Source organism: Pseudomonas sp. NPDC089428 (assembly GCF_044749325.1).
GTDB lineage: Bacteria > Pseudomonadota > Gammaproteobacteria > Pseudomonadales > Pseudomonadaceae > Aquipseudomonas.
The window spans coordinates 1-45,444 of record NZ_JBIVHT010000025.1; the positions used below are offsets into that span (position 1 = coordinate 1).

Annotated in this window: 45 protein-coding genes and 3 pseudogenes; 36 read left to right on the forward strand and 12 right to left on the reverse strand. The window is 62.6% G+C overall.

Annotated elements, in window-relative coordinates; all coding sequences use genetic code 11:
• The 11 genes and pseudogenes from tssI to ACIPZ5_RS26410 form a co-directional block, all read left to right on the forward strand.
• A partial coding sequence (gene tssI / locus ACIPZ5_RS26360) for a type VI secretion system tip protein TssI/VgrG (protein WP_400811419.1) occupies window positions 1-717 on the forward strand: 717 nt, incomplete at its 5' end.
• Window positions 718-738: 21 nt separating this feature from the next.
• The gene (locus ACIPZ5_RS26365) at window positions 739-1,332 is read left to right on the forward strand and encodes a DcrB-related protein (RefSeq protein WP_400811421.1); all 594 of its coding nucleotides are present in this window, start codon (window positions 739-741) and stop codon (window positions 1,330-1,332) included.
• Window positions 1,329-2,561, forward strand: coding sequence for a PAAR domain-containing protein (locus tag ACIPZ5_RS26370; RefSeq protein ID WP_400811423.1), 1,233 nt, complete (start codon window positions 1,329-1,331; stop codon window positions 2,559-2,561). Before ACIPZ5_RS26365 ends, ACIPZ5_RS26370 begins: the two co-directional genes overlap by 4 nt.
• A 6-nt stretch (window positions 2,562-2,567) precedes the next feature.
• Window positions 2,568-3,254, forward strand: a complete 687-nt coding sequence (locus tag ACIPZ5_RS26375) for a hypothetical protein (RefSeq protein ID WP_400811425.1) — start codon at window positions 2,568-2,570, stop codon at window positions 3,252-3,254.
• Between the two features lie 253 nt (window positions 3,255-3,507).
• Window positions 3,508-5,541, forward strand: a pseudogene (locus ACIPZ5_RS26380) (RHS repeat-associated core domain-containing protein); the annotation flags it as partial.
• A 153-nt stretch (window positions 5,542-5,694) separates the two neighbouring features.
• Window positions 5,695-5,946, forward strand: a pseudogene (locus ACIPZ5_RS26385) (HNH endonuclease); the annotation flags it as partial.
• A complete protein-coding gene (locus tag ACIPZ5_RS26390) occupies window positions 5,940-6,356 on the forward strand; it encodes an SMI1/KNR4 family protein (RefSeq protein ID WP_313713604.1) in 417 nt (138 codons plus the stop codon). The pseudogene ACIPZ5_RS26385 and the gene ACIPZ5_RS26390, both read left to right, overlap by 7 nt.
• 40 nt (window positions 6,357-6,396) lie before the next feature.
• Window positions 6,397-6,591 (forward strand): annotated as a pseudogene (locus ACIPZ5_RS26395) (RHS repeat protein); the annotation flags it as partial.
• Window positions 6,592-6,887: 296 nt separating this feature from the next.
• The gene (locus tag ACIPZ5_RS26400; RefSeq protein WP_400811426.1) at window positions 6,888-7,193 is read left to right on the forward strand and encodes a YrhA family protein; all 306 of its coding nucleotides are present in this window, start codon (window positions 6,888-6,890) and stop codon (window positions 7,191-7,193) included.
• A gap of 21 nt (window positions 7,194-7,214) precedes the next feature.
• Window positions 7,215-7,634: a hypothetical protein gene (locus ACIPZ5_RS26405; RefSeq protein WP_400811428.1), complete on the forward strand. Its 420-nt coding sequence runs from the start codon at window positions 7,215-7,217 to the stop codon at window positions 7,632-7,634.
• Between the two features lie 348 nt (window positions 7,635-7,982).
• The gene (locus ACIPZ5_RS26410; protein ID WP_400811430.1) at window positions 7,983-8,429 is read left to right on the forward strand and encodes a YrhA family protein; all 447 of its coding nucleotides are present in this window, start codon (window positions 7,983-7,985) and stop codon (window positions 8,427-8,429) included.
• A gap of 28 nt (window positions 8,430-8,457) precedes the next feature.
• Here the strand turns inward: ACIPZ5_RS26410 and ACIPZ5_RS26415 are convergent, their stop codons facing one another.
• Complete coding sequence (locus ACIPZ5_RS26415; protein ID WP_400811432.1) at window positions 8,458-8,682, reverse strand: hypothetical protein; 225 nt, start codon at window positions 8,680-8,682, stop codon at window positions 8,458-8,460.
• 171 nt (window positions 8,683-8,853) lie between these two features.
• Between ACIPZ5_RS26415 and ACIPZ5_RS26420 the strand changes: the two genes are divergently transcribed.
• From ACIPZ5_RS26420 to ACIPZ5_RS26460, 9 genes are all read left to right on the forward strand, one after another.
• Entirely contained in the window at window positions 8,854-9,003 is a 150-nt protein-coding gene (locus ACIPZ5_RS26420; protein WP_158090053.1) for a hypothetical protein, read from the forward strand.
• Between the two features lie 90 nt (window positions 9,004-9,093).
• Window positions 9,094-9,435: a hypothetical protein gene (locus tag ACIPZ5_RS26425; protein ID WP_400811434.1), complete on the forward strand. Its 342-nt coding sequence runs from the start codon at window positions 9,094-9,096 to the stop codon at window positions 9,433-9,435.
• A 114-nt stretch (window positions 9,436-9,549) separates the two neighbouring features.
• On the forward strand, window positions 9,550-11,025 hold the full coding sequence (locus tag ACIPZ5_RS26430; RefSeq protein WP_400811435.1) for an MFS transporter: 1,476 nt from the start codon (window positions 9,550-9,552) through the stop codon (window positions 11,023-11,025).
• 82 nt (window positions 11,026-11,107) lie between these two features.
• Window positions 11,108-11,488, forward strand: coding sequence for a termination factor Rho (locus tag ACIPZ5_RS26435; RefSeq protein ID WP_261943848.1), 381 nt, complete (start codon window positions 11,108-11,110; stop codon window positions 11,486-11,488).
• Between the two features lie 163 nt (window positions 11,489-11,651).
• Window positions 11,652-12,875, forward strand: coding sequence for an SfnB family sulfur acquisition oxidoreductase (locus ACIPZ5_RS26440; RefSeq protein ID WP_400811437.1), 1,224 nt, complete (start codon window positions 11,652-11,654; stop codon window positions 12,873-12,875).
• A gap of 12 nt (window positions 12,876-12,887) precedes the next feature.
• Entirely contained in the window at window positions 12,888-14,258 is a 1,371-nt protein-coding gene (locus tag ACIPZ5_RS26445) for an LLM class flavin-dependent oxidoreductase (protein ID WP_400811438.1), read from the forward strand.
• Window positions 14,255-14,920 carry a methionine ABC transporter permease gene (locus ACIPZ5_RS26450; RefSeq protein ID WP_313713930.1) on the forward strand — a complete coding sequence of 222 codons (666 nt, stop codon included), beginning with the start codon at window positions 14,255-14,257 and terminating at the stop codon, window positions 14,918-14,920. Before ACIPZ5_RS26445 ends, ACIPZ5_RS26450 begins: the two co-directional genes overlap by 4 nt.
• Before the next feature lie 20 nt (window positions 14,921-14,940).
• Window positions 14,941-15,711, forward strand: a complete 771-nt coding sequence (locus ACIPZ5_RS26455) for a MetQ/NlpA family ABC transporter substrate-binding protein (RefSeq protein WP_400811440.1) — start codon at window positions 14,941-14,943, stop codon at window positions 15,709-15,711.
• 3 nt (window positions 15,712-15,714) lie between these two features.
• Window positions 15,715-16,728: a methionine ABC transporter ATP-binding protein gene (locus tag ACIPZ5_RS26460; RefSeq protein ID WP_400811442.1), complete on the forward strand. Its 1,014-nt coding sequence runs from the start codon at window positions 15,715-15,717 to the stop codon at window positions 16,726-16,728.
• A gap of 53 nt (window positions 16,729-16,781) precedes the next feature.
• Here ACIPZ5_RS26460 and ACIPZ5_RS26465 read toward each other — a convergent pair whose 3' ends face one another.
• Complete coding sequence (locus ACIPZ5_RS26465) at window positions 16,782-17,315, reverse strand: cupin domain-containing protein (RefSeq protein ID WP_400811443.1); 534 nt, start codon at window positions 17,313-17,315, stop codon at window positions 16,782-16,784.
• A gap of 149 nt (window positions 17,316-17,464) precedes the next feature.
• Here ACIPZ5_RS26465 and ACIPZ5_RS26470 point away from each other — a divergent pair, with 149 nt between their 5' ends.
• The 4 genes from ACIPZ5_RS26470 to ACIPZ5_RS26485 are packed head-to-tail and all read left to right on the forward strand — an operon-like array spanning window position 17,465 to window position 22,974.
• Window positions 17,465-19,252, forward strand: coding sequence for a thiamine pyrophosphate-requiring protein (locus ACIPZ5_RS26470; RefSeq protein ID WP_400811445.1), 1,788 nt, complete (start codon window positions 17,465-17,467; stop codon window positions 19,250-19,252).
• A 19-nt stretch (window positions 19,253-19,271) separates the two neighbouring features.
• Entirely contained in the window at window positions 19,272-19,778 is a 507-nt protein-coding gene (locus tag ACIPZ5_RS26475; RefSeq protein ID WP_400811447.1) for a (2Fe-2S)-binding protein, read from the forward strand.
• Window positions 19,775-20,776, forward strand: coding sequence for a xanthine dehydrogenase family protein subunit M (locus ACIPZ5_RS26480; protein WP_261943837.1), 1,002 nt, complete (start codon window positions 19,775-19,777; stop codon window positions 20,774-20,776). The genes ACIPZ5_RS26475 and ACIPZ5_RS26480 overlap by 4 nt, the downstream gene beginning before the upstream one ends.
• Complete coding sequence (locus tag ACIPZ5_RS26485; protein WP_400811449.1) at window positions 20,773-22,974, forward strand: xanthine dehydrogenase family protein molybdopterin-binding subunit; 2,202 nt, start codon at window positions 20,773-20,775, stop codon at window positions 22,972-22,974. The genes ACIPZ5_RS26480 and ACIPZ5_RS26485 overlap by 4 nt, the downstream gene beginning before the upstream one ends.
• 1 nt (window position 22,975) lies before the next feature.
• Here the strand turns inward: ACIPZ5_RS26485 and xth are convergent, their stop codons facing one another.
• The 6 genes from xth to ACIPZ5_RS26515 all read right to left on the reverse strand — a co-directional run bounded on the left by xth (window position 22,976) and on the right by ACIPZ5_RS26515 (window position 28,600).
• A complete protein-coding gene (xth, locus tag ACIPZ5_RS26490; RefSeq protein WP_261943834.1) occupies window positions 22,976-23,767 on the reverse strand; it encodes an exodeoxyribonuclease III in 792 nt (263 codons plus the stop codon).
• Entirely contained in the window at window positions 23,764-24,006 is a 243-nt protein-coding gene (locus ACIPZ5_RS26495; protein WP_085677382.1) for a hypothetical protein, read from the reverse strand. Before ACIPZ5_RS26495 ends, xth begins: the two co-directional genes overlap by 4 nt.
• Window positions 23,975-25,312, reverse strand: a complete 1,338-nt coding sequence (locus ACIPZ5_RS26500) for an MFS transporter (RefSeq protein WP_400811450.1) — start codon at window positions 25,310-25,312, stop codon at window positions 23,975-23,977. Before ACIPZ5_RS26500 ends, ACIPZ5_RS26495 begins: the two co-directional genes overlap by 32 nt.
• 133 nt (window positions 25,313-25,445) lie before the next feature.
• Window positions 25,446-26,516 carry a C45 family autoproteolytic acyltransferase/hydolase gene (locus ACIPZ5_RS26505; protein WP_400811451.1) on the reverse strand — a complete coding sequence of 357 codons (1,071 nt, stop codon included), beginning with the start codon at window positions 26,514-26,516 and terminating at the stop codon, window positions 25,446-25,448.
• A 108-nt stretch (window positions 26,517-26,624) separates the two neighbouring features.
• Complete coding sequence (locus ACIPZ5_RS26510; protein ID WP_400811452.1) at window positions 26,625-27,554, reverse strand: LysR family transcriptional regulator; 930 nt, start codon at window positions 27,552-27,554, stop codon at window positions 26,625-26,627.
• A 158-nt stretch (window positions 27,555-27,712) separates the two neighbouring features.
• Entirely contained in the window at window positions 27,713-28,600 is an 888-nt protein-coding gene (locus ACIPZ5_RS26515) for a LysR substrate-binding domain-containing protein (RefSeq protein ID WP_400811454.1), read from the reverse strand.
• A 95-nt stretch (window positions 28,601-28,695) separates the two neighbouring features.
• On the opposite strand from ACIPZ5_RS26515, the gene ACIPZ5_RS26520 reads away from it, so the two are divergent.
• From ACIPZ5_RS26520 to ACIPZ5_RS26545, 6 genes are read left to right on the forward strand one after another with little or no spacing between them, the layout of a single operon-like run.
• Window positions 28,696-30,138, forward strand: coding sequence for an aldehyde dehydrogenase family protein (locus ACIPZ5_RS26520; RefSeq protein WP_400811455.1), 1,443 nt, complete (start codon window positions 28,696-28,698; stop codon window positions 30,136-30,138).
• A 13-nt stretch (window positions 30,139-30,151) separates the two neighbouring features.
• Window positions 30,152-31,138, forward strand: coding sequence for a dipeptidase (locus ACIPZ5_RS26525; RefSeq protein ID WP_400811457.1), 987 nt, complete (start codon window positions 30,152-30,154; stop codon window positions 31,136-31,138).
• A gap of 55 nt (window positions 31,139-31,193) precedes the next feature.
• Window positions 31,194-32,744, forward strand: coding sequence for a BCCT family transporter (locus ACIPZ5_RS26530; protein WP_400811458.1), 1,551 nt, complete (start codon window positions 31,194-31,196; stop codon window positions 32,742-32,744).
• Between the two features lie 26 nt (window positions 32,745-32,770).
• The gene (locus ACIPZ5_RS26535) at window positions 32,771-34,465 is read left to right on the forward strand and encodes a hypothetical protein (protein WP_400811459.1); all 1,695 of its coding nucleotides are present in this window, start codon (window positions 32,771-32,773) and stop codon (window positions 34,463-34,465) included.
• Between the two features lie 2 nt (window positions 34,466-34,467).
• Window positions 34,468-35,163: a DUF3726 domain-containing protein gene (locus ACIPZ5_RS26540; protein WP_261943823.1), complete on the forward strand. Its 696-nt coding sequence runs from the start codon at window positions 34,468-34,470 to the stop codon at window positions 35,161-35,163.
• Window positions 35,164-35,191: 28 nt separating this feature from the next.
• Window positions 35,192-35,563, forward strand: a complete 372-nt coding sequence (locus ACIPZ5_RS26545; protein WP_261943822.1) for a RidA family protein — start codon at window positions 35,192-35,194, stop codon at window positions 35,561-35,563.
• A gap of 25 nt (window positions 35,564-35,588) precedes the next feature.
• Here ACIPZ5_RS26545 and ACIPZ5_RS26550 read toward each other — a convergent pair whose 3' ends face one another.
• A complete protein-coding gene (locus ACIPZ5_RS26550; protein ID WP_261943821.1) occupies window positions 35,589-35,996 on the reverse strand; it encodes an OsmC family protein in 408 nt (135 codons plus the stop codon).
• 291 nt (window positions 35,997-36,287) lie between these two features.
• Between ACIPZ5_RS26550 and ACIPZ5_RS26555 the strand changes: the two genes are divergently transcribed.
• Window positions 36,288-36,572, forward strand: a complete 285-nt coding sequence (locus tag ACIPZ5_RS26555) for a hypothetical protein (protein ID WP_261943820.1) — start codon at window positions 36,288-36,290, stop codon at window positions 36,570-36,572.
• 40 nt (window positions 36,573-36,612) lie between these two features.
• Here ACIPZ5_RS26555 and ACIPZ5_RS26560 read toward each other — a convergent pair whose 3' ends face one another.
• On the reverse strand, window positions 36,613-36,870 hold the full coding sequence (locus ACIPZ5_RS26560) for a hypothetical protein (RefSeq protein ID WP_261943818.1): 258 nt from the start codon (window positions 36,868-36,870) through the stop codon (window positions 36,613-36,615).
• A 252-nt stretch (window positions 36,871-37,122) separates the two neighbouring features.
• Here ACIPZ5_RS26560 and ACIPZ5_RS26565 point away from each other — a divergent pair, with 252 nt between their 5' ends.
• The 5 genes from ACIPZ5_RS26565 to ACIPZ5_RS26585 all read left to right on the forward strand — a co-directional run bounded on the left by ACIPZ5_RS26565 (window position 37,123) and on the right by ACIPZ5_RS26585 (window position 43,077).
• Window positions 37,123-38,664: an ABC transporter ATP-binding protein gene (locus ACIPZ5_RS26565; protein ID WP_400811462.1), complete on the forward strand. Its 1,542-nt coding sequence runs from the start codon at window positions 37,123-37,125 to the stop codon at window positions 38,662-38,664.
• A gap of 12 nt (window positions 38,665-38,676) precedes the next feature.
• Window positions 38,677-39,777 (forward strand): ABC transporter permease, encoded by a 1,101-nt coding sequence (locus ACIPZ5_RS26570; RefSeq protein WP_400811464.1) that lies wholly within the window; start codon window positions 38,677-38,679, stop codon window positions 39,775-39,777.
• A 58-nt stretch (window positions 39,778-39,835) separates the two neighbouring features.
• Window positions 39,836-40,762 (forward strand): ABC transporter permease, encoded by a 927-nt coding sequence (locus ACIPZ5_RS26575; RefSeq protein WP_400811466.1) that lies wholly within the window; start codon window positions 39,836-39,838, stop codon window positions 40,760-40,762.
• A 54-nt stretch (window positions 40,763-40,816) separates the two neighbouring features.
• Window positions 40,817-41,905, forward strand: coding sequence for a BMP family ABC transporter substrate-binding protein (locus ACIPZ5_RS26580; RefSeq protein WP_261943812.1), 1,089 nt, complete (start codon window positions 40,817-40,819; stop codon window positions 41,903-41,905).
• Window positions 41,906-42,117: 212 nt separating this feature from the next.
• On the forward strand, window positions 42,118-43,077 hold the full coding sequence (locus ACIPZ5_RS26585) for an isopenicillin N synthase family dioxygenase (protein WP_400811467.1): 960 nt from the start codon (window positions 42,118-42,120) through the stop codon (window positions 43,075-43,077).
• Window positions 43,078-43,086: 9 nt separating this feature from the next.
• Here the strand turns inward: ACIPZ5_RS26585 and ACIPZ5_RS26590 are convergent, their stop codons facing one another.
• Together ACIPZ5_RS26590 and ACIPZ5_RS26595 are read right to left on the reverse strand one after the other, a co-directional pair.
• A complete protein-coding gene (locus ACIPZ5_RS26590; RefSeq protein ID WP_400811469.1) occupies window positions 43,087-44,928 on the reverse strand; it encodes a potassium transporter Kup in 1,842 nt (613 codons plus the stop codon).
• A 277-nt stretch (window positions 44,929-45,205) separates the two neighbouring features.
• On the reverse strand, window positions 45,206-45,444 hold a 239-nt coding region (locus ACIPZ5_RS26595), incomplete at its 5' end, for a hypothetical protein (RefSeq protein ID WP_400811471.1).

The following is a 45,444-nucleotide window of genomic DNA, read 5'->3' on the forward strand; positions in this document are numbered from 1 at the left end:
AGGCCGACCATCAGCGGCCCGCAGACCGCCATCGTCGTCGGCCCGCCGGGCGAAGAAATCTTCACCGACGAACTGGGCCGGGTGAAGGTGCAGTTCCACTGGGACCGCCATGGCGGGTTCAACGAGCAGAGTTCCTGCTGGGTGCGCGTGGCACAGGCTGGGGCCAGCGGTGGGTTTGGCAGCATCCAGATCCCACGGGTGGAAGACGAGGTGGTGGTGATGTTTCTCGACGGCAACCCGGACCGCCCGCTGATCATCGGCAGCCTCTACAACAGCAGCAATACCCCGCCGTGGTCGCTGCCAGCGAACAAGACCCAGAGTGGCTTCCTGACGCGATCCACCAAAGGCAAAGGCTCAAACGCAAACTTCTTTCGCTTCGAAGATAAAGCAGGCGCTGAGCAGATTGTCATGCACGCCGAGCGCAATCTGGATACCGAGGTTGAAGCAGATGACAGTCTCAAGGTAGGCGGAAATCGAACGATCACCGTCGAAGGCAAACATTCCGAAACGATCAAGCTGGAGACCAGCATTGCGGTGGAGAGGGGTTCGTATTTTGTGACGGTGGATCAAGGGGCAGTGAAAATTAAATCTGCAACGTCCATCACGTTGGAGGTCGGAAGCAGCAAGCTGGAAATGAAATCGGATGGCACGATAACCCTGTCAGGCATCTCCGTGGCCGTTGCAGGCAGCAAAATAATTAATTTGAACAAGTCTTGATCAGCGACAAGGAAAAGTCCCATGCGCAGAAACATCTACGACCGATTATCTGAACGGCGCGAACGCGAAGAGCGCCTAGAACGTGAGCATTTGGAAGAGGAGGCTCGCAATGCAAAGCCCCCTCCACCAGAACGTTTTCTTACAAATGAATTAAGTTTCGTTCGTCCAGAAAATTTAAAAGACAAGACATTTCACGTCTTTACTATGACGGACGTCGGGCCGAGCCCATTCTCGTTCGTCGTGGGGCGGTCGCCGGTGGAGCCGGATACGGACTTGGAGACGCTTGCGCAACAATTGCTTGGTGAGTTGACAAAGACGTTGTCCCATATTCAGTGGATCGAGCCGGTTTCCCCCGTAGAGGTAGCAGGATTAGAGGCCCGAAGTGTCGAGTTCCGATGGCGACAACAAGGCCAACCGGTTCATCAAGTGCAATTGATCTTTCTGCATCAGGATGAGTGTAAGCGGCCTTTGCTAATGCAAATTACCGGTACGAGCAATAGTCCCAAAGGCATGACGGCGGAGGAACGTAGCGCTTTCGATACGTTGGTTGGAAGTCTTCAACTGCGCTATCTGCCTGCGAACGAGGGGGATGCTGTAGGGGCCGAATCAGCATGACTGCCGCTGCTGCGAGATTAGATGATCCAATCGAGCACTCCAGTGCTTTAGGGGGATTACTTGCTGGCTTTGCAATTGGTGCAGGCGCGGTACTCATAGGTATTGCCGTTGTCGGGACCGGCGGGCTTGGGGCCGTAGCGCTAGCCGCGATGGTTGGCGCAGGAGCAGCTACTGGCGCTGGAATCGGCCAACTGATTGGTAGCCTATCTTTCGCTTGTAGTGAAACGGGGCAAATACGATCAGGCTCAAGTAACGTTTATATAAATGGAAAGCCTGCGGCGAGGGCTCATCTGGATAATGCCGAGTGTTCGGATCACCCTGGGGGGACGAAGATATTGGCCCAGGGTAGTGACTCGGTTTATATCAATGGTCAGCCTGCGGCTCGAGTCGGTGACCGGACTGTTTGTGATGCAAAAATAAGTGCTGGCTCCCCTAATGTGTATATAGGCGGGGGAACAGCGACGACTGATGCAATTGACCCAGAAGTTCCTGTTTGGCTTGAGCGTGCGGTCATGGCGCTGGGGCTGGCTAGTGCTTTTGTACTGGCAAGTCCAGTGTTGGTGGTGGCAGGGTTGGCTGGCGGTATCGCAGGTGGAATGGCTGGTCATTGGGCTGGCGGCGAGCTATTTGGAGAAGGTTCCGACGGTCAGAAACTGATGGCATTTGGTGGTGCTTTGCTTGGGGGCGGTATTGGTGCCAAAGGTGGCAAAGCTTTCGATGCGCGTTATGAGTTTAAGTCTCAGGGGCTTGGCTCTAACCTTGGTAACGTAAAGCTTGTAAAAAAACCAGTTCTTCCTCCGAAGTCTGATAAGATTTCGCCAGGGTTATATGGTGAGCTAAGGAGTAAGACTCCCAGTGCTGCAATTCGAAAGGCTGTGAATCAAGATGTTAATCTTCCCATGAAAGACCCCGCGCTTCCCGGGCTTGAGGTTACGAAGCCCCTTCATGCGGATCACATTGTTCCCATGAAAAAAATTACAGAAATGGAAGGATTTTCCCGGTTGACTTTCGACGATCAGGTAAAGGTGCTAAACTACGAGCCAAACTTCCAAGGATTGAGTGAAGTGGCAAATACTTCAAAAGGAGCAAGACCTTTCACTGAGTGGAAACTGTATAAAAAGGGAAATATTTCTGTTGATCCGGCATTTCGTTCTACCATGATGAATAAGGCTGCTAAATTGGAGCCGGAATTACAGCAATATATCAACAGTTTGCTTTTTGGGTATTGAGGTGACATGAAGATGAATTGGTCTGATTCTTTAAGGCTGCGTATTACAAGCGAGCTAAAGGGTTATGATGTGTATTTTTCAGCTGACGATGTTCCTCTTGAAGTCGATTTTCCTAAGCAATGGCTTGGATTTGGCTTTCTAGATAATGAAAAAAAACATATTCCTGCGGAGTGGGCTGATTATTCTGAGCTGTTGCCTTGGGTAAGCGCGTGGCTCGACAAATGTGTGTTAGGAACTGTTTTGGCGGTGAGTGATAGGCCATATCTCATGTATGTGTATCGCGAGAGTGGCGATTTATATTTCTATATGGGAGGGGCTCCGCTAGGCGTTGAAGGGTCAGATCTCGATGGTTATCCCGGTCTACCTGCAAGCCTCAGGCAGTTCTATTCAGAATTGCATAATGGCTTTGGGTTTTATATTGGGTGTACTATGGGACCATCAAGGCTGGAAGATTTTGTTCCAATTAAGGCTTTGTGCGATGAAGATTATCCAGCGCTACCTGATATGCTAGGAGTTTTTTCTAGCGGGGCTGGTGATTATTTGGCTTTGGGTGATGGCTCATTCAAGGGCGAGGCTTTTATCTGGTGGCATGAAAAGCCAGAAAATCCCACATCAGGAATCGACTTATGGAATGTGATGGACTCATGGATGTCAATTTTTTTGGAGAGCTCTGACTCTAACGAGTATTGTTAGGTATGAATTTTTGCGAGAAAATTGAATGCAGAGAGGGCATGCCGTAAGCCAGCGCGCTCAGGGGGAGTTAGCTTTGCGCGAAACTTTTAGGCCAGGTGACGATTCGAAGACTTTGTTCTCGGCTAGCAATTTTCGGTCGATTTCGTTTTCGCGACCTGATCGCCATAGAGCATGGGGCGAGGCGATTATACGTATCACTACTAAGCCCCTTGTAGACTAAAGTTAAATACCGAGATGGTGGCTCGTAACGGTCGAGATCGACCCGCTGGGCCACAAGACTCAATACCTGATCAGCGATGACGGCCTGCCGCACACGATCATCGATGACAACTTCAAGTCCCGGTACCTGTGGTGGAACGCGTACGCCCAGGTCGAACATTTCCAGGACTGCTCCGGCAAGAGCACCTACTACCGCTACGACGATCGCCAGCACCTGGTCGCGGTGACCGATGCGCTGAACCAGACCACCACGCTGGAACGCAAACCGGACGGCGAAGTGCTGCGCATCCAGCACCCGGACGGCAGTTCGGAAACCTTCACCTACAACGCCCTGGGCCAGGTGCTGACCCACACCGACGGCAAAGGCCAGACCACGCGCCTGCAGCGCACCTTGCGCGGCTTGCCGAGCAACCGGCAGGACGCCAAGGGCGCGTGGATCCACTACGAATACGACAAGGCCCTGCGCCTGACGGCGCTGGTCAACGAGAACAACGCGGCCTACCACTTTGCCTATGACGCATCGGACCGGCTGAGCGAAGAAGTGCGGGTCGACAACCTGACCCGACGTTTCAGCTACGACGCCGGCGGCCATCTGATTCGCCTGGACGAAATCGGCTACGGCGAAAACGGCGAACGCCCGGAACGCCATACGCTGTTCGAGCGTGATGCCATTGGCCGCTTGCTGGCCAAGGTCAACCGCGATGCCCGGCAAGACTTCGCGTACGACGAGGCCGACCGGTTGCTGAGCATCCAGCGCCAGCCGACCCGTATCGGCAAAAAGCTGGGCATCACCGCTGAGACGCTGGGCTATAGCTACGACCTGCTGGGGCGACTGACCCAGGAACTGGGCCCGAGTGGCGCACTGAACTACGAGTACGACCGGCTCAGCAACCTGACCACGCTGACCCTGCCGGATGGCCGCAAGCTCAACCACCTGTATTACGGCAGCGGCCACCTGCACCAGTTGAACCTCGACGGCCAGGTGATCAGCGACATGGAACGCGACGACCTGCACCGTGAGGTCTACCGCACCCAGGGCAAGCTCACCAGCTGTTTCGGCTATGACGCCATGGGACGCAAGGCTTGGCAGTTTGCCTCGACCTTGCCAGCCGACAAGCTGTCGCAGGTGCACAACAACGGTATCAATACCTCGTTGCTGGTGGAGCATGCCTACAACCCGATCCACCGCCGCTACCAGTACGACCCAGCTGGAGAACTGGTACGTACCCTCGACAAGTTGCGAGGCGAGATCCGCTACGAATACGAAGCCAACGGCCAGTTGCGCAGCCGCGACCCCGGCTCACTGATCAACTGTGAAACATTCCGCTACGACGCAGCGGCCAACCCCTTGGATCTCAATGCGCGGCAGCTTGCCAAGGTCAAGGACAACCGGATCAAGCAGTGGCGGGATCAGGAGTACAAATACGACCCTTGGGGCAACCTGATCGAGAAATGGTCCCGGCATTACGTCAAGCAGCAGCGGTTCAGCTATGACGACGAGAACCGCTTGGTGCACGCCGAGACCTATGTCGACGGCTCGCTGAAGAGCATTGGGCACTACCGCTATGACAGCCTCGGGCGGCGGGTGGCGAAACAGGTCGAGATTGGTGGCGAGGTCGAAGAGAAGCAGTTTCTTTGGCAAGGGCTGCGGATGTTGCGCGAGGAGACGCCTGGGCAGAGCATCCTGTACTTGTATGAACCGGGTAGCTATGCGCCGCTGGCGCGGGTCGATCAGGTAGAGGGCGAAGAGCAGAAGCTTTACTACTTCCATACCGACCAGATCGGTACGCCGCTGGAGCTGACGGATGGCGATGGCACGATTGTTTGGCAGGCGACGTATCGGTCGTGGGGCCTGATTGAGCATTCAGCTATCCATGAGGTGGAGCAGAATCTACGCTTCCAAGGGCAGTACTCCGACGACGAAACAGGGCTGCACTACAACACGTTCAGATTTTATGATCCGGAATTAGGACGGTTTATTAGCCAAGACCCAATTGGTCCGGGAGGTGGCTGGAATCTTTACAAGTACGCAACCAATCCCGTATTTTGGCTTGACCCCCTCGGGTTGGATGCGTTAAGCACTCTAGCAGAGCGTGGATATTCCGGTGTGGCGAAAACATTGGGGGGCGGATTAGATTATTCTGCCAGCAATGCGTTATATGCCAAAAACCCCAATGTCAATCCTGTAGTGACAATCGAATATACAGGGGATTACATTAAGGATTTCGAAGCAGCAAACAAAGTCGCTGATTTGAATCAAAAGACGACGCCGCGCGGATATGTTTGGCATCATCTTGACGATTATGACCCTAAAAGTAACAAAGGTACTTTGCAGTTGGTAGAGCAGAAAGCGCACCAAGGCATTCCTCACAAAGGAGGGGTGGCTCAGTACAAGGCCGCAACAGGGAAATCCTATACATTTCCTGGTAGGGTTCGAACAGTATCAAAAAGCGCAGGAGGCATTACATGTTAGATTTGGAGGAACCTGAAGCAGGTATTTGCATGAATGATTTCTCTCAAGTTGAGAGTTTCGCCGGAGGGTGCCTCCCACCTCTATTTAAGAAGATTTATCTCAGGAATAATGGCGGATTCCCGAAGGCGACCGAGGTTGAGGGCGATGAGTGCGTGTTCAGCATAAATGGATTTAACTCAATAAAGCATGGCGGACTGCCAATAGAAAAGCTTATGCAAGAATATGCGCTTCAAGATAGCAGTCTTAAGGGTTGCGTCCCGTTTGCATATGATGACGGCGGGAATAGCTTCATGCTTTCTTTGAGAAAAGAAGATACTGGCACTGTATATTTGCTGATTCAGGCTGAAATGCAGTTGAAAAGGGTTTGCTCCAGCTTTGAAGACTTCGTATATTCACTGCTTGCAGAATGAGCAAACTGCATTATCTTGTTACTAATATCGTAATAGATACAAGTTCTCGCAGCTGCACAACAACGGCATCAATAGTTCGCTGCTGGTGGAGCATGCCTATAACCCCATTCACCGCCGTTACCAGTACGACCCGGCTGGAGAGCTAATGCGCACCCTCGGCAAGTTGCGCTGCGAGATCCGCTACGAATACGAAGCCAGCGGCCAATTACGCAGTCGCGACCCTGGCTCACTGATTCAACTGTGAAACATTCCATAACGTGCTAACAAATCAGCAGAAGGCTTTGACAAAAGGAATGCTGGCTGGCGATAAGCGCTGGATGGAGTGGCCAGTCATAGACTCGAAAATCTATCCAGGCCCCGGAGAATAAAATTGAATATTGAGACTGAAAAGATAATACTAAAATTGACCAGCTCACTCTGTCCCGCGGAGATGTTTGTGGGGAGGGCTGCCAGTAAGCATGATATTGAACTGCTTTAGCTATCTGTAAGGCGAGAGTTTTCTGCAATTCTCCCGGAGCAGTATATGGATTTTTGTCCAGATTTGATGGCGCGGCATCAGGAGGGGTATTTATATATTCAAGTCGACCGCATAAATATCCTGACAGTGATGGCTTTAGTCATGACTCTTTAGAATCAAACCAAATTGCAAGGGAGGTAGAGTTTATGAGGAATTTTTTAGTGTTTGGGGAAAGCGATCAAGACGAGTATGTGCTGGACTTGCTGAGCGGAAGATACCAAGTGAGGGATAAGCAAGCTTTTGATAATATTTTTGAGGAGTTCGAATGCTTCGACGATATTTTAGGCTTTATGGTGAATCTAATCATGCAGCGTACTTGAGAGGCTGATAAGGTTAGCGCTGTGTACTATTACATTGAGCCAGAGGTAGCTGGAGGCCTGGGGTGTGGGACAGTTCTGGATACCGCCGTACACCCACCTATTGTTTACTCTTTAGAGTATGAATTTGATGACTGGCTTGGCGATCAGCTTCTTGAGTCTTTTCCGTGCTTTATTGTTACTGAGATTATTGCATCCGCAATAAAAGAGGCTAGTCTTTCGGGGTGTAGATTCGGTCCTGTTGATATTAAAAAGTCAGAAATTTTTGAGGAGTTAAATCCAGATGTGATGCTTCCGGAATTTGTTTGGCTGAAAGTGTGCGGTGTAGCGGGTGTGTCTGATTTCGGTTTAGCCCATGATCATCGCTTGGTTATTTCGGAGGAGGTTAATAGACTTCTCAAGAGGTTTGGCTTAGAGAATGCGGACGTTTGTGAGTTTGGCTAGCAGTGCATTGGCTTTTGTTGAGGTGTTTATGATTACAAGAGAAAACTGGTTAACGAGCTGAAAAAATTTCGACATTAAGGCAGTATGGTTTTTTCTGACCATAAACTCTTCAACATCTTGAGTGGAAAGCTTCCGAGTAGACAATGGCAGATTCACCACATAATGCCGCCAGATGACAGCGATACTAATGCACTCAACAATCTTACCCTTATAAAAAATGCCCCATATCACACAGCCTTAACCACCGCTCAAGTCACTATGACTCCGAACATGAAACCCGGCGATATCAAAGCACTTGACTGACCCATGATTGATGTAGATTTTTATCCTCCAATGGGAATGTAGACCATGCCTGGCTTTAAACCAATGATTGATAAATTATCTGCTATGTCGGCATTAATCTCAGGTGCGACTGAGGAAGAGCTGCTAGCATTTATTGAGCGTTGTCGGCAAGCGCTTGGCGTCACCCCACCCTCTGAGTACATAGAATTTTTAGGCCTTTGCGATGGAGGCGCAGAAAATGGTGTTTTTCTATACTCGACTCGTCCCGCTCAATTTGTGGACTGCGCTGACCTAACAAATGACTTTATTGAGGTAAACCTCAACTGGCGCGACTTGGAATGGATGTCGGACTACCTAGTGCTCGGGGACAGCGAGATGGACGTGTTTGTATTTGAAATCTCAACAAACAAGTACCAGATCAGCGACCGCCAAGTCTTCGACAATATTTATGAGGAGTACTTATCATTTGATGGAATGTTGCGCTACGCCCTGGAATTGATGCTGCAAGATTGATTGAACGCCCGGTCTTCTGCACCGGCATTCACTGACGTTTCTTGTCATCAACCTCAGCCAAGCACTCCCTGGTCTCGCGTGTCATCTCTTCCTGCTCCTTGATCGATGTCGGCGTAATCACCTTGTCCACCGCCTCGGTGTCAGGGTCCGGTCGCTCAAGCACCGGGTCTGGCGCCCTCTCGCCTTGCTGCGCCTCTTCGGAGGAAATCGCCCGGGGGACTTTGTCGCCGGTCTTGCCGTCGCTGTGCTTCATGGGTTTCGCCTCATACCAGTGTTGTCTCATAAGAAGAGCCCCGGCAGCCCTCAAAAGTTTGATCCGTTCGCTCCAGCGCAACCACCCGGCAGCCATCGGCGAATCGGATTGAACAGCCAGCGCAGCACCACGCCCTAAACAGGGGTAAACACTCTGATCAGGAGACAAGCCATGATCGACCCCAACCACCCCGACCCGTATGTCGACGACGTGCCGCATAACCCGGGCGAGCCCATTCCCAAGCCTCAACCCGAACCGGAACAGGAGGCACCGGACTGGCCTGAGGGGCAGGTCCCGCCGGAAGAACAGTCAGACGGCTGATTACCTGAGGCTCCGTCCGTCGATCCCATGGCACGGTCGTGGCTGCAGCAGGCCGAACAGTGGGTAATCCACTGGAAAAGGACATTCATCATGAAGACGTTGAAACCTCAATCACTGCTGCTGGCCCTGTGCCTGGGCGTCAGCGCCCCGCTGGCGATCGCCGCCACCGACCTCAATGACCAGCGTGCACCCGGCACGCAACCTCACGACAATGGGCACATGAACGGCCAGGGCGGTGCGACAGGCTCCGGCACACCCGCCGATGGCATGGGCACAGGCACTGGCGGTACGGATGACAATGACACCGACAATACCGGTGGCGATGGCACTACCAATGGATCGGGCTCGGGTTCCGGCTCGGGTGGATCGAGTGGCGGCAGCACGGGTAGTGGCGCCAGTGGTACAGGTTCAGGCAGTGGCTCAGGGAGTTGATTTACGATGCCTTTGCAGAAGCGGCCTTTCGCGACGCAAGGTCGCTCCTGCAACAGCCCGCGCAGGTCTCCCACCTACAACAACCCGCACAAGTTTCTCAGTAAAGGCATCGCAGTGACGACCCAAGCCTTGCAAAAGCCGGGTGACGGCTCAAACCAGGCGCGCGTCTACAGCACCGACATCCCCGCCCGCCTCGACCGCCTGCCGTGGACGCGTTTTCACACCTTGCTGGTGCTGGCCCTGGGCATCACCTGGCTGCTCGACGGACTGGAGGTCACCCTGGCAGGCGCGGTGGCGGGCGCGCTCAAGGACAGCCCTGCCCTGCGCATGAGCAACACCGACATCGGCCTGGCTGGCGCCAGCTACATCGCCGGTGCGGTGCTCGGCGCCCTGTTCTTCGGCTGGCTGACCGACCGCCTGGGCCGGCGCAGGTTGTTCTTCATCACCTTGTTCCTGTACATGGGCGCCACGGCGGCAACGGCATTCTCCTGGAGCCTGTGGAGCTTCCTGCTGCTGCGCTTTCTCACCGGCGCCGGCATCGGCGGCGAGTACACGGCGATCAACTCGACCATCCAGGAGTTCACCCCGGCGCGTTACCGTGGCTGGGTCGACCTGACCATCAACGGTACCTTCTGGATCGGCGCAGCGCTCGGTGCGGCCGGCGCCGTGGTCCTGCTCGACCCGGCCGTTGCCGGGGGCGATCTGGGCTGGCGCCTGTGTTTCGGCATCGGTGCGGTGCTGGGCCTGCTGATCCTGCTGATGCGCCTGTGGATCCCCGAAAGCCCGCGCTGGTTGATGATCCACAACCAGCCGGAGCACGCCGAGCGCATCGTCGCCGACATCGAACGCCATTACCAAGCGCGCGGGATTGCGATTGCGCCATTGCAGGCCCCTCCCCTGCGCCTGCGCGCACGCGACCACACGCCATTGCGCGAGGTATTCCACAACCTGTTCGTCGTGCACCGGCGCCGCGCGCTGGTAGGCCTGACCTTGCTCACCGCCCAGGCATTCTTCTACAACGCGATCTTCTTCACCTATGCGCTGGTGCTGACCGATTTCTACGGGGTGCCGGCGGCCAAGGTGGGCTGGTACATCCTGCCCTTCGCGCTGGGCAACTTCTGCGGCCCGCTGCTGCTGGGCAGGCTGTTCGACGTGGTCGGCCGGCGCATCATGATCAGCGCCACCTACCTGATCTCGGGCGTGCTGCTAGCCGTCAGCGGCTACCTGTTCCAGCAAGGGCTGATCGACGTGACCCAGCAGACCCTGGCCTGGATGGTGATCTTCTTCTTTGCCTCGGCGGCCGCCAGTTCGGCGTACCTCACCGTGGCGGAAACCTTCCCGCTGGAGATCCGTGCGCTGGCCATTGCCGTGTTCTATGCCTTTGGTACCGGCCTGGGTGGCCTGGTCGGGCCGACACTGTTCGGCGCGCTGATCGAAACCGGCGAGCGCAGCAACGTGCTGTACGGCTACCTGCTCGGCGCGGCGCTGATGATCATCGCCGCCCTGGCCCAGGCGCGCTGGGGCGTGGCGGCCGAGCGGCGGTCGCTGGAACAGGTGGCCAGGCCGTTGTCGCAGATCGGCGAGCCGTGAGCCCACCGCTCGTCCCCTCAATGGCACTCCCGGCGGCCCCGGGCTTTCAACCGTTCATGCCCACCACGCAGGAGTGAATGCCATGCCACGCGGCGACAAGGACAAATACACCGACAAGCAGAAGCGCAAGGCCGAGCACATCGAGGAGAGCTACGAGGACAAAGGGGTGTCCAAAGATGAAGCCGAAGCCCGCGCCTGGGCGACCGTCAACAAGCAGTCCGGCGGTGGCGAGAAGTCGGGCGGTTCGGGCAGCAGGACCTCAGCTGGCGAGAAGAAGACCGCCCGGTCGGACTCAGCCAAGCGTGCAGCGAAGTCACGCGAAGGGCATGCGCGGGCATCGAGCACGTCGCTGGAAAGCCAGACCAAGCAAAGCCTGCTCAAGGAAGCCCGCAGCAAGGACATCAAAGGCCGCTCAAGCATGACCAAGGCAGAACTGGTGCACGCACTGCGCAAGTCAACCTGACCACCCTGAGACTGTTGCCAGGCAAACACCTCGGCAACAGTTGACCGCGCATCCAGACAGGCAACATCCGCGCTGCTCGGCTGTAACCCCTTGATTTACTAGGGCACACAGGCTGGCACAACAGCTGCAATGTGAAGTCGTCCGACTACACATCGAGTTGTCCATGCCTAGCGAAATCCTCTCTGCTGCCTACGAAATCCGCCGTCCTGCAGCCCATATCATCCGCGACGATGCCGAAGCGATCAGCGTCGCCCACCAGGTCGCCGCCCTGCTGCGTGAAGGCGCCGCCGAGCGCGATCGACGCCGGGAAGTGCCGGCAGACGTCGTCGACGCATTCTCCAACAGTGGGCTGTGGGGCATTACCGTGCCACGGGCACATGGCGGTGCGGAGGTGTCGTTCGCCACGTTGGCCCAGGTGATCGCCATCGTCTCCGCCGCCGACCCCTCGCTGGGGCAGATCCCGCAAAACCATTACTGCCTGCTTGAAGACATCCGCCTGCAAGGCACGCCCGAGCAGCAGCGCCACTTCTTCGCCCTGGTGCTGCAGGGCCATCGCTTTGCCAATGCCCTGTCGGAAACCGGCGGCAAGACCGTCCAGGACATCCGCACCCGCCTGGTGGCCGAGGGCGACGGCTATCGCATCGATGGGCGCAAAGGCTATTGCACCGGCTCGCTGTACGCCCACTGGATCGGGGTACTGGCACTGGATGAGCAGGACCGCGCGCAGCTGGCCTTCGTCGAGCGTGGCACGCCGGGCCTGGTGATCGTCGACGACTGGAGCAGCATGGGCCAGCGCACCACCTCCAGCGGCACGGTGCTGCTCGATGGCCTGCGGGTACCGGCGTTCAACCTCTTCCCCAGCTACCGCTCCTACGAGCACCCGACCCTGGCAGGGCCCTTCGCCCAGCTGACCACCGCCGCCATCGATGCCGGCATCGGCCGCGCGGCACTGGACGACACCATTGCCTTCGTGCGCCAGCACGCACGGCCCTGGATTGATGCCAAGGTCGAAAAGGCCAGCGAAGACCCACTGACCATCATCCAGGTCGGTTCACTGGAAATCCGCCAGGAAGCGGCCGAGGCACTGCTGGAGCGCGCAGGCCTGGCGCTGGATGCGGCCAAGCCGGCACCGGATGAAGACAACGTGGCCTTGGCCTCGGTGGCCGTGGCCAAGGCCAAGGTGCTCACCACCGAGGTGGCCATCGAGGCCAGCAACCGCCTGTTCGAACTGGGCGGCACGCGCTCGTCGCTGACCCAGCACAACTTTGACCGCCACTGGCGCAACGCCCGCGTGCATACCCTGCACGACCCGGTGCGCTGGAAATACCACCTGGTCGGCAACTGGGCCTTGAACGGCGTCAAGCCTGCCCGCCATGACTGGAACTGAGGCGGCCCGACCATGACCAAGCAGATCCGCCTCAATGCCTTTGCCATGAACACCGTCGGCCACCTCTCGCCAGGCCTGTGGCGCCACCCGCGGGACCAGGCCACCCGCTACACCGACATCCACTACTGGGTGGAACTGGCCAAGACCCTGGAACGTGGCTGCATCGACGGCCTGTTCATCGCCGACGTGCTGGGCGTGTATGACGTGTATGGCGCCAATGCCGACGCGGCCTTGCGCAACGCCGCCCAGGTGCCGGTCAACGACCCCTTGCAACTGGTGCCGGCCATGGCCGCCGCCACCCGCCACCTGGGGTTCGGCGTGACCGCGTCGGTGTCGTTCGAACACCCCTACCCGTTCGCCCGGCGCATGAGCACCCTCGATCACCTGACCCAGGGGCGCGCCGGCTGGAACATCGTCACCTCGTACCTGGCCAGCGGTGCGCGCAACCTGGGGCAGCCACCACTGGGCCACGAGCAACGCTATGCACTGGCCGAGGAGTACCTGCAGGTCTGCTACAAGCTCTGGGAAACCAGCTGGGACGACGATGCGGTGCAAGCCGACCGGGCAACCGGGGTGTATGCCGACCCACGCAAGGTGCATGGCATCGACCACCAGGGCACCTGGTTCAAGGTGCCGGGCTTTCACTTGAGCGAACCTTCGCCGCAACGCTCGCCGGTGATCTACCAGGCCGGCGCCTCGAGCCGCGGGCGCGCCTTCGCTGCGGCCAATGCCGAGTGCGTGTTCGTCGCCGCGCCGAGCAAGGCGGTGCTGCGCAAGCAGGTGGCCGAACTGCGCGCTGCCGTGGCTGCCGCCGGCCGCGCGCCGGAAGATGTACAGATCCTCGAACAACTGACGGTCATCGTCGCGCCCACCGACCAACAGGCCCTGGCCCTGCTCGACGAGTACCGCCAGTACGCCAGCGCCAGCGGCGCGCTGACGCTGATGTCCGGCTGGACCGGCATCGATTTCGCCGAGTACGCGCCCGACCAGGTACTGCGCGAAGTGCCCAGCGAAGCCATCCAGTCCGCCGTGGAAGCCTTCACCCGCGCCGACCCGGCACGCACCTGGACCACCGCCGAAATCGCCGACTACTGCGCCATCGGCGGTGACGGCCCGGTGCTGGTGGGCTCGGCCCGGACCGTGGCCGATCAATTGCAGGAATGGGTGGAAGAAACCGGTGTCGACGGTTTCAACCTGGCCAGCGTGGTTGCGCCGGAAACCTTCGAGGCGGTGGTCGACCTGCTGGTGCCAGAGCTGCAGGCCCGGGGGGCGTTCAAACGTGCCTACCAACCCGGCACGCTGCGCAACAAGCTGTTCGGCCGCGGTGACCGCCTGGGTGGATCGCACCCGGTGGCCGCCCTGCGCCGGGAGGCACGCCGATGAACGAGCTACTGGCCAACCTCGACTGGGCCGAAATCGCCCAGGCCTGCCTCGATACCTTGAGCATGCTGGGCGCGGCACTGGGCTTCACCGTGCTGTTCGGCCTGCCCCTGGGGGTGTTGCTGTACCTCACCGGGCAGCGCCAGCTGCTGGCCAACGGGCCGCTCTACCGTGCCCTGTCGCTGGTGGTCAACGTGCTGCGTTCGCTGCCGTTCATCATCCTGCTGATCGTGCTGATCCCGTTGACCACACTGCTGACCGGCACCTCCCTCGGGGTCAAGGGCACCATCCCGCCCCTGGTGGTCGGTTGCACGCCGTTCTTCGCGCGCCTGGTGGAAACCGCGCTGCGCGAGGTCGACCGCGGCCTGGTCGAGGCCAGCCAGGCCATGGGCGGCAGCATTGCCCAGATCATCCGCTACACCCTGCTGCCCGAAGCCCGCACCGGGCTGATCGCGGCCGTCACGGTCACCGCCATCGTGCTGGTCGACTACACCGCCATGGCGGGCGTGATCGGTGGTGGCGGGCTTGGTGACCTGGCGATCCGCTTCGGCTACCAGCGCTTCCAGACCGATGTGATGGTGGTCACCGTGCTGCTGCTGATCCTGCTGGTGCAGGTGCTGCAGATGAGCGGTGACCGCCTGGTAAGACATTTCACCCGACGCTGACCCTTGCAAGGTATCCCCTCATGAAAAAGACCCTTACTGCCCTCGCCGCCTTCATCGCCTTCAGTGCACAGGCCGCTGAACATCTGGTCGTCGGTGCCACGCCGGTACCCCACGCCGAGATCCTCGAATTCGTCAAACCGGCCCTGGCCAAGCAAGGCGTGGACCTGGACATCAAGGTGTTCAACGACTTCATCCAGCCCAACCTGCAACTGGCGCAAAAGCACCTGGATGCCAACTACTACCAGTACCGCCCGTTCCTCAACGACTTCAACAAGACCCGGCACACCGACCTGGTGCCGGTGGTGGGCGTGCATATCGAGCCGTTCGGTGCCTATTCGGCCAAGTACAAGACCCTGGCCGAGCTGCCAGAAGGCGCCAGCGTGGCCATCCCCAACGACCCGGTGAATACCGGTCGCGCCCTGGTGCTGCTGGCCGAGGCCGGGTTGCTCAAGCTCAAGGACCCAAGCAACCCGCAGTCCACCCAGCGGGACATCACCGACAACCCGCGCCACCTGAAGATCCGCGAGCTGGAAGGCGCCATGCTGGCCCGCTCGGTCAAGCAGGTCGACCTGGCCTTCGTCTTCGCCAACTACGCCCTGGAGGCCGGCATCGATACCAACAGCGCGCTGATCGTCGAGAAAGGCAAGGACCTGTACGTCGAGTACCTGGTGGCCCGCCCCGACAACCTGCAGGACCCAGGCATCCAGAAACTGGCCAAGGCACTCAATTCGCCAGAAGTACGCAACTTCATCCTGACCCGCTACAAGGGCCAGATCGCCCCGGGTTTCTGAGCCATGAGCCGCTTCCAGCAACAGCTTCAGTCTGCCCAGGCCCATGTGCAACTGCAGGGCGTCCACAAGCGCTACGGCGTGGTCAGTGCGCTCGATGCCATCGACCTTGAGATACGCCGCGGCGAGGTGTTCGGCATCATCGGCCGCAGCGGCGCGGGCAAGTCCTCGCTGCTGCGCCTGCTCAACCGCCTGGAGGCACCCAGTGCTGGCCAGGTCTTGATCGACGGCCAGGACATTGCCGGGTTGCAGGGCAAGCCCCTGCAGACCCTGCGGCGCAACGTGGCGATGATCTTCCAGCACTTCAACCTGCTGGCCAACCGCACGGTCGGTGAGAACGTCGAACTCCCCATGCGCATGGCCGGGGTGCCACGCGCTCAGCGCGCCGCGCGGGTGCAGGCGCTGCTGCAGCTGGTCGGCCTGGCAGACCGCGCCGGGGATTACCCGGCGCAGCTCTCGGGTGGCCAGAAGCAGCGCGTGGGCATCGCCCGGGCGCTGGTGCTGCAGCCGCAGATCCTGCTGTGCGACGAAGCCACCTCGGCGCTCGACCCGCAGAGCACCCAGTCGGTGCTCCAACTGTTGCGCGACATCAACCAGCAGCTGGGCCTGACCATCGTCCTGATCACCCACGAAATGCAGGTGATACGCGACCTGTGTGACCGCGTGGCGGTGCTGGAACAGGGCCGTATCGTCGAAGCCGGTGAGGTGTGGCAAGTGTTCGGCAACCCCCAACATCCTGTCAGCCGCATTCTGCTGAGCGACGCCGCCCTGCCGCGCAAGGGCAGCCACCCTGGCCACCGCCATATCGACCTGCATTATACCGGGCACCAGCAATTGCAGCCCGACCTGCCGGCTATCAGCGCGGCACTGGGCGAAGGTGTGAGCCTGCACTCGGCTTCAATCGAGCCTATTCAAGGCCGTTGCCTCGGGCGCCTGCGCCTGGCAATCGACAACTCGACGCCGTCCGAAGTGCTGATGCAGCGGGCCCGCCGGCTGGCCGACCGGGTCGAGTGGGTTTGAGCGAACTGGGCCACATCGCCCAGGCTGCCGAGGTTGCAGCGTCCTTTGCCCCCTCAGTCGCTTGATTTTCGGTTACGCCAGTGGGTCATCTGCATGCCTGTGGCCGGGTCCTGCGCGGGGACGGGTACTGCAGCGATCCGCGCCAGCGCCTGCTGGTGGGTTGCACACGCCGGACGCTGCATGTCGTACTGTTCCTGCCCGTGCGGATAGGCGCCGACCACCAGAAAGTCATCGCTGGCTTCGACGCAGCGATGACCGGTACCCGCCGGCAATACCAGCACATCGCCTGCTTTGATGCTCAGCGTCTGCCCCGCTTCGCCGCCGAGGGTAACCTGGGCATGGCCACTGGCGACGCCCAAGGCCTCATGGGCGTTGGTGTGAAAATGGTGGTAGTGGAAAATGCCGGCACGCCATAGCGGTGTCCACTGGTGTGCCGAGAACAGCGCTTCGAACGCACCGGCATTGTCATCTGCAGGGTTCAACTGAAACCTGTACAGGAGCACGGGAAAACGGTTGTTGGGCGTGGCCCCGTCATCGTCGAAGAGCAGGGTCTGCAAGTTGCCGCTGGTGGTATCGATGCCATTCATCTGCGTTCATCCTGATCAGGTAACCGATGTGCCTGGGAAGCCCGCGAGCCTGGCAAGGTTCCGGTCGGCCGACAGACGCGAACACCATTGAAACTTTCCCGAAGCCGGCCAAGTCCAGACCCCTATCGAGGACATTCCGGGAGAAGACGATGGCGGGCACGGTAGGCGACTATCTGGTGGAGCGCTTGTATGACTGGGGGGTGCGGCGCATCTTTGGCTACCCCGGCGATGGCATCAATGGCGTGTTCGGCGCCCTGAACCGGGCCAACGGCAAGATCGAGTTCATTCAGGCCCGCCACGAAGAAATGGCCGCCTTCATGGCCAGCGCCCACGCCAAGTTTACCGGCGAACTGGGTGTGTGCATCGCCACCTCGGGCCCCGGTGCCTCGCACCTGCTCACCGGCCTGTACGATGCACGCATGGACCACCAGCCGGTGCTGGCCATCGTCGGCCAGCAGGCGCGCGCCGCGCTTGGCGGGCACTACCAGCAAGAGCTCGACCTGCTGTCGATGTTCAAGGATGTGGCCGGTGCCTTCGTCCAGCAGGCCTCTACGCCCGAACAAGTCCGCCACCTGCTCGACCGCGCCGTGCGCACGGCCGTCGGCGAGCGCCGAGTCACCGCAATCATCCTGCCCAACGACCTGCAGGACCTGCCCTACAGCGAGCCGCCCAGGGCCCATGGCACGGTGCATTCAGGCATCGGTTACAGCAAGCCCAAGGTTGTCCCGTTCGACGATGACCTGCAGCGTGCTGCCGACGTACTCAACGCCGGGCGCAAGGTTGCGATACTGGTCGGCGCCGGCGCCCTGCAGGCCACAGAGCAGGTCATCGCAGTGGCCGAAAAACTCGCTGCGGGCGTGGCCAAGGCGCTGCTGGGCAAGGCCGTTTTGCCCGACGATCTGCCTTGGGTCACCGGTGCCATCGGCCTGCTCGGCACCGAACCCAGCTACCAGCTGATGGCCGAGTGCGACACCTTGCTGATGATCGGTTCGGGCTTCCCCTATTCCGAATTCCTGCCCAAGGAAGGCCAGGCCCGTGGCGTGCAGATCGACCTGCAACCCGACATGCTCAGCCTGCGCTACCCGATGGAGGTGAACCTGGTCGGCGACGCTGCGCAAACCCTGCATGCGCTGCTGCCACTGCTGGAGCACAAGGCTGACCGACGCTGGCGTGACAAGGTCGAAAGCTGGCGGGCGCACTGGGACAAGACCCTGGAAAAACGCGCACGGGTCAAGGCCGAGCCGATCAACCCACAACGCGTGGTGCACGAACTCTCTCCACGCCTGCCCGACAACGCCATCATTACCAGCGATTCCGGCTCCTGCGCCAACTGGTTCGCCCGCGACCTGCAGATCCGTCAGGGCATGCAGTGCTCGCTGTCCGGCGGCCTGGCCAGCATGGGCGCGGCCGTGCCCTACGCGATCGCGGCCAAGTTCGCTCACCCACAGCGTGCCGTGGTCGCCCTGGTCGGTGATGGCGCCATGCAGATGAGCAACCTGGCCGAGCTGATCACCGTGGCCAAATACTGGCAGCAGTGGGACAACCCGCAGTGGATCTGCGCCGTGTTCAACAACGAAGACCTCAACCAGGTCACTTGGGAGCAACGGGTAATGGAAGGCGACCCGAAGTTCGAAGCGTCGCAATCGATACCCGATGTGCCCTACCACCTGTTCGCCATTTCCATCGGCCTGCAAGGCATCTACGTGGAGCGCGAAGAAGACATCGCCGGCGCCTGGGAACGGGCCCTGGCAGCCGACCGGCCGGTGCTGATCGAGTTCAAGACCGACCCTGACGTGCCGCCGCTACCGCCGCATATCAAGCTGGATCAGGCCAAGAAGTTCGCCAGCAGCCTGCTGCAGGGCGACCCCGACCAGGCCGGTGTCATCGTGCAAACAGCCAGACAAGTGCTCAGCTCGGTATTGCCGGGCAAGAAATGACCCACCATGAGGACCTCCCATGCGTGCAATCACTCCCGAGGACGCCCAGGCGCTCCCCATACGCCTGACATTGAACGGGCAGGCCCGCTTGCTGCAGGTCCTGCCGTGGACAACGCTGCTGGACCTGCTGCGTGAACAGCTGGACCTGACCGGCACCAAGAAAGGCTGCGACCACGGCCAGTGCGGCGCTTGCACCGTGTTGCGTGACGGCCGGCGGGTGAATGCCTGCCTGACCCTGGCGGTCATGTGCGACGGCGCCGAACTGGTCACCATCGAAGGGCTGGCCAATGGCGACCAGTTGCACCCCATGCAGCGCGCGTTCATCACCCATGACGCTTTTCAGTGCGGCTATTGCACGCCCGGGCAAATCTGCTCGGCCATCGGCCTCGCCCGCGAAGGGCGGGCCGACAGCCGCGAAGCCATACGCGAGCAAATGAGCGGCAACCTATGCCGCTGCGGCGCCTACGGCAACATTGTCGAGGCCGTGGAAGAGGCCCTGCCGCTGATGCAGGAGGTACCCACATGAGCCCGTTCAGCTACCACAAGCCTGCCTCCGTCAACGAAGCCATCCACCTCGCCAGCCTGTCGTCCCGGTTCATTGCCGGCGGCACCAACCTGGTCGACCTGATGAAGGAAAACGTGATACAGCCCGAGCGCCTGATCGACATCTCGGGCCTGCCACTCAAGGAAATCGAAGCGACTGCAAACGGCGGCTTGCGCATCGGTGCGCTGGTCAGTAACGCCGAACTGGCCTGGCACCCACTGATCGAGCAAGGCTATCCATTACTGTCACAGGCCATCCTGGCAGGCGCCTCACCGCAGCTGAGAAACATGGCGAGCACCGGTGGCAACCTGCTGCAACGCACACGTTGCCATTACTTCTATGACACCGGCACGCCGTGCAACAAGCGCGCGCCAGGCAGCGGCTGCCCGGCGCGCACAGGCCTGAACCGGATGCATGCCATCCTCGGCGCCAGCGCCGCCTGTGTCGCTACCCACCCCTCTGACATGTGCGTCGCACTGGCCGCCCTGGAAGCGGTGATACACGTGCAAGGCCCGCAGGGTGAGCGCCAGATCGCCTTCGCAGACTTCCACCGCCTGCCGGGTAACGCACCCGAGCGCGACAATCGCTTGAGTGACGATGAACTTGTCGTCGCCATCGAGTTACCCCCGCCCGACTTCGCCGCGCATTGCAGCTACCTGAAGATCCGCGACCGTGCGTCGTATGCCTTCGCCCTGGTGTCGGTCGCGGCTGGCCTGCATATCAAGGCAGGCCTCATTCAGGATGCCCGCCTGGCGCTCGGCGGTGTAGCGCACAAGCCTTGGCGGCAAGCAACCGCTGAACAGGTATTGAAAGGCCAGGCGCCTTGCGCGGCATTGTTCACGCAAGCCGCCCAAGTATTGCTGCAAGGTGCCAGCCCGCTGAGCCACAACGGTTTCAAGATCCCCCTCGCACACCGGGCCATCGTACGTGCGCTCAGTGAGGCCGCCTTTGGCAAAACCTATGCAGGAGCCGCCCCATGAATGGCATTACCCGCGTTGTCGGCCAGCCCATCGACCGTGTCGATGGCGTGGCAAAGGTCACCGGGCAGGCGCGCTATGCAGGCGAATACCCCGCAGCCGGGCTGCTGCATGGCAGCGTCGTCTGCAGCACCATCGCCCGCGGCCGGGTGCTAGGCATCGACAGCAGCGAGGCGATGAAGGTACCCGGCGTCATTGCCGTGCTGGACCATGCCCACCGCCCTCGGGTGTCCAGTTATGACGATGATTACAGTGACCAAGACTCGGCCAAAGGCGCGCCTTTTCGCCCCTTGTTCAATGACCGCGTGCTGTACAGCGGGCAACCGCTGGCACTGGTGGTTGCCGAAAACCTTGAGCTGGCCCGCTACGCAGGTTCCCTGATCAAGATCGAGTACAGCCAGGAGGCGCACCAGACCGACTTGCTGGCCGCACACGAACATAGCCACAAGGCCCCCGCCGAGACGCCAGCGCCCCGCGGCGACTTCGCCGGGCAGTTCGTCAATGCGCCGGTCAAGGTCGATGTGACCTACCTGACCGCCAACGAGCATCACAACCCCATGGAACCTCACGCATCGACGGTCCTCTACAAACCCGGCGATCACCTTGAAATACATGACAAGACCCAAGGCACCCAGAACTGCCAGGACTATCTGCACAAGGTGTTCGGGCTGCCCAAGGAAAATGTCCGGGTACTGGCCGGGTATGTCGGCGGGGCGTTCGGCTCAGGGTTGCGTCCGCAGTACCAGTTGCCGCTTGCGGTCATGGCTGCACTGCAACTGAAACGTTCGGTCAGGGTCACCCTCACCCGCCAACAGATGTTCACCTTTGGTTACCGGCCTCGCACGCTGCAGCGTCTGCGCCTGGGTGCCGATGCAGACGGTCGGTTGCTGGCGGTTGCCCATGACGCGGTCGGCCAGACGTCTCGCTTCGAAGACTTCACCGAGCACCTGGTTGAATGGAGCGGCATGCTTTACCGCTGCGATAACGTTGCGCTGAGCTATCGCCTCACCCCGCTCGATGTATACACCCCGCTGGACATGCGTGCGCCCGGTGCAGGCTCCGGTGTACTTGCCCTGGAATGTGCAATGGATGAACTGGCCTGTGCGCTCGAACTTGACCCGCTGCAATTGCGTCGGGTCAATTTCACCGACCATAACGGCAATGAAGGCAAACCCTACTCCAGCAAGGAATTGCTGGCCTGCTACGACCAAGGCGCCAGGCGCTTCGGCTGGAGCAGCCGTAATGTCGTGCCACGTAGTATGCGAAGGGACCGGCAACTGATCGGTTGGGGCATGGCCGGTGGCGTGTGGGAAGCCATGCAGATGAAGGCCAGCGCCAAGGCGCGGCTCGATGCACAAGGCCACTTGACCGTCAGCAGCGCGACGACCGATATCGGCACCGGCACCTACACGGTCATGGCGCAGATCGCCGCCGACGCTATTGGCCTGCCGGTAGCGAACGTAACCTTCGTGCTGGGCGACTCCTCGTTACCCACCGCGCCATTGCAGGGCGGCTCGTTCACGGTCTCGTCCGTCGGTGCGGCAGTCCTGCAAGCCTGCCAGGTCCTGCGCGGCAAGGTGCTGGAGCGTGCACGCGTGGCTTACCCCGCACTGGCCAACCTGCCACTGGAGGCAATCAGCTTTGCCGACGGTCACCTTCATTGCGGCGAACAGCGCATCGCGCTTGCGGACATTGCCGCCTCATCGGAAAAAGGCTTCTTCGAAGTACAGATCGATGCAGAGCCGAGTGCGAAACGTGAACCGTTTTCCACCGCCACGCACTCCGCCGTGTTCGTCGAAGTCCTGGTGGATGAAGAGCTGGGCACGATCAAGGTCAGCCGTGTGGTCAGCGCCGTCGCTGCCGGGCGCCTGGTCAACCCGAAAACCGCTCGCAGCCAGATCCTGGGCGGTGTCGTGTGGGGCTTGGGCATGGCCTTGCATGAGCAGACCCAGACTGACCACGCGCTAGGCCGGATACTCAACCACAACCTGGCCGACTACCACATTCCGGTCAATGCCGACGTGGGCGATATTGACGTGATATTTGTCGACGAGCAGGACGAAATCGTCAACGAACTGGGCTCCAAAGGCGTAGGCGAGATCGGCGTGGTCGGCGTGGCGGCCGCAGTCGCCAATGCCATCTACCACGCCACCGGCAAGCGCATCAGGGAGTTCCCGATCACCCTCGACACGCTGCTGTAACTCAGTTTTTGCGCGTGCCCAGCTCGATCCATACCGGTGCGTGGTCACTGGCCTTGGCTTGGTTGCGCACCCAGGCGTCGACGCCGGCCTGCTTGAGGTAAGGCGCAAGGTCAGGGTTTAGCAACAGGTGGTCGATGCGCAACCCGGCGTTGCGCGCCCAGTGATTGCGAAAGTAATCCCAGAAGGTGTACACGCGCTCGTCAGGGTGCAGATGGCGAATGGCATCGACCCAGCCCTGCTCCAGCAGTTGCTGGTAGCAGGCGCGCGACTCCGGTTGCAGCAGCGCATCCTTGCGCCAAGAGCGTGGATTGTAGATGTCCATGTCGGTGGGCACCACGTTGAAATCGCCCGCCAGCAGCGTCGGGTGGCCGCTGCGGTACAGGCCCTTGGCATGCTCGACCAGGCACTCGAACCAGCGCAGCTTGTAATCGAACTTCGGCCCAGGCTGCGGGTTGCCGTTGGGCAGGTACAGGCAGGCCACCAGCACCCCATGCACCGCTGCTTCCAGATAACGGCTCTGGTGGTCGTCTTCCATGCCGGGCAAGCCACGACGGACCTCCAGCGGCTCGCTGCCGCGTGCCAGGATTGCCACGCCGTTCCACGACGGCTGTCCCTGGTACAGGCAGCCGTAGCCAGCCGCCTCCAGGTCCTGGCGCGGGAACTGCTGATCGGGCGCCTTGAGCTCCTGAAGGCAGGCGATGTCCGGTTGCTCCCGCGCCAACCAGGCCAGCAGCGCCGGCAGGCGGCTGCGGATGCCATTGATGTTGAAGGTGGCGATCTTCAGCGCTTTCATGCGTCCGGGTCGCTCACGTGGGCCTGCACGGCATCCTCCAGCGCGCGCACATGGGCCTGGTCGGCCAATGCCTTGAGCGCCAACCAGTCGTCCCAGTCGATGGCGCCATCGTCGCGCAGGGCCTCGGCGGTGCGCACCAGCTCATGGTGGTAGGCATCCGGCGACTCGCGGCGGTAGCTGATGTCGTCGTACTGGGCGTACCAGGCCTCAAGCTCGGGGATGCTGCGTTCGATGCTCATGGGTGACACTCCTCGCTGTGCCCTTTGCATGTATGAGCCCTGCCCCCTGGCAACGTTCAACCGCAACGTCGCCGGTGCCCTCTTCATCGATCTGCGCCATGCTCAAGCGCGAGGTTTCGCGCAGCAGCAGCGAACACACCGCGACCAGTGCCAGCGCCGCTGCCCCGTACAGCGCCACGCCGAGCGGGTCGTGGTCGGTGAGGATCAGGATCGCCGTGGCGATGCTCGACGCCGTGCCGCCGCCCAGCGCCGCGCCAATCTGATAACTGGCCGAAATCCCCGAATAGCGCATGCTGCGCGGGAACTGCTCGCCGAGAAAAGCCGGGATCGGGCCCTGGGTCGCGCCCATCAGCAGGCCGGTCAGGCAATAGGCGAACAAGGCGATGGCGAAGCTGTGCAGGCTCACCAGGGAAAAGAACGCGAACAAGCCCATGGCCATGACCAGCGCGCCGAAGCTCATCACTGCGCGCCGGCCCAGGCGGTCCGACAGGTAGCCGAACAGCGGCGCCGAGAGCACGATCGCGACCGACAGCGCCAGGTCGAACATCAGCGCCTGGGTACTGCCAAAGCCGACCTGGGTGGCGTAGGTAAGGAAGAAAGTGCTGCCGATGTAGGCGATGGTGCAGTAGCCGAAGGCGATCCCGGTGCACAACAGCAGTTGCCGTGGGCGCTGGCGCAGGGCCTCGGCCAGCGGTGCGCGCGCAGCCTTGGCCGCAGGCGCAACGGGCGCTGCAGGCGCCTTGAGCCGGGCATACAGGCCGATCAGCACCAAGGTGCCGCCCAGCCAGAACGGGATGCGCCAGGCAAAATCGACCAGGTTGTCGTTGAACGCCGCACTGACGATGGCGAACACCGCCGCCCCGAGAATGCCCCCGACGCCGATGCCCATGCTGGTGAAGCTGCCCCACAAGCCACGCAGCCCCGGTGGCGCCGACTCGATGCCGAACAGTGCGGCGCCGCCCCACTCGCCACCTGCCGCAAAGCCCTGGATCAGGCGCAGCAGCACCAGCATGACCGGCGCGGCCACGCCGACGCTGGCATGCCCAGGCAGGCAGCCGATGAGGAAGGTGCTCAGGCCCATCAGCAGCAAGGTGGTGACCAGCACCTTCTGCCGGCCGAGGCGGTCACCGAAGTGGCCGAACACCAGGCCGCCCAGCGGCCGGGCGAAAAAGCCCGCGCCGAAGGCGCTGAACGCCACCAGGGTGGCGGTCAGGTGGTCCATCTGCGGGAAGAACACCAGGGGAAACACCAGTGCGGCGGCGGTGCCGTAGATGATGAAGTCGTAGAACTCCAGCGCCGTGCCCATGCCGGAAACACAAAAGGTACGGAACGCGGAGCGGGATGATGCAGGCTGAGTCTGTCGCGAATGCATTGTTGTTGTTCTCGTTCAGCGGGTGCAGCCGGCCAGGCTGCAACCGGTATGCCTCAGAAGGTTTGGCTCAGAAGGTCTGGAAGCCGGCCCTGGCCAGCTGCACGGGCGTGCCGGCGACGTATTCCAGCAGGCAGCGTTCGGTGTCGATGCCGACGCTGAGCAGGGTTTCCCAGCGTTCGGTGTCGGGCATGGCCATGTCCGGGTGAAAGCAGATCGGTGCGCTGTCGCCCGCGGCACCGCACATGGCCTCGGCACGGGCACGCAGGTCGGCGCTGCCCATCTGGCCGATCACCTGCTCCAGGTGGCCCAGGCGGCACTGGGTATCGGCGCGGTCGGCGACCTGCTCACCGCGGCTCAGCTGGGGGTCGAGGAAGTGGTTGGTGTGCAGCAGCCAGCCGTCTTCACGGGGCAACACCAGCGCCGTGCGCGCAGGGCTCAGCTCGATGCTCACCGCGCGCGGGCTGCTGTCCTGACGGGAAAATACGGTCAGTACGGTCGAGGCACTGACCCGCGCCGAACGGGCCAGCTCGATGGCCTCGTCGACGCTGCTGGCGTCCTGCAGCAGGCGACGGGCGATGGCGTGCACCGGCACCCCGCCGCTGTCGTTGTCGCTGCTGTGGTGCAGGATGTTGAAGTGCAGGCCGAGGCCTGCGCTGTTCACCCCCAGCTTGGCCAGCATGCCGAACTCGCAGAACAGCTTGACCTGCATGCCACGCTCGGTAGGCAGCGCCAGCATCAAGCCATGGGGGCACAGGCTGTCGTGCCAGTCCCAGGTCTGCAGGGTCTGTGGCGCACGCGGGCCGCGGGGGGCGTGCACGGTGGTCGAGCATTCACTGTGCCGGGTGCGCGCGGCCAGCACTTCGGTGCGGGCGTTGAGGCTCGCCAGCTGCCACAGTGGCAAGCCGGCGCCGTCGGCCATGCCGATCACTTCTGCGGCCAGCTGCGTGCACCAGGATTCCAGGGCGGCCAGGCTGTTTTCGCCGATGCGCTGCGCCTCGCCCAGCGACACGCCCACCCGTGGGAAAAAGCCCAGGTACAGAGCGGTGGTGGTGCGAATCTGTTCGGCAAAGCGTTCGCCGAGCTGGCGGCCCCGCTCGAGGGGGTTGCGGATGTCGGTGACGTGGGTGTGGATCTTCACGGCGGGAAACTCCTGGTACGCGGTGGTCAGACGCCTGCAAGCCTAACCAGCGTTCCTGCGCCGATCATTGCCACAACCCGCACAACTTTTGTGCCCAGGCGGAAAAACTCAGCTGCGCCCCAGCACCGGCGCGCCCTGCCCGCGCAGGTGGTCATGCAGCATGGCGATAAACGCCTGGACCTTGCGGGTATTGCGCCGGTGCGGCAGGTACAGCACATGTACCCACGGCCCGAACGCGCTGAGCGCCCGCCAGTAGTCAGGCATCACCTCCACCAGTTGCCCGCTGGCCAGGTACGGCGCGGCGCTCCAGGTCGGCACGAACTGCAAGCCCTGCCCATCGAGCAGGCAGGCCAGCAGGAAATCGAAGCTGTCACTCACCAGCTTCGGCGTGGGCTGGCGCACGCGCAGGGTCTGGCCCTCGTGCTCGATCCACCAGTAGCTGCGGTTGAGCAACGGGTGGCGTAGCAGCAGCCAGTCGTGCTGAGCATAGTTGTCCAGGGTGATCGCCTCGCCATGACGGGCGAGGTAGGCGGGGCTGGCGCAGAGCATCACGCGGTTCTCGATCAGTGGCTGGGCGATCAGCTCCGGCTGGTCGGTGGGGCCATCGCGCAGCGACAGGTCGTACCCGCCATCGATCAGGTCTTCGTTGGCATCGTTGAGGTTGACCTCCAGGCGCACCTGCGGGTGTTCGCGCAGGAAGCGGCAGCACACCTGGTTGAGAAACGCCGGGCCGAACGACGGCGGTGCGGTGATGCGCAGGGTGCCGCGCAACGCATGCTGCAGCTGCTCCACCTCCTCGGTCACCCGCTGCAGGTGCATCAACGCCTGGCGGGCGCCGTCCAGGTACAGGTTACCGGCCTCGGTCAGCGCCATGCGCCGGGTGGTGCGCTCGAACAGGCGCACGCCCAGTTCGCTTTCCAGGTGCGCCACCGCCTTGGTGATGGCCGATGGCGTCTTGCCCAGTTGCTCGGCTGCACGGCTGAAGCTGCCGTGCTCGGCAGCGGCGACGAAGATGGTCAGGGCCATCATCTTGTCCATGGTTTATTCCTGTCAGGCACAAGCGAAAGAGATGGCATGGGTAGTGCGCCCCTACCATCAAACCTTGAAATGCCGCCAATTTGAATAGGCATTAACCAGGCTGCGGCTTGCAGCCAGGCAATCATGGGCCAGGGATTATTGCCCCAGGGCGAAGAAAGCTACCTCGGCGTTGCCAGCTGCACCTGCAGAAAGGTCATCAACGCCGCTGCCGCAGGGGACAGGCTGCGGCCCTTGCGCGTCAGCATGCCGATGTGCCGCTCCACCTTGGGTTCGACCAGCGGCACGAACGCCAGCTTGTCGTTCTCCAGGGGGAACGCCAGGTACGGCAAGGTGCTAATGCCCACCCCCTCCTCCAGCATTGCGATCAGCGAGATCATGTTGGAAACGAACAGCCGGCTGTGCTCCAGCAAGCATTCGGCCTCGGTGCCAGCCAACAACTGCGAGGTGCCGTTGCGGACCATCGCCACACCCTGCAACTGCGACCAGTGCAGGGCATCGCCCGCCTGCGCCAGTGGGTGGTCGGCGCGGCACACCACGCCCACCTGGTCATTGACGATCGGGGCGAAGTCGAGCTGCTCGTCCTCTGCCCACAAGCTGCTGATGCCAAAGTCCACCTGCCCCTGGGCCAGCAACTGCTGAACGCGCTCGGCCGTGCCGTCCTGGATGCTGACCTGCACATTCGGGTGCTCGGCCACAAAGCGCGCCAATGGCCCAGGCAACATGCGGCTGGCCACCGACGGCACAGTGGCGATGCTGACCTGGCCGATTTCATGCCGGGCCAACAAGGTGGCCTCACGGGCAATGCGGTCGTGATGCTCGATCAGCCCGCGAAACAACGGCAGGCAATGCTCGCCGAACGGGGTCAACTCGACCCGGCCGCCACCCTTCTCGATCAGCGCCTGGCCCAGCTTCTGCTCCAGCTCTCGCACCGCCAGCGAGATCGCCGGCTGGGTGCGAAAGGCCTGGCGGGCCGCAGCGTGAAAGCTCTTTAGTTCAGCAACCAGCAAAAAGTAACGCAGCTGGGCGATTTTCAGCTCGGGCAACATGGTTAGTGTTCCTTATCAAAGCATTTTTTTTATTAATTTTTATTTGCTGCATATTGCTCGCAAGATGAAGGCCAGGCAAACGGAGGCTTTCAGCCATGTCACTCAAGACCTACAAGAACTACATCGATGGCCAGTGGTACGAAGGCCACGCCACCCTGGGCAACCACAGCCCATCGGACACCCGCGACCTGATTGGCCACTACCACCAGGCCAGCGCCGAACAGACCCGCCAGGCCATCCAGGCCGCCCGCAGCGCCCAGCCGCACTGGGCGGCCAGCGGCCTGGAAGCCCGCCAGCAGGTATTGATGGCCATCGGCGACGAACTGATCGCACGCAAGGCAGAACTCGGCGAACTGCTCTCGCGCGAGGAAGGCAAACCATTGGCCGAAGGCATCGGCGAGGTCCACCGCAGCGGCCAGTTCTTCCACTACTACGCCGCCGAAGTGCTGCGCCAGATGGGCGAGACCGCCGCCTCCGTGCGCCCCGGCATCGACATCGAAGTGCATCGCGAACCGGTGGGCGTGGTCGGCATCATCACCCCGTGGAACTTCCCCATGGCCACCGCCGCCTGGAAGATCGCCCCGGCACTGGCGTTCGGCAACACCGTGGTGTTCAAGCCAGCCAACCTGGTGCCGGCCAGCGCCTGGGCGCTGACCGAGATCATCAGCCGCCAGGGCCTGCCTGACGGTACCTTCAATCTGGTCATGGGCAGCGGCGCCAGCGTCGGCGAAACCCTGGTGCAGTCGGCCGAAATCGACGCCCTGACCTTCACCGGCTCGCTGCAGACCGGCCGCCGCGTCGCTGTCGCCACCGCCGGCAACCTGGTGCGCTGCCAGCTGGAGATGGGCAGCAAGAACGCGCTGGTGGTGATGGACGACGCCGACCTCGACCTGGCGGTGGAATGCGCCCTCAACGGCGCCTTCTTCGGCACCGGGCAAAAGTGCACGGCGTCTTCACGGCTGATCGTCTGCGAGGGCATCCACGACCGCTTCGTCGAGGCCCTGCGCCTGCGCATGCGCCAGCTCAAGGTCGGCCATGCCCTGGAGGCCGGCGTGCAGATCGGCCCGGTGGCGGACGCCCGCCAGCTTGAACAGAATCTGCAGTACCTGCAGTTGGCCCAGGCCGAAGGCGCCACCCTGATCGAAGGCGGCGAACGGCTGCAATTGGAGAGCGACGGCTACTACATGCGCCCGGCGTTGTTCGTCGACAGCCGCAACGACATGCGCATCAACCGCGAGGAAGTGTTCGGCCCCATCGCCTGCGTGATCCGCGTGCGTGACTTCGACGAGGCCCTGACCACCCTCAACGACACCGAATACGGCCTTACCGCCGGCATCATCACCCAGTCGCTGCGCCACGCCAGCGCCTTCAAGCGGGGTGCCCAGACCGGCTGCGTGATGGTCAACCTGCCCACCGCCGGCACCGACTACCACGTGCCGTTCGGCGGCCGCAAAGCATCGAGCTTCGGCCCCCGCGAACAGGGCCAGTACGCCCGCGACTTCTACACCGTGGTCAAGACCACCTACCTGCGGCCCTGAAGGAATACGCGCCATGCACGACCTCTTGATGATCGACGGCCTGCAGTACTCCAACTGGAGCCCGGAAATATTCCAGCAGATGCAGGCCGGTGGCCTGAGCGCGGTGCACGCCACCATCGCCTACCACGAGAACGCCCGCGAGACCTTGTCGCGCCTGGGTGAGTGGAACCGCCGCTTCGAAACATGGCCCGAGCTGATCCGCCCGGTGCGCACGGCAGCCGATATTCGCCTGGCCCACGCCGAAGGGCGGGTGGGGATCTTCTTCGGCTTCCAGAACTGCTCGCCGATCGAGGACGACATTGCCCTGGTAGAGGTGTTCCGCCAGCTCGGGGTGTTCGTCATGCAGCTCACCTACAACAACCAGAGTTTGCTGGCCAGCGGCTGCTACGAGCGCGAGGACAACGGCATCAGCCGCTTCGGCCGCCAGGTGATCGCCGAAATGAACCGGGTCGGCATGCTCATCGACATGTCCCACAGCGCCGAACGCAGCACGCTGGAAGCCATCGAGCTGTCGAGCCGGCCGGTGATCATCTCCCACGCCAACCCGGCGAGCTTCCACGCCGCCAAGCGCAACAAGTCCGATGCCGTGCTGCGTGGCATCGCCGAGACCGGTGGGCTGCTGGGCTTCAGCACTTACCCGTTCCACCTCAAGGGCGCGTCGGACTGCAGCCTGGAAAGCTTCTGCGACATGGTGGCGCGCACGGCCGACTTGATGGGCGTGGAGCATATCGGCATCGGCACCGACCTGTGCCAGGCACAACCGCTGGCGGTGCTCGAATGGATGCGCAATGGCCGCTGGAGCAAGGACAAGGACTACGGCGAAGGCTCCAAGGACAACGCCAACTGGCCGGCACCGTTGCAGTGGTTCCGCGACAGCCGCGACTTTTGCAACATCGCCCAAGGCCTGCGCGCCCGCGGCTTTGCCGAGGACGACGTGGCCAGGATCATGGGGCTGAACTGGTTGCGCCTGCTGGAGACCGCCACCACGGCGCAGGCCTGAGCCCCTTGCACGGACAGCATCAACAATAACAACAATCGCAGGTTCCGGAGGCTTCATGAAAAACCCAACCACCCTGCAGGCAGAAGGCCAGGCCATGGGCCTGCCGCTGACGCGGGACATCGACTGGCCGCTGTTCCTGATCAGCGGCGGCTTCCTCGGCGCCTTCCTGCTGGCCGCGCTGATCGACATCGACACCGTCTCGGCGCTGGTCAACACCCTGTTCGCCTGGTCGACCAAGGCCTTTGGCCTGTACTGGCAGGTGCTGATGCTGGCGACCTTCGCGGTCAGCCTGGCCATTGGTTTCTCCCGCTGCGGGCGCGTGCGCCTGGGCGGCGAGACCCAGCGCCCGGACATCAGCACCTTCAACTGGATCGCGGTGATCATGTGCGCCTTGCTGGCCGGTGGCGGAGCCTTTTGGGCCGCGGCCGAACCGCTGATGCACTTTGCCAGCCCGCCGCCGTTGTTCGCCGGCCTGCAACCGCACAGCGAGGCAGCGGCCACCGCGGCCCTGGCGCAAGCCTTCGTGCACTGGGGCTTTCTGGCCTGGGCCGTGCTGGGCAGCCTGCTGGCCATCGTGCTGATGCACCTGCACTACGACAAGGGCCTGCCGCTGGCACCGCGCACCCTGCTCTACCCGCTTTTTGGCGAGCGTGCGCTGAAGGGCCCGATCGGCACCTTGGCCGACGCCACGTCGATCATCGCCGTGGTTGCCGGCACCATCGGCCCGATCGGCTTTCTCGGCCTGCAGATCAGCAGCGCCTTGCATGCGGTGTGGGGCCTGCCCAACGACATCGTCACCCAGTCACTGACCATCGTACTGGTCACGGCGATGTACACCGTGTCCTGCCTGGTGGGGCTCAAGGGCATCCGCTTCGTCAGCGAGATCAACGTCTGGCTGATGATCGGCCTGGCGCTATTCATGGTGGTGTGCGGCCCGACCCTGTTCATCCTCGGCGGGTTCCCCGCAGCCTTCGCCCTGCACATCGAGCATTTCATCCCGATGACGATGTTCCGTGCCGACCCCAAGTGGCTGGACTGGTGGACGGTGTTCTACTGGGGCTGGTTCATCGGCTACGCCCCCATGGTGGCGCTGTACGTCGCGCGGATCTCGCGGGGCCGCACCATTCGCGAGATCATCATGACGCTGTCGATCATCGCACCGCTGGTGACCATGTTCTGGTTCACCGTGGTCGGCGGCACCGGCATCGGCCTGGAGCTGCAGACGCCAGGCGTCGTCACCGCCCATGGCACCCAGCCCGAGGACCTGCTGCTGGGGGTGACGCAGAACCTGCCGCTGGGCGGACTGATCAGTGGGTTGTTCCTGTTCCTGAGCTTCATTTCGGTGGCGACCAATGGCGATGCCATGGCTTTCACCGTGGCGCTGGCGATGTCCAGCAACGATAAACCGAAGAAATGGCTGTGTGGATTCTGGGCCATCGGCATGGGCCTGGCGGCGGTGGTGCTGATCACCATCGGCGCGGGTGGCGTGACGGCCCTGCAGTCCTTCATTGTCATCACTGCGGTGCCGGTGTCGCTGGTGATCCTGCCGGCGCTGTGGGATGCGGTGCGCATTGCCCGGCACATGGCCCGCGAACAAGGCGTCTGAACATGATCCATCCAGGTACGACAACAATGTCCAACAGCCTACCTGCAACACTGGCGCTGCGCCCTGCCAGCCAGGTCATGGACCTGGCCCGGCTGGGCAGCCACTTCCAGAGCCCGCTGAGCTTCGTACGCAGCAGCATGCGGCGGATGATGAACCAGCGCTGGCAGATCCAGCGCAACCGCTTCGACCTTGATGCGCAAGGCTTTGGCACGGCCATCTACCGCATCGACACGCCCAATGGCCATTACCACTGCGTGTTGTTCTCGGCCTACCTGCCGCCAGAAAAACGCAGCGACCGGGTGATCGCCGACCAGTGGGACGTCACCTTTGTGCTGGTCGCCGGCGATGTCGACGCGGCGCAACTGGCCGACCTGCAACGCAACGTGCCGCTGCAGGAGGCTGGGCGCTTCGATGCCCGTGTACTGGTACTGTCCCGGGCCAACCGCAGCCTGCGCAACTTCGACCGCTTCCTCGCGGCGCTGGCCGAAGGGCAACAGCCAGACCCGCACCAACTGGCCGAGGTCGGTTACCTCTACCGCACCACTGCGGTGTACGGCAACGGCAAGTTCGGCATCGCCGACTTCGGTTGCCTGCAGGACAACCCGGACTTCAACCAGCCGTTCAGCGCGCAGATGTTCACGGTCTACCTGCTGCGCCACTTCAGCATCGAGCAGATCGAACACATGGCCCGCGCCCTCGCCCCACAGCGGGCCGTGCCGCTGGCCCCGGCGCTGCAACGTTACCTGGGGGTCGGCAACGCGACCGGGCTAGGCATGGCACCATTCCTGATCAACCACCCGCAGCTGGTGGAACGCTGGATCCATATGCGCGAAACCGCGCTGGGCCAGGCCTTGGCGCAACCGGCCGAGCCCGCCCGGCTGTTACGCCTGCACGCACTGCTGGCGCGGGCCAGCCTGCACCTCAGCCAGACCCAGACCGAAGACCTGCGCCAGCACGAACAGAATCGGCAAACCCTGGCCCAACTCGCTGCGCTGAACGACTGGCTCGCTGGCCAGCCCGCTGGCGCTGACCTCTGGCCCCGGCTGCTGGGCTGGAGCGAAGCCCTTGCCGGGCCGGGCTGCCAGGAACTGCTGGTGAGCCTGCTGCTGGAGCTGTACCCCGAATTCACCACGCCGCTGGCCGAGCAGATGGGGGCCAGTGAGGGTTGGCCGCTGAACGCGCAGATGCCGCTCAGGCAGCTGCGCGAACTCATCGAACAGCAGTATGGCTGGGCCCTGACCTACGACTTCGACAACGTGGAGGCCGAGCACTTCTTCTGGTATCGCTCGGCCGAGAAAGAGGAGCCACGCCTGGGCATGCGCGCCGAGGAACCAGGCGCAGAAAAGGAAATGCAACTGGGCATCGCCCGCAATATCCAGCGCTGCCACCGCGCCGTGCTCGAGCACCTGCAGGCACACCCTCAGGCACTGACCGCGCACCTGCTGATTGCCGCGCCTGCGCTCAAAGGCACGGTGCGCCGCCTGCAAGGCATGGCACACAGCACCTACGGGGAAATCCGCGCCAACCTGCTGGACCGTGACATGCTGCCGATCCACCTGCTGCGCTGCAAACTGGCATTCTTCGGCGCGGGCAAATTCGACCCCAAGTCGAGCCGCTGGGTGCGCATCACCTTGTTCCAGGGCGCCCCCCTGGTGAGCGACATCGGCCAGCCGTTCGAAGACGACTGGAACTTCGCGGTCATGCCGCAGGGAGCCTTGTGACCATGCGTGTATCACTCAACGAAATCCAGGTGATGTGCCGCAAGGCGTTCGAAGGCATGGGCTTTGCCCCGGGCGACTGCGAGGACGCGGCCGAACTGGTGGGCTGGCTGCACCTGCAAGGGCTGGACGGCATCGGCGCGCTGGCACAGGCGCTGGACTTTCTGCAAGGTGAAGCCACCCAGCCATTCACCCTGACCGACGACGACAGCACCTCGCTGGTGATCGACGCCCACGGCCAGAGTGTGCTGCGCTGCGCCGCGACGGCAGTGGAACTGGCACTGGAAAAGGCGCTGCACCGCGGCCAGGCACTGCTGCGCATCCATCACTGCCATAACCGCCTGTTGCTGCTGGGCTACCTGAGCAAGGCCGCTGAACGCGGGCTGCACGTGCAGGCCCGCTGGGAGGATGCCCGCCAGCGCCACCTGGCCGACTTTACCGCAGGCGAGCAACGCCCTGCGCTGCACAGTGAAGCCCAGCCCGGCACCGCCGCTTCATTCGAGCAAGGCGTCACGGTGCTGTTCACCCGGCCTGCCTACGCCCTCCCGGTCGCGCGCGCCACACCGCGCACGGCGAACCAGGGCTTCACGGTCGACGCAGGCACCTGGCAGCGGCTCAAGCAGTTGTCCGAACAGATTCTCGTCGAAAGCACCGAAGCCTCCCGCCGCCATGGCGCAGGCGGCGGCAGCGATGCCGACTGACCCTCGCCTGCACTCAGGAACCCATGCCATGAAACATGCAATCAAGACTGACCTTTACGCCTCCAGGGCCCCCCTGGAGTGGGCTGTGGTCGGCAACGGCACCCTCTACACCGCGCAGATCCCCATCGATGCCCAGGGGCAGGTGGTCACCGGCGGCATCGAAGCGCAGACCCGCCAGACCCTGGACAACCTGTGCCACACCCTGGAGGCAGCCGGCAGTTCGCTGGATGCCGTAACCCAGGTGCTGATCTACGTGACCGACCGCAGCTACCTGGCTGCCGTCAACAGCCTGTACGCCGACTACTTCCAGGCGCCCTACCCTAACCGTGCGGCGATCGTGGTGGCCGGGCTGGCCCGGGAAGAAATGCTGGTGGAACTGGTGGTATACGCCTGCCTCTAGGGACGCGTGACTGCAGCGGCGAGGGTCATTCCACCAGTTTGCTGGCGATGATGATCTCGCCGCTCAACACCTTGTGAATGGGGCAGGCGTTGGCAATCTCCAGCAAACGCGCACGCTGCTCATCACTCAGCGCCCCGCGCAGGCGTATTTCGCGCGCGATCTGCAGCCTGGGCTCACGCCCCAGTTGCTCCTGTTCGATGGTGATGTCCACGTCGATGGCGTCCAGCGGCATTTCCTTGCGCTGCGCGTACATCGCAACGGTGATGGAGGTACACGCGCCCAGGGACGAGAGCAACAGCTCATGGGGCGACGGCCCGACATCGCCGCCACCCGCCTGTTCAGCGACGTCACTGGCCCACTGGTGCTGGCCATTGGTGATGTTCACCTGGTAGGCCACGCCTGCGAATGAGGCACGGATTGCTCGTTCTGCCATGGAAACTCCTGATGGTTGATTGCCCTGAAGCAACCCTGCTGTGGGGCTGCGAGGGTTTGATGATAGAAGCTCAGGGCAGTTGGCAGTAGACGGCGCAAATGCACCTTGGCGTTCTGTCTGGTGAACGCGGGCTCTCCTTCGACCTGCAACAGGCTTTCACCCGCTAATGGTTGGGCCGGGGTTGGTTAAAGCACCTCGTCCGAATAGCTGAAAGATTTTGCAGAGCGCCGCAACCTTCGCCAGTCACACGTAAACACAGAACTTCCTGTGTCTGACTTGAGGTAAGCGATCATGGCTAACAATCAAGACAACGATAGAAACCAAGGCGGCAGCCACCAGGCCAATCCAGGTGATGCTGGCGGCAAGGGCAGCCAGGGCGGCATGGCCGACACCCAGAAAGGCGGTCAGCAGTCCGGGCAAAAACCTGAAGACAAGATGAACAAGGACTGGGAGAAATCCAGGGATACCGGGCACCAGGGCGGCCAGGCGGGTGGCAAGCAAACCCCTGCCGATACCGGGCGCATGGGCGGGCAATCCTCCCAGGGCGGCACCCAGCATAAAGACACGGATCGTTGATAGCTGACTTGGCACCGGGGCAAGGCATCGCCCCGGTGCATCAGGATTGCGCGTTGTACCAGCCTAGATGCCCACCGCGAGCATTTTCCTCACTCGTGCACAGCACACCATTGCGACAGGCACAGGCATAGTCTGCCTCTGCACGGGTTGCGAAATTCAGCGTCAACCTGAGCTTGTCGAGTGTGTCATAGAGGTCGTAGCCCTTGCCCAACGCATTGGGGAAGCCTGCGCGCCTGGGCAGGTAGTCTTTTTCCGGGGGTAGAGCGGGAACCACAACGAAGCGCGTCTGCATGACCATCCCTCTTCTTGGCAGCTATTTAGTATTAGTCGCAATATGTAAAAGCATCAAGACGGCTCATGATTGAATTTCGCCCCACTTTGGCGCCCCCTGCGCCCCAAAACCACACATCCTGCTTGCCCCAGCACCCGCCAGCCGCGCTGCGCTGATCAGCCACGACCCCGCCTGTAACGGCCGCGAAACGGGAATTTGACCACTTGGCCATGTTTTTGCTTTGTAAGCTGCTCACGATCATCACTGTCGAGCAGCCCCATGTCCGATTCCCCTACGCCCCTGCGCCTCGAGCTACGCGCCATCACCAAGCGATACCCAGGCACGCTGGCCAACGACCGCGTCGACCTGCGCATCACCCCCGGTGAGATCCATGCCCTGCTCGGCGAGAACGGCGCGGGCAAGAGCACCCTGATGAAGATCATCTACGGCGTCACCCGGCCGGATTCCGGCCAGCTGTTGTGGCAAGGCCGCCAGGTGCAGGTGGCGGATCCGGCCCAGGCCCGCGGCTTGGGGATTGGCATGGTGTTCCAGCACTTTTCCCTGTTCGAGACCCTGACCGTGGCGCAGAACATCGCCCTGGCGCTGGGCCGCGAGGCGGGCTCAGCGCAGCAGCTGGCGCCGCGCATTCGCGAAGTGTCGCAGCGCTATGGCATGGCGCTGGAGCCGGAACGCCTGGTGCACAGCCTGTCGATTGGCGAGCGCCAGCGCGTGGAGATCGTGCGCTGCCTGATGCAGGACATCAAACTGCTGATCCTCGATGAACCGACCTCGGTGCTGACGCCCCAGGAAGTCGAGCAACTGTTCGTCACCCTGCGCACGCTGGCTGATGAAGGCTGCAGCATCCTGTTCATCAGCCACAAACTCAACGAAGTGCGCGCGCTTTGCCACAGCGCCACCGTGCTGCGCGCGGGCCGGGTTGCCGGCACCTGCGTGCCGGCCGAATGCAGCGACCTGCAGTTGGCGCGGCTGATGGTCGGCGATGCCGAAGGGCTCGAAGCCCGCTACCCGAAACGCGCAGGTGGCCTGCCGCGGCTGCGCGTGGACGACCTGAGCTGGCGCAACCAGGACCCGTTCGGCACCTCCTTCGAGCACCTGCGCCTGGAGGTGCGCAGCGGCGAAATCGTCGGCATCGCCGGGGTTGCCGGCAATGGCCAGGACGAGCTGCTGGCGCTGCTCAGTGGCGAGACACGCCTGCACACCAGCGAGCGCGAGCGCATCAGCCTCGACAACCAGCCCATGGCCAATCTGCATCCGGATGCCCGTCGCGCCCTGGGCCTGGCGTTCGTCCCGGCAGAGCGCCTGGGCCACGGCGCCGTGCCGGACCTGAGCCTGGCCGACAACGCCCTGCTCACCGCCTTCCAGCAAGGCCTGGTCGAGCGCGGCCTGATCCGCTCGGGCAAGGTACTGGCGCTGGCCGAGCAGATCATCCAGCGCTTCGCGGTCAAGACCCCGGGCGCGCAGACCACGGCGCGCAGCCTGTCAGGCGGCAACCTGCAGAAGTTCATCCTCGGCCGGGAAATCCTGCAGAACCCCAAGCTGCTGATTGCCGCCCACCCGACCTGGGGCGTCGATGTCGGGGCTGCGGCGGCGATCCACCGCGCACTGATTGCCCTGCGCGATGCCGGCGCGGCGATCCTGGTGATTTCCGAAGACCTCGATGAGCTGTTGCAGATCAGCGACCGCATCGGCGCCCTGTGCAGCGGGCGCCTGTCACCGCTCAAGGCCACCGCCGACACCCACAGCGTGGAGGTCGGCAGCTGGATGGCCGGCCAGTTCGACACCGCGCAAGCCGCCATCTGACGAGAGCCCGCCATGTTGCTATCCCTCGAACCCCGTACCCAGCAGTCACGCACCATGCTGGTGTTGTCACCGCTGCTTGCCGGCCTGCTGACCCTGGTCAGCGGCGCAATCCTGTTCAGCGCCCAGGGGCATGACCCGCTGCTGACCTTGCACACCTTGCTGATCGAACCGATCAGCGACTTCTACGGCGTCAGCGAACTGCTGCTCAAGGCGCTGCCGATTCTGCTTTGCGCCCTGGGCCTGGCGGTAGCCTACCAGGCGCGCATCTGGAACATCGGCGCCGAAGGCCAGCTGCTGATCGGGGCACTGGCCGGCAGCGCCCTGGCGATCCACCTCATCGATTGGCAAAGCCGCTGGGCACTGCTCTGGGTGCTGCTGGCCGGCAGCCTTGCCGGCGCCCTGTGGGGCGCACTGGCGGCATGGATGCGCACGCACTTCAATGCCAACGAAATCCTCACCACCATCATGCTCAACTACATCGCCCTGAACCTGCTGCTGTACTGCGTGCACGGCCCGCTCAAGGACCCTGAGGGCTTCAGCTTCCCGCAATCGGCGATGTTCGGCGATGCCAGCCGCCTGCCAGCCTTGTTCGAGGATGGCCGCCTGCATGTCGGGCTGTACTTCGTGCTGCTGGCACTGGTGGCGGTGTGGGTGCTGCTGCACAAGAGCTTCCTGGGTTTCCAGATCAAGGTGCTCGGCCTCGATCAGCGCGCCGCCGGCTTCGTCGGCTTTCGCGAAAAGCGCCTGGTGTGGCTGGCGTTGCTGATCAGCGGCGGCCTGGCGGGCCTGGCCGGGGTCAGTGAAGTCAGCGGGCCGATTGGCCAACTGGTGCCGCAGGTGTCGCCGGGCTACGGCTATGCGGCGATCACCGTGGCCTTCCTCGGCCGGCTCAACCCGCTTGGCATCCTGGTTGCCGGCCTGCTCATGGCGCTGCTCTACCTGGGCGGCGAGAACGCGCAGATGAGCCTCAATCTGCCGCAGGCACTGACCGGGCTGTTCCAGGGAATGATGCTGTTCTACCTGCTCGCCTGCGATGTGCTGATCCTCTACCGGCCGCGGCTCACGCTGAACTGGCGGCGGCGCACGCCGGTGGCCGAAGCGGCCAGTGCCTGACCTCCCCTGACCCATACATGTGCCTGCCGCCATGGGTGCGCAGGCTGAGGCTCCGACAATGGATTTCGATCTGCTTGGCAACATCCTCTACGCCATGGTGCGCTGCGGTACCCCGCTGCTGCTGGTGGCCCTGGGCGAACTGGTGTGCGAGAAGAGCGGCGTGCTCAACCTGGGCCAGGAAGGCATGATGCTGTTCGGCGCGGTGGTGGGTTTCATCACCGCCTTCGCCACCGGCAGCCTGTGGCTCGGCGTGCTGATGGCCTGCCTGGCCGGCATGCTGCTGGCCGCGCTGTTCGCCGTGGTCGCCCTGGGCTGCCAGGCCAACCAGGTAGCCACCGGCCTGGCCCTGACCATTTTCGGCGTCGGCCTGTCGGCGTTCGTCGGCAGCGCCTGGGTCGGCAAGCCGCTGAGTGGTTTTGAAGCGCTGCCGATTCCGCTGCTGGCCGAGCTGCCGATCATTGGCCACATGCTGTTCAACCAGGACCTGCTGGTCTACCTGTCCTTCGCCCTGTTCCTGCTGATCGCCTGGGTGCTGCTGAAAAGCCGCACCGGCCTGATCCTCCAGGCCGTCGGCGAAAACCCCGACGCCGCCAGCGCCATGGGCCTGCCGGTGCTGCGGGTGCGCACGCTGGCGGTGCTGTTCGGCGGCGCCATGGCCGGCCTGGCCGGGGCCTACCTGTCGCTGGCCTACACCCCGATGTGGGCAGAGAACATGACTGCCGGCCGCGGCTGGATCGCCCTGGCGCTGGTGGTGTTCGCCAGCTGGCGTGTGCTGCGCGTGCTGCTCGGCGCCTACCTGTTCGGCCTGGCCAGCATCCTGCACCTGGTGGCCCAGGGCATCGGCGTGAGCGTGCCGGCCAACCTGCTGGCGATGCTGCCGTACGTGGCGACCATCCTGGTGCTGGTGGTGCTCTCGCGCAACGCCTTCAAGACCCGGCTGTACGCCCCGGTTTCGCTGGGCCAGCCCTGGAAAGCGGGACGCTGATGACGCCCCGGCAATAAAAAAAAACGACACAAGACCCACAGGAGTGAACCCTCGATGCATCTGAAAAAAAGCACCCGGCTGTTGCGTACCCTGGCCGCCGCTATCGGCCTCGGCACGGCGCTCTGTGCCGTCACCGCCGCCGCCGACCCGCTGAAAGTCGGCTTCGTCTACATCGGCCCGATCGGCGACCATGGCTGGACCTACCAGCACGAGCAGGGCCGCCAGGCGCTGATCAAGCAGTTCGGCGACAAGGTCCAGACCAGCTTCGTCGAGAACGTACCGGAAGGCGCCGACGCCGAGCGGGTCATCCGCAACATGGCCAAGGGCGGTTACGACCTGGTGTTCGCCACCTCGTTCGGCTACATGAACCCTACCGCCAAGGTCGCCAAGCAGTTCCCCAAGGTCACCTTCGAACACGCCACCGGCTACAAGCAGGACAAGAACCTCGGCACCTACCTGGCAACCTCCTATGAAGGCCGTTACGTCGGCGGCTACCTCGCCGCGAAGATGACCAAGAGCAAGAAAGTCGGCTACGTCGCATCCTTCCCGATCCCGGAGGTGCTGCGTGACATCAACGCCATCCAGCTGGCGCTGGACAAATACAACCCCGGCACCGAGATCAAGGTGGTGTGGGTCAACTCCTGGTTCGACCCGGGCAAGGAAGCGGACGCTGCCAATGCGCTGATCGATCAGGGCGTCGACGTGCTGTTCCAGCACACCGACAGCCCGGCGCCGATCCAGACCGCCGAACGCCGCGGCATCTATGCCGTGGGCTATGCCTCGGACATGGCCCATTTCGGGCCCAAGGCGGTGCTGACGTCCATCGTCAACAACTGGGGGCCGCATTACATCAAGAGCACCCAGGCGGTCATGGACGGTAACTGGAAGCCCCAGGACTACTGGGGTGGCCTGGCCGACGGCACCGTCCAGCTGCCGATCAGCGACCTGGTACCGGCCGACGTGAAAAGCGGCGCCGAGCAGATCATCGCCAGCATCAAGGACGGCACGTTCCACCCGTTCACCGGGCCGATCCTCGACCAGAGCGGTGCCGTGAAAATCCCTGAAGGCGCCGTGGCCAGCAATGCCGAACTGGCGGGCATGAATTACTACGTCAAGGGCATCACTGCACAGCTGCCCAAGTAACCCCGCGCCCACAGTTCTAACTCCAGCCTCCCGGCGAGCGCGATCCCTGTGGGAGCCGCGCCTGCCGGCGATGGGCCGCGAAGCGGCCCCAAGATTTCGCGGTTATTGCACAAGTTGTGGGGGCCGCTTCGCGGCCCATCGCCGGCAAGCGCGGCTCCCACAGGGATCGCGCCAGCTTTGAGAAACTCAGCAACCCACTTTCCGGAGCCCTGATGAACACACTGCCGATCATCGACATCGCCCCGCTGTACCAGCACGACCCCTCCGCCCGCCAGGCCGTGGCCCGGCAGATCGACGCCGCCTGCCGGCAATGGGGCTTCTACTACATCAAGGGTCACCCGATCCCGGCCGCGCGCATCGCTGAGCTGAAAGCCGCCGCCGAAGACTTCTTCGCCCGCCCGGCCGAGGAAAAGCTGCGTATCGACATCACCCGCAGCGCCCACCACCGCGGCTATGGCGCCATCGCCACCGAGCAACTCGACCCGAACCGGCCGAGCGACCTGAAGGAGACCTTCGACATGGGTTTCCACATGAGTGCCGAGCACCCCGACGTGCTCGCCGGCAAACCGTTGCGCGGCCCGAACCGCCACCCGGCCATTGCCGGCTGGGAAGCGCTGCTGCAACAGCACTATCAGGACATGCACGCGCTGTCCCTGACCTTGCTGCGGGCCATGGCCGAAGCACTGGGCATCGAGCCGGACTTCTTCGACCAGCGTTTCGCCGAGCCGATCAGCGTGTTGCGCATGATCCACTACCCACCCCGCCAGGCCGCCAGCAGCGCCGACCAGCAAGGTGCCGGCGCGCACACCGACTACGGCTGCATCACCCTGCTGTATCAGGACAACGCCGGCGGCCTGCAAGTACGCAGCCGCGACGGCCAATGGATCGACGCGCCACCCATCGAAGGCACCTACGTGGTCAACATCGGCGACATGATGGCGCGCTGGAGCAACGACCGGTACACCTCCACGCCGCACCGGGTGATCAGTCCGCTGGGGGTGGACCGCTACTCGATGCCGTTCTTCGCCGAACCGCACCCGGACACCGAGATCAGCTGCCTGCCCAACTGCTCCGGCAGCGACAACCCGGCCAAGTACCCGCCGGTGTCATGCAGCGCCTACATGCTGTCGCGGTTTGCCGAGACCTATGCCTATCGCCGTGAAGCGCTGTGAAAGGGGCGGTTACATCTCCACCTGGGTGCCCAGTTCGATCACCCGGTTCAGCGGCAACTGGAAGTACTTGAGGTTGCTGTTGGCGTTCTTCAGCAGGAACGCGAACAGGTGCTCGCGCCAGCGGGCCATGCCCTTCTGCTTGCCGGCGATCACCGTCTCGCGGCTGAGGAAGTAGGTGGTGCGCATCGGCCCGAACTCGAGATCGGCATTAGGGTAACGGCTCAGGGCCAGCGGCACGTTGGGCTCTTCCATGAAGCCGAAGTGCAGGCTCACACGGTAGAAACCGTCGCCGAAGGCCTCGACCTCGAAACGCTTGCCGGCACTGACCCGTGGCTCGTCTTCGAACACCACGGTGAGCAGCACCACCTGCTCATGCAGCACCTGGTTGTGCAGCAGGTTGTGCAGCAAGGCGTGGGGCACCGCCTCGGGGCGGGCGGAGAGGAACACCGCCGTGCCGCTGACGCGATGCGGCGGCTGCGCCTGCAAGCTGGCGATGAACAGCTCCAGCGGCAGCGAATGCTCGTCCAGCCGTTCGACGATGATCTTGCGCCCGCGCTTCCAGGTGGTCATCAGCACGAACAGCGCCACCCCGGCGATGACCGGGAAAGCGCCGCCCTGGACGATTTTCGGGGCGTTGGCGGCGAAGTACAGGCTGTCCACCAGCAACAAGGCCAGCAACATCGGCAGCGCCAGCCAGCGCGGCGCCTTCCACAGCAGCAGCACCACCGCCGACGCCAGCAGCGTGGTGATCAGCATGGTGCCGGTCACCGCCACGCCATAGGCCGCCGCCAGTGCCCCGGACGACTCGAAGCCGACCACCAGCAGCACCACGCCGACCATCAGCGCCCAGTTGACCATGCCGACGTAGATCTGCCCCTGCTCCTCGCTGGAGGTGTGCTGGATGAACATGCGCGGCACATAGCCCAGCTGGATGGCCTGGCGGGTCATGGAAAACGCCCCGGAAATCACCGCCTGGGAGGCGATGATGGTGGCCAGCGTGGCCAGCCCGACCATCGGCAGCAGGGCCCAGTCGGGCGCCAGCAGGTAGAACGGGTTGCGCACCGCCTCCGGGTTACCGAGGATCAACGCCCCCTGGCCGAAGTAGTTCAGCACCAGCCCCGGCAGCACCAGCAGGAACCAGGCACGGGCAATGGGCTTGCGGCCGAAGTGGCCCATGTCGGCGTACAGCGCTTCGGCACCGGTCAGCGCCAGCACCACGGCGCCGAGAATCGCCACGCCCATGCCTGGGTGCAGGATGAAGAACCTGACCGCCCACACCGGGCTGAGAGCCTGCAGCACCTCCGGGCGCTGGACGATGCCGTGCACGCCCAGCGCGCCGAGCACCACGAACCACAGCACCATGATCGGCCCGAACAGAATGCCGATGCGTGCGGTGCCGTGCTTCTGGATGAGGAACAGCGCCACCAGCACCACCACCGCCAGCGGCACGACCCAATGCTCGATGCCGTCGAAGGCCAGTTGCAAGCCTTCCACGGCCGACAACACCGAGATGGCCGGGGTGATCATGCTGTCGCCATAGAACAGTGCAGCGCCGAACAGGCCGAGCAGCACCAGCCCCCTGCCCAGCCGCTTGTAGGGTGCCGCCGCGCGGTGCGCCAGTGCCGTCAGGGCCATGATGCCGCCCTCGCCCTGGTTGTCGGCACGCAGGATGAACAGCACGTACTTGAGCGACACCACCCACAGCAGTGACCAGAACACCAAGGACAGCACGCCCAGTACACCGGCGCTGTTGGCCTGGACGCCGTAGTGCCCGGCGAACACTTCCTTGAGGGTGTACAACGGGCTGGTGCCGATATCGCCATAGACCACGCCGACTGCGGCGACGAGCATGCCGACGGCGGAGGATTTGCTGGATTGGGGAGGGTTTACTGCGACGGCGGACTGGCTCACGAAAGGGCTTCTCTGGACTGGCGGTTGGATATGCATGCCATCCCTGAGCATCGCGCGGTCAGTATCCCTGCAGGCAGATTGTTCAGTCGTAAAAAGTGCGTAAAAAAACTGGGGCATGGGCTGGGGGGCGGTTGGGCTTTGGGGTGTTCGCCTTGAGAGGTTCAGCGCCTGTAAGATCGAGCGCCGCCCGCGCGGCGCATCGCGGATAAATCCGCTCCTACATTTGTTGCAACGTGGCCATGCCTGTGAGGCCATGGTTGTCAGCCTGGTGTGCATGGCGGGATTTTGAGGTAGGCATCGGTGCCGCCTCACATACCTTGAGACATGCGCCAGGCAGGCGACCATGGCGCAACAGGTTCGGCACGTTGCAACAAATGTAGATACTCTGTTGGCGGTCAAGCTTTTCTGAGGTGTTCAGAGCTGAAAAGCTTGGCTGTATGGAATGGCTCATCTCCG

Excerpts from the sequence above, each read along its gene's own strand:
- ACIPZ5_RS26500 (WP_400811450.1), bottom strand. The coding sequence starts at position 25,312 with ATGGGCACGGCGCTGGAGTTCTACGACTTCATCATCTACGGCACCGCC.
- ACIPZ5_RS26370 (WP_400811423.1), top strand. The coding sequence starts at position 1,329 with ATGACTGCCGCTGCTGCGAGATTAGATGATCCAATCGAGCACTCCAGT.
- ACIPZ5_RS26580 (WP_261943812.1), top strand. The coding sequence starts at position 40,817 with ATGCATCTGAAAAAAAGCACCCGGCTGTTGCGTACCCTGGCCGCCGCT.
- ACIPZ5_RS26460 (WP_400811442.1), top strand. The coding sequence starts at position 15,715 with ATGAGCCGCTTCCAGCAACAGCTTCAGTCTGCCCAGGCCCATGTGCAA.
- ACIPZ5_RS26465 (WP_400811443.1), bottom strand. The coding sequence starts at position 17,315 with ATGAATGGCATCGATACCACCAGCGGCAACTTGCAGACCCTGCTCTTC.
- ACIPZ5_RS26495 (WP_085677382.1), bottom strand. The coding sequence starts at position 24,006 with ATGAGCATCGAACGCAGCATCCCCGAGCTTGAGGCCTGGTACGCCCAG.
- ACIPZ5_RS26575 (WP_400811466.1), top strand. The coding sequence starts at position 39,836 with ATGGATTTCGATCTGCTTGGCAACATCCTCTACGCCATGGTGCGCTGC.
- ACIPZ5_RS26390 (WP_313713604.1), top strand. The coding sequence starts at position 5,940 with ATGTTAGATTTGGAGGAACCTGAAGCAGGTATTTGCATGAATGATTTC.
- ACIPZ5_RS26555 (WP_261943820.1), top strand. The coding sequence starts at position 36,288 with ATGGCTAACAATCAAGACAACGATAGAAACCAAGGCGGCAGCCACCAG.
- ACIPZ5_RS26440 (WP_400811437.1), top strand. The coding sequence starts at position 11,652 with ATGCCTAGCGAAATCCTCTCTGCTGCCTACGAAATCCGCCGTCCTGCA.
- ACIPZ5_RS26510 (WP_400811452.1), bottom strand. The coding sequence starts at position 27,554 with ATGGACAAGATGATGGCCCTGACCATCTTCGTCGCCGCTGCCGAGCAC.
- ACIPZ5_RS26415 (WP_400811432.1), bottom strand. The coding sequence starts at position 8,682 with ATGAAGCACAGCGACGGCAAGACCGGCGACAAAGTCCCCCGGGCGATT.
- ACIPZ5_RS26535 (WP_400811459.1), top strand. The coding sequence starts at position 32,771 with ATGTCCAACAGCCTACCTGCAACACTGGCGCTGCGCCCTGCCAGCCAG.
- ACIPZ5_RS26590 (WP_400811469.1), bottom strand. The coding sequence starts at position 44,928 with ATGCTCGTCGCCGCAGTCGGCGTGGTCTATGGCGATATCGGCACCAGC.
- ACIPZ5_RS26540 (WP_261943823.1), top strand. The coding sequence starts at position 34,468 with ATGCGTGTATCACTCAACGAAATCCAGGTGATGTGCCGCAAGGCGTTC.
- ACIPZ5_RS26445 (WP_400811438.1), top strand. The coding sequence starts at position 12,888 with ATGACCAAGCAGATCCGCCTCAATGCCTTTGCCATGAACACCGTCGGC.
- ACIPZ5_RS26475 (WP_400811447.1), top strand. The coding sequence starts at position 19,272 with ATGCGTGCAATCACTCCCGAGGACGCCCAGGCGCTCCCCATACGCCTG.
- ACIPZ5_RS26565 (WP_400811462.1), top strand. The coding sequence starts at position 37,123 with ATGTCCGATTCCCCTACGCCCCTGCGCCTCGAGCTACGCGCCATCACC.
- ACIPZ5_RS26375 (WP_400811425.1), top strand. The coding sequence starts at position 2,568 with ATGAAGATGAATTGGTCTGATTCTTTAAGGCTGCGTATTACAAGCGAG.
- ACIPZ5_RS26520 (WP_400811455.1), top strand. The coding sequence starts at position 28,696 with ATGTCACTCAAGACCTACAAGAACTACATCGATGGCCAGTGGTACGAA.
- ACIPZ5_RS26450 (WP_313713930.1), top strand. The coding sequence starts at position 14,255 with ATGAACGAGCTACTGGCCAACCTCGACTGGGCCGAAATCGCCCAGGCC.
- ACIPZ5_RS26485 (WP_400811449.1), top strand. The coding sequence starts at position 20,773 with ATGAATGGCATTACCCGCGTTGTCGGCCAGCCCATCGACCGTGTCGAT.
- ACIPZ5_RS26365 (WP_400811421.1), top strand. The coding sequence starts at position 739 with ATGCGCAGAAACATCTACGACCGATTATCTGAACGGCGCGAACGCGAA.
- ACIPZ5_RS26560 (WP_261943818.1), bottom strand. The coding sequence starts at position 36,870 with ATGGTCATGCAGACGCGCTTCGTTGTGGTTCCCGCTCTACCCCCGGAA.
- ACIPZ5_RS26425 (WP_400811434.1), top strand. The coding sequence starts at position 9,094 with ATGAAGACGTTGAAACCTCAATCACTGCTGCTGGCCCTGTGCCTGGGC.
- ACIPZ5_RS26455 (WP_400811440.1), top strand. The coding sequence starts at position 14,941 with ATGAAAAAGACCCTTACTGCCCTCGCCGCCTTCATCGCCTTCAGTGCA.
- ACIPZ5_RS26470 (WP_400811445.1), top strand. The coding sequence starts at position 17,465 with ATGGCGGGCACGGTAGGCGACTATCTGGTGGAGCGCTTGTATGACTGG.
- ACIPZ5_RS26515 (WP_400811454.1), bottom strand. The coding sequence starts at position 28,600 with ATGTTGCCCGAGCTGAAAATCGCCCAGCTGCGTTACTTTTTGCTGGTT.
- ACIPZ5_RS26550 (WP_261943821.1), bottom strand. The coding sequence starts at position 35,996 with ATGGCAGAACGAGCAATCCGTGCCTCATTCGCAGGCGTGGCCTACCAG.
- ACIPZ5_RS26570 (WP_400811464.1), top strand. The coding sequence starts at position 38,677 with ATGTTGCTATCCCTCGAACCCCGTACCCAGCAGTCACGCACCATGCTG.
- ACIPZ5_RS26410 (WP_400811430.1), top strand. The coding sequence starts at position 7,983 with ATGCCTGGCTTTAAACCAATGATTGATAAATTATCTGCTATGTCGGCA.
- ACIPZ5_RS26480 (WP_261943837.1), top strand. The coding sequence starts at position 19,775 with ATGAGCCCGTTCAGCTACCACAAGCCTGCCTCCGTCAACGAAGCCATC.
- ACIPZ5_RS26530 (WP_400811458.1), top strand. The coding sequence starts at position 31,194 with ATGAAAAACCCAACCACCCTGCAGGCAGAAGGCCAGGCCATGGGCCTG.
- xth (WP_261943834.1), bottom strand. The coding sequence starts at position 23,767 with ATGAAAGCGCTGAAGATCGCCACCTTCAACATCAATGGCATCCGCAGC.
- ACIPZ5_RS26435 (WP_261943848.1), top strand. The coding sequence starts at position 11,108 with ATGCCACGCGGCGACAAGGACAAATACACCGACAAGCAGAAGCGCAAG.
- ACIPZ5_RS26585 (WP_400811467.1), top strand. The coding sequence starts at position 42,118 with ATGAACACACTGCCGATCATCGACATCGCCCCGCTGTACCAGCACGAC.
- ACIPZ5_RS26525 (WP_400811457.1), top strand. The coding sequence starts at position 30,152 with ATGCACGACCTCTTGATGATCGACGGCCTGCAGTACTCCAACTGGAGC.
- ACIPZ5_RS26545 (WP_261943822.1), top strand. The coding sequence starts at position 35,192 with ATGAAACATGCAATCAAGACTGACCTTTACGCCTCCAGGGCCCCCCTG.
- ACIPZ5_RS26420 (WP_158090053.1), top strand. The coding sequence starts at position 8,854 with ATGATCGACCCCAACCACCCCGACCCGTATGTCGACGACGTGCCGCAT.